This is a genomic window from Alteromonas sp. Cnat2-8 (assembly GCF_022348355.1).
Taxonomy (GTDB): Bacteria; Pseudomonadota; Gammaproteobacteria; order Enterobacterales; family Alteromonadaceae; genus Alteromonas; species Alteromonas macleodii.
In genome coordinates this window covers 461,374-519,044 of the sequence record NZ_JAKREX010000003.1, presented here as the reverse complement: position 1 = coordinate 519,044, position 57,671 = coordinate 461,374, and the positions used below count along the sequence as shown (strand labels likewise).

General features: G+C 45.9%; 49 protein-coding genes and 1 tRNA gene (2 of these 50 only partly in view). 12 read left to right on the top strand and 38 right to left on the bottom strand.

The window, feature by feature from the left end; genetic code table 11:
* The 9 genes from MHN00_RS10080 to MHN00_RS10040 form a co-directional block, all read right to left on the bottom strand.
* A protein-coding gene (locus MHN00_RS10080) for a PepSY-associated TM helix domain-containing protein (RefSeq protein WP_239301075.1) crosses the window boundary here: on the bottom strand, positions 1 to 1,547 show its 5' portion. Its footprint begins 70 nt before the window's first position; 1,547 of the gene's 1,617 nt are visible here — the first part of the coding sequence; the start codon lies at positions 1,545 to 1,547; its stop codon lies beyond the left edge, outside the window.
* A gap of 1 nt (position 1,548) precedes the next feature.
* Positions 1,549 to 1,851, bottom strand: coding sequence for a hypothetical protein (locus MHN00_RS10075; protein WP_014951021.1), 303 nt, complete (start codon positions 1,849 to 1,851; stop codon positions 1,549 to 1,551).
* Positions 1,848 to 3,221, bottom strand: coding sequence for a tetratricopeptide repeat protein (locus MHN00_RS10070; RefSeq protein ID WP_239301074.1), 1,374 nt, complete (start codon positions 3,219 to 3,221; stop codon positions 1,848 to 1,850). The genes MHN00_RS10075 and MHN00_RS10070 overlap by 4 nt, the downstream gene beginning before the upstream one ends.
* 76 nt (positions 3,222 to 3,297) lie before the next feature.
* On the bottom strand, positions 3,298 to 3,918 hold the full coding sequence (locus MHN00_RS10065; protein WP_101566140.1) for an energy transducer TonB: 621 nt from the start codon (positions 3,916 to 3,918) through the stop codon (positions 3,298 to 3,300).
* A gap of 18 nt (positions 3,919 to 3,936) precedes the next feature.
* Positions 3,937 to 4,344, bottom strand: a complete 408-nt coding sequence (locus tag MHN00_RS10060) for a biopolymer transporter ExbD (protein ID WP_014951024.1) — start codon at positions 4,342 to 4,344, stop codon at positions 3,937 to 3,939.
* Between the two features lie 2 nt (positions 4,345 to 4,346).
* Positions 4,347 to 4,733 carry a MotA/TolQ/ExbB proton channel family protein gene (locus tag MHN00_RS10055; RefSeq protein ID WP_014951025.1) on the bottom strand — a complete coding sequence of 129 codons (387 nt, stop codon included), beginning with the start codon at positions 4,731 to 4,733 and terminating at the stop codon, positions 4,347 to 4,349.
* Positions 4,733 to 6,109 (bottom strand): MotA/TolQ/ExbB proton channel family protein, encoded by a 1,377-nt coding sequence (locus MHN00_RS10050; protein ID WP_239301073.1) that lies wholly within the window; start codon positions 6,107 to 6,109, stop codon positions 4,733 to 4,735. Before MHN00_RS10050 ends, MHN00_RS10055 begins: the two co-directional genes overlap by 1 nt.
* Complete coding sequence (locus MHN00_RS10045) at positions 6,106 to 6,882, bottom strand: DUF3450 family protein (RefSeq protein WP_239301072.1); 777 nt, start codon at positions 6,880 to 6,882, stop codon at positions 6,106 to 6,108. The genes MHN00_RS10050 and MHN00_RS10045 overlap by 4 nt, the downstream gene beginning before the upstream one ends.
* A 102-nt stretch (positions 6,883 to 6,984) precedes the next feature.
* Positions 6,985 to 9,276 carry a FepA family TonB-dependent siderophore receptor gene (locus MHN00_RS10040; protein WP_239301071.1) on the bottom strand — a complete coding sequence of 764 codons (2,292 nt, stop codon included), beginning with the start codon at positions 9,274 to 9,276 and terminating at the stop codon, positions 6,985 to 6,987.
* 372 nt (positions 9,277 to 9,648) lie between these two features.
* Here MHN00_RS10040 and MHN00_RS10035 point away from each other — a divergent pair, with 372 nt between their 5' ends.
* On the top strand, positions 9,649 to 10,746 hold the full coding sequence (locus MHN00_RS10035; protein ID WP_239301070.1) for an alpha-hydroxy acid oxidase: 1,098 nt from the start codon (positions 9,649 to 9,651) through the stop codon (positions 10,744 to 10,746).
* 56 nt (positions 10,747 to 10,802) lie between these two features.
* On the opposite strand, the gene MHN00_RS10030 is transcribed toward MHN00_RS10035, so the two are convergent.
* From MHN00_RS10030 to MHN00_RS10020, 3 genes are all read right to left on the bottom strand, one after another.
* On the bottom strand, positions 10,803 to 11,483 hold the full coding sequence (locus tag MHN00_RS10030; protein WP_014951030.1) for a Fe2+-dependent dioxygenase: 681 nt from the start codon (positions 11,481 to 11,483) through the stop codon (positions 10,803 to 10,805).
* 91 nt (positions 11,484 to 11,574) lie between these two features.
* Entirely contained in the window at positions 11,575 to 13,788 is a 2,214-nt protein-coding gene (locus MHN00_RS10025; RefSeq protein ID WP_239301069.1) for a TonB-dependent siderophore receptor, read from the bottom strand.
* A gap of 261 nt (positions 13,789 to 14,049) precedes the next feature.
* Entirely contained in the window at positions 14,050 to 15,015 is a 966-nt protein-coding gene (locus MHN00_RS10020; RefSeq protein ID WP_239301067.1) for an alpha/beta hydrolase fold domain-containing protein, read from the bottom strand.
* Positions 15,016 to 15,418: 403 nt separating this feature from the next.
* Here MHN00_RS10020 and MHN00_RS10015 point away from each other — a divergent pair, with 403 nt between their 5' ends.
* Positions 15,419 to 16,306 (top strand): TraB/GumN family protein, encoded by an 888-nt coding sequence (locus MHN00_RS10015; protein ID WP_239301064.1) that lies wholly within the window; start codon positions 15,419 to 15,421, stop codon positions 16,304 to 16,306.
* Between the two features lie 243 nt (positions 16,307 to 16,549).
* Here MHN00_RS10015 and tuf read toward each other — a convergent pair whose 3' ends face one another.
* From tuf to rplK, 10 genes are all read right to left on the bottom strand, one after another.
* Positions 16,550 to 17,734 carry an elongation factor Tu gene (gene tuf, locus MHN00_RS10010; protein ID WP_014977498.1) on the bottom strand — a complete coding sequence of 395 codons (1,185 nt, stop codon included), beginning with the start codon at positions 17,732 to 17,734 and terminating at the stop codon, positions 16,550 to 16,552.
* Positions 17,735 to 17,797: 63 nt separating this feature from the next.
* Complete coding sequence (fusA, locus tag MHN00_RS10005) at positions 17,798 to 19,900, bottom strand: elongation factor G (RefSeq protein ID WP_014951035.1); 2,103 nt, start codon at positions 19,898 to 19,900, stop codon at positions 17,798 to 17,800.
* Between the two features lie 27 nt (positions 19,901 to 19,927).
* Positions 19,928 to 20,398, bottom strand: a complete 471-nt coding sequence (gene rpsG, locus MHN00_RS10000) for a 30S ribosomal protein S7 (RefSeq protein ID WP_014951036.1) — start codon at positions 20,396 to 20,398, stop codon at positions 19,928 to 19,930.
* A 75-nt stretch (positions 20,399 to 20,473) separates the two neighbouring features.
* Positions 20,474 to 20,848 carry a 30S ribosomal protein S12 gene (gene rpsL / locus MHN00_RS09995; protein ID WP_014951037.1) on the bottom strand — a complete coding sequence of 125 codons (375 nt, stop codon included), beginning with the start codon at positions 20,846 to 20,848 and terminating at the stop codon, positions 20,474 to 20,476.
* A 309-nt stretch (positions 20,849 to 21,157) separates the two neighbouring features.
* Complete coding sequence (gene rpoC / locus MHN00_RS09990; protein WP_039229319.1) at positions 21,158 to 25,330, bottom strand: DNA-directed RNA polymerase subunit beta'; 4,173 nt, start codon at positions 25,328 to 25,330, stop codon at positions 21,158 to 21,160.
* A gap of 81 nt (positions 25,331 to 25,411) precedes the next feature.
* Entirely contained in the window at positions 25,412 to 29,440 is a 4,029-nt protein-coding gene (gene rpoB, locus MHN00_RS09985; protein WP_014977618.1) for a DNA-directed RNA polymerase subunit beta, read from the bottom strand.
* Between the two features lie 325 nt (positions 29,441 to 29,765).
* On the bottom strand, positions 29,766 to 30,143 hold the full coding sequence (gene rplL / locus MHN00_RS09980) for a 50S ribosomal protein L7/L12 (RefSeq protein ID WP_015068303.1): 378 nt from the start codon (positions 30,141 to 30,143) through the stop codon (positions 29,766 to 29,768).
* Between the two features lie 57 nt (positions 30,144 to 30,200).
* Positions 30,201 to 30,719 (bottom strand): 50S ribosomal protein L10, encoded by a 519-nt coding sequence (gene rplJ / locus MHN00_RS09975; RefSeq protein ID WP_014951041.1) that lies wholly within the window; start codon positions 30,717 to 30,719, stop codon positions 30,201 to 30,203.
* 306 nt (positions 30,720 to 31,025) lie between these two features.
* A complete protein-coding gene (gene rplA / locus MHN00_RS09970; protein WP_014951042.1) occupies positions 31,026 to 31,721 on the bottom strand; it encodes a 50S ribosomal protein L1 in 696 nt (231 codons plus the stop codon).
* 4 nt (positions 31,722 to 31,725) lie between these two features.
* Positions 31,726 to 32,154 (bottom strand): 50S ribosomal protein L11, encoded by a 429-nt coding sequence (gene rplK / locus MHN00_RS09965; RefSeq protein ID WP_014951043.1) that lies wholly within the window; start codon positions 32,152 to 32,154, stop codon positions 31,726 to 31,728.
* A 244-nt stretch (positions 32,155 to 32,398) separates the two neighbouring features.
* Here rplK and MHN00_RS09960 point away from each other — a divergent pair, with 244 nt between their 5' ends.
* Positions 32,399 to 32,701: a hypothetical protein gene (locus MHN00_RS09960; RefSeq protein WP_061096048.1), complete on the top strand. Its 303-nt coding sequence runs from the start codon at positions 32,399 to 32,401 to the stop codon at positions 32,699 to 32,701.
* A 345-nt stretch (positions 32,702 to 33,046) separates the two neighbouring features.
* On the opposite strand, the gene nusG is transcribed toward MHN00_RS09960, so the two are convergent.
* The 5 genes from nusG to MHN00_RS09935 form a co-directional block, all read right to left on the bottom strand.
* Positions 33,047 to 33,598 (bottom strand): transcription termination/antitermination protein NusG, encoded by a 552-nt coding sequence (gene nusG / locus MHN00_RS09955; protein WP_014951044.1) that lies wholly within the window; start codon positions 33,596 to 33,598, stop codon positions 33,047 to 33,049.
* A gap of 4 nt (positions 33,599 to 33,602) precedes the next feature.
* Positions 33,603 to 33,980, bottom strand: coding sequence for a preprotein translocase subunit SecE (gene secE, locus MHN00_RS09950; RefSeq protein WP_014951045.1), 378 nt, complete (start codon positions 33,978 to 33,980; stop codon positions 33,603 to 33,605).
* 81 nt (positions 33,981 to 34,061) lie between these two features.
* A tRNA-Trp gene (locus tag MHN00_RS09945) sits at positions 34,062 to 34,138 on the bottom strand.
* A gap of 167 nt (positions 34,139 to 34,305) precedes the next feature.
* Positions 34,306 to 36,147: an ABC transporter ATP-binding protein gene (locus tag MHN00_RS09940; RefSeq protein ID WP_239301062.1), complete on the bottom strand. Its 1,842-nt coding sequence runs from the start codon at positions 36,145 to 36,147 to the stop codon at positions 34,306 to 34,308.
* A gap of 231 nt (positions 36,148 to 36,378) precedes the next feature.
* On the bottom strand, positions 36,379 to 37,002 hold the full coding sequence (locus MHN00_RS09935) for an RraA family protein (protein ID WP_239301060.1): 624 nt from the start codon (positions 37,000 to 37,002) through the stop codon (positions 36,379 to 36,381).
* Between the two features lie 252 nt (positions 37,003 to 37,254).
* Here MHN00_RS09935 and MHN00_RS09930 point away from each other — a divergent pair, with 252 nt between their 5' ends.
* Together MHN00_RS09930 and MHN00_RS09925 are read left to right on the top strand one after the other, a co-directional pair.
* A complete protein-coding gene (locus MHN00_RS09930; protein WP_239301058.1) occupies positions 37,255 to 39,321 on the top strand; it encodes a M13 family metallopeptidase in 2,067 nt (688 codons plus the stop codon).
* A 138-nt stretch (positions 39,322 to 39,459) separates the two neighbouring features.
* Entirely contained in the window at positions 39,460 to 40,152 is a 693-nt protein-coding gene (locus tag MHN00_RS09925) for a lysoplasmalogenase (protein ID WP_101566160.1), read from the top strand.
* Here MHN00_RS09925 and MHN00_RS09920 read toward each other — a convergent pair.
* From MHN00_RS09920 to MHN00_RS09900, 5 genes are all read right to left on the bottom strand, one after another.
* Complete coding sequence (locus tag MHN00_RS09920; RefSeq protein ID WP_239301056.1) at positions 40,149 to 40,547, bottom strand: ACT domain-containing protein; 399 nt, start codon at positions 40,545 to 40,547, stop codon at positions 40,149 to 40,151. The two genes, MHN00_RS09925 and MHN00_RS09920, sit on opposite strands and share 4 nt — an antisense overlap.
* 48 nt (positions 40,548 to 40,595) lie before the next feature.
* Positions 40,596 to 41,975, bottom strand: a complete 1,380-nt coding sequence (dbpA, locus tag MHN00_RS09915) for an ATP-dependent RNA helicase DbpA (RefSeq protein ID WP_014951051.1) — start codon at positions 41,973 to 41,975, stop codon at positions 40,596 to 40,598.
* Positions 41,975 to 43,285 (bottom strand): ABC transporter substrate-binding protein, encoded by a 1,311-nt coding sequence (locus MHN00_RS09910; RefSeq protein ID WP_239301054.1) that lies wholly within the window; start codon positions 43,283 to 43,285, stop codon positions 41,975 to 41,977. The genes dbpA and MHN00_RS09910 overlap by 1 nt, the downstream gene beginning before the upstream one ends.
* On the bottom strand, positions 43,255 to 44,301 hold the full coding sequence (pyrC, locus tag MHN00_RS09905) for a dihydroorotase (protein ID WP_039229297.1): 1,047 nt from the start codon (positions 44,299 to 44,301) through the stop codon (positions 43,255 to 43,257). Before pyrC ends, MHN00_RS09910 begins: the two co-directional genes overlap by 31 nt.
* Before the next feature lie 98 nt (positions 44,302 to 44,399).
* A complete protein-coding gene (locus MHN00_RS09900) occupies positions 44,400 to 44,942 on the bottom strand; it encodes a lipocalin family protein (protein WP_014951054.1) in 543 nt (180 codons plus the stop codon).
* Positions 44,943 to 45,197: 255 nt separating this feature from the next.
* On the opposite strand from MHN00_RS09900, the gene MHN00_RS09895 reads away from it, so the two are divergent.
* Together MHN00_RS09895 and MHN00_RS09890 are read left to right on the top strand one after the other, a co-directional pair.
* On the top strand, positions 45,198 to 46,148 hold the full coding sequence (locus MHN00_RS09895; protein ID WP_239301052.1) for an aldo/keto reductase: 951 nt from the start codon (positions 45,198 to 45,200) through the stop codon (positions 46,146 to 46,148).
* Positions 46,149 to 46,171: 23 nt separating this feature from the next.
* Positions 46,172 to 46,555 (top strand): VOC family protein, encoded by a 384-nt coding sequence (locus MHN00_RS09890; protein WP_014951056.1) that lies wholly within the window; start codon positions 46,172 to 46,174, stop codon positions 46,553 to 46,555.
* Positions 46,556 to 46,633: 78 nt separating this feature from the next.
* Here the strand turns inward: MHN00_RS09890 and MHN00_RS09885 are convergent, their stop codons facing one another.
* Both MHN00_RS09885 and MHN00_RS09880 read right to left on the bottom strand, forming a co-directional pair.
* Positions 46,634 to 47,452, bottom strand: a complete 819-nt coding sequence (locus MHN00_RS09885; protein WP_014977631.1) for a mechanosensitive ion channel domain-containing protein — start codon at positions 47,450 to 47,452, stop codon at positions 46,634 to 46,636.
* A gap of 125 nt (positions 47,453 to 47,577) precedes the next feature.
* Positions 47,578 to 48,795, bottom strand: coding sequence for an MFS transporter (locus MHN00_RS09880; protein ID WP_014980533.1), 1,218 nt, complete (start codon positions 48,793 to 48,795; stop codon positions 47,578 to 47,580).
* 279 nt (positions 48,796 to 49,074) lie between these two features.
* Between MHN00_RS09880 and MHN00_RS09875 the strand changes: the two genes are divergently transcribed.
* Complete coding sequence (locus MHN00_RS09875; RefSeq protein WP_239301050.1) at positions 49,075 to 51,024, top strand: amylosucrase; 1,950 nt, start codon at positions 49,075 to 49,077, stop codon at positions 51,022 to 51,024.
* 323 nt (positions 51,025 to 51,347) lie between these two features.
* The gene (locus tag MHN00_RS09870) at positions 51,348 to 51,590 is read left to right on the top strand and encodes a hypothetical protein (RefSeq protein ID WP_014951060.1); all 243 of its coding nucleotides are present in this window, start codon (positions 51,348 to 51,350) and stop codon (positions 51,588 to 51,590) included.
* A 100-nt stretch (positions 51,591 to 51,690) separates the two neighbouring features.
* Here the strand turns inward: MHN00_RS09870 and folE are convergent, their stop codons facing one another.
* The gene (gene folE, locus MHN00_RS09865) at positions 51,691 to 52,374 is read right to left on the bottom strand and encodes a GTP cyclohydrolase I FolE (RefSeq protein WP_014951061.1); all 684 of its coding nucleotides are present in this window, start codon (positions 52,372 to 52,374) and stop codon (positions 51,691 to 51,693) included.
* A gap of 161 nt (positions 52,375 to 52,535) precedes the next feature.
* On the opposite strand from folE, the gene folM reads away from it, so the two are divergent.
* The 3 genes from folM to MHN00_RS09850 all read left to right on the top strand — a co-directional run bounded on the left by folM (position 52,536) and on the right by MHN00_RS09850 (position 55,336).
* Entirely contained in the window at positions 52,536 to 53,243 is a 708-nt protein-coding gene (folM, locus tag MHN00_RS09860; protein ID WP_014977635.1) for a dihydromonapterin reductase, read from the top strand.
* Positions 53,244 to 53,391: 148 nt separating this feature from the next.
* Entirely contained in the window at positions 53,392 to 54,456 is a 1,065-nt protein-coding gene (locus tag MHN00_RS09855; RefSeq protein WP_239301048.1) for an agmatine deiminase family protein, read from the top strand.
* A complete protein-coding gene (locus MHN00_RS09850; protein WP_239301047.1) occupies positions 54,443 to 55,336 on the top strand; it encodes a carbon-nitrogen hydrolase in 894 nt (297 codons plus the stop codon). The genes MHN00_RS09855 and MHN00_RS09850 overlap by 14 nt, the downstream gene beginning before the upstream one ends.
* Before the next feature lie 138 nt (positions 55,337 to 55,474).
* On the opposite strand, the gene MHN00_RS09845 is transcribed toward MHN00_RS09850, so the two are convergent.
* The 3 genes from MHN00_RS09845 to MHN00_RS09835 form a co-directional block, all read right to left on the bottom strand.
* The gene (locus tag MHN00_RS09845) at positions 55,475 to 56,164 is read right to left on the bottom strand and encodes a hypothetical protein (protein WP_239301046.1); all 690 of its coding nucleotides are present in this window, start codon (positions 56,162 to 56,164) and stop codon (positions 55,475 to 55,477) included.
* Positions 56,165 to 56,232: 68 nt separating this feature from the next.
* Complete coding sequence (gene pdeM / locus MHN00_RS09840; RefSeq protein ID WP_239301045.1) at positions 56,233 to 56,937, bottom strand: ligase-associated DNA damage response endonuclease PdeM; 705 nt, start codon at positions 56,935 to 56,937, stop codon at positions 56,233 to 56,235.
* 184 nt (positions 56,938 to 57,121) lie between these two features.
* Positions 57,122 to 57,671, bottom strand: partial view of a ligase-associated DNA damage response DEXH box helicase gene (locus tag MHN00_RS09835; RefSeq protein ID WP_239301044.1) — the 3' portion only. Its footprint extends 2,057 nt past the window's final position; only the last 550 of its 2,607 coding nucleotides appear in the window; the start codon falls outside the window, past its right edge; it ends in the stop codon at positions 57,122 to 57,124.

The following is a 57,671-nucleotide window of genomic DNA, read 5'->3' as shown; positions in this document are numbered from 1 at the left end:
GGAGTACTGCTCACCCGTTTTGCTTTCACGGCTTTGGCTTTTTTGACGTGGTAAGCAGCATAGCCGAGTACTGCCGCAAGTGTTATGCACATAAGGTCAAAACCCACTCTCAGGCTATCACCATTTGCAACCGCGAAATCTAAGCCTGTTGCTGAGGTGAGGTGGTCAAGCAAAGGTACAAGCGCAAACAACACTGCTGCAAAGCCAAGTTGAATTACCCACCCTTTTTTGTCTCGCCAAATAAACCCTGCAACCACACACACCAGCCATATTGCGAAAAACACCTTAATTTCCCATAAGCTTCGAGACGTTAGATCAGCAGGAAGTAGTCTATTTACCCAAAAGTAGCCACCGGTCGCACACATTAATCCTGCAATGCAGCCTATATTACTGCCTCTGACCAATTCAAAACCAAACTCTCCAAGCTGCTGCTTTGCCCGTTTCACTACCCACAAAACAGAGCCCGTTCCCACCATAATGGTACCCAGAATACCGGCAAAAAATAGTAACCAGCGAGTAAGGGTATCGGCGAAGCGCGCTTGATGTAGCATATCCAAATAGTTATACGTCGCCTGGCTGGCGTTAGCGGCTACTGAGGCTGGGCGCTCGTTAATGACTTCGCCTTGTGCGTTAAATACCAGCGCACTACTTCCTCCACGCCCCGCACTTAACTGCGTTCTGTTGTTCCCACTTAGCGTAAACTGAGCGTTAGCTTTACCCGGGTGAGTAATAGATAGGCTTTCAACCGGCACCTGCCATGTGCGCTCAGCGTGAGCAATCATCGAAGAGATAGGTAAGGCCAATAAGGCATTAATGTCTGGCGAAGCTAGATTTTGCTGCTGCGCATTCTGGCGTACTTCTGTACCTTGAGGACGGTGCCGCACGCGCTCCTCGCTGTTAAAAGGCAATAGCGTGGCGCCTAATAGAATCAAACCAGAAAAAGTGATCATGATATGAAATGGTAGTGCTAATACCGCACTTATGGCGTGCCCATCTATCCAGCTCAGCAGCTTCTTCTTTGGCCTGAACATAAAGAAATCGGCAAAGATTTTTCTGTGCATGATGACGCCGCTGATAATAGCAACAAACATCATCATACTGACTACGCCTACTATCCAACGTCCAATGGTTCTGTCGATACCGTATAACTCGAAATGAAAACGATAAAGGAAGTTGCCACCGGCCGTTTCCCTTACTTTTATCTCTTCACCCGTGGACGGGTTCAACATGACCCGTGGACCTCGACGACGCTCGTTACCTGCATTAGCGTCGCGCCACGACAAGTCGAGGGTGTTCGATCGCGCATCTGGTAGTGAGAGTTGCCATTCACTTGCATTGGGCGCATTGATCGCAAGATAGCGTAAACCGTGCTCTAGCGCCTTTTCGTTGGGTACTGCGGCGTGTTGTTCTGGCTGCATCCAATAGGTTATTTCGGTTCTAAAAAACGACAGCGTACCGGTGAAAAAAATAGCAAAGAGTAACCAACCAACAAGTATCGAGCTCCAAGTATGAAGCCATGTCATAGACTTTCTGACATTCCCTTTCATGTTAAAGCCCTGTACTGATTGAATAAAGACATAAGGCTAACGCAGAGAGCGCTGTCATTACGATGGACGCCTTTTTCGTCGTATCAAAGATGAACGTAAAAAGGATGAAGGTGCAGTAAACACAAAAGAACAGCATTCTTACCAACACTTCGTGCTCTCGTCCGTCAGCCCCTATAAAATTGGCAATGGCGCTGCTTAGCCACGCTGAAAAAGCGTAGCCCAGTGCCACAGCAATCAGCGTTCTAAGTGCGACATCCAATCGTTCACGATTTATGGCGACGCGGTTTACCGTTTGGCTCTTCATATTGTGTTCTTCACTAGGTTTTCTAGTGACTGGATGTTGCCAAGTAAATCAGAACGGGATGGGTACGATTTATAGACTTGTCGTAAAAGCGTAAGTGCATCTTGGTACTGACGCTGATCTATGGCAATTTGCGCACGCCCGAGCATGGCGCGCTGTTTAACGTCGGCGAGTGACTCAGCTCGTAGATAGGTCATTTTGGCACGTTCGACGTTGTTCTGTTGACGATAAAGTGAAGCAAGAGACAACAGCGCCTCACCATTGTCAGGGGCGTCAGCAATGGCTTTGGTTAAAAGGGAAATTGCCGTTTTGCTTTGCCCTTTGCCCATAGCTAACTGAGCTTTAAGTACATTAAGCGTAGCTGCTTGAGTGGTCGTGAGCTTTTTCACATTGTTGTCGGCAGCTTGCGTTAATTTACCTAAATCAGACCACTGCTCATTAGCCGCTAAGTAAGCCGCTATTTTGGAGTAAGCGTCAAAGCCTTCCCCATCTTTGTCGGTAATGAAAGTCTTCGCATGGGTAGCCAGTATGTCTGCTGCGCGCCGCGGACTGCCGTCAGATACGTGCAATTTAGCCACTGAGATCAAGTTCGACAGCGAGCGGTCACCTAAAGAAAGGGCAGTCTCTAAGCTGCTCAGCGCCTTTACCATGTCACCCTGCTTTAACGCTATTTGTCCCCGTTGGAGCCAAAGCTGCTGATTACTTTCATCATCTACCAACATTTCGCTTAGCAAGCTTTCCGCCTGTGCAAGTGCATTACTTTCAATAAGCGCGAACAATAAACCTTGATACCATTGCTTGTTTTCAGGTTCGAGCATCAATGCATTTTGATAAGCACCAATAGCGGTGACAGGTTTTCCAAGCTGAACATTGGTATAGGCTAGCTGCCCGAAAAGTTGGGCATCTTGAATACCTAGTTCTACGCTTTTCGTTAAATGAGTGCGTGCTTTGGCCAATTTATCTGTCATTAAATACGCCATGCTCAAACTTCTGTGCGCCGATGGGAGGTTTGGCATAGCGTCTATAACGTCCAACAGCACTTTTTCGGCAAGTGCGTAGTTTTTCTCATTCAATAGCACTTGTCCGTAAAGCTCACGCAAGCGTGGACTAAATTGAGAAATATCCTGGGTTGCAAATGCGCTGGCAACGTTTGAATAATTGCCTGCTTGCAAGTCGACCTGAATGCGCCCGATAAACTCACCTTCTTCACGGGATATACGTTCACGATGATCATCTCTATGGTGCTGACGCATGACAAACTGCCAATCGGGCTCTTCCAATTCCACCGTGATTTTCGCACTTACCGGCTTAACAAAAGCCAGCGCGCTCACTACACAGCTGAGGACAGTTACGGCTGTAATCTTGTTTAACATTGTCTCAATCAACCTCTAAATTCTTTAGCTTCTATTTCGCTTTATTGCGCTAAACTAGGCCTTTAATAGGCTTCTATTAGGCCTCTATAACTACAGGCCAAATAAAACGCGCCTTCACCGCTTCATCTTCTTTGTAGGGCGATGTAAATTTGCTGGCTTTAACAAAACGCATTATTTCTTTATTGAGCTCGTGATGCGGGTTCTCGACAATATCCATCAGCTTTACGTTGCCGTGTTCGTCAATAATGACGTCGAGCTTTACAATCACCCGCTTGATGCCTTGCTTTTTAAGTCGTTTGGGAAAACGTATTTTGACCGGAGTCAGCAAGGTAGGCTTTGAATCCAGTTCGCTTAGCCCAAAGGCGTCCAATTCAATATCAGGCATATCCCATTGGGTTTGGGTCACTTTGACATTTGGCATGTCGGGCTTTGGCACTTGAATATCTGGCTCAACACTTAAATCCGCCATGGTCATGGCTGCGCCACTGCCCTCTACCTGCATAACAAGTTCAGTCTCTTCCACTACATTTTGCGTTTTAGGGGGCGGCGGTGGTGGAGGCGTTACCGCAATGTCTAACTTGCGCACAACCATAGTGTCGGGCTGCAGATTAGACAAAAAGTGCCCTAGCCACATAACGCCAAGCGCACTAACGAGCACCACACCGCTAAGTAGAGAAGGTTGAAGATTGTATTTCATTGAATTTTGCCTCGTTCGCTATGGCTTCAAAGTGGCGATATTTACCGTGTCGGCACCCGCCAGTTTGGCTTCATCTATGACTTCTACCAGTAATTCAGAGCGAACGGCTTTATCTACCTGAATGACTACTGGGCGTTGTTCTTTCATCAACAATTGCTCAACGGTAGAGCGCACACCGCTCACACCGATATTGGCACTGTCATACACCACTTCACCGGTTCGGGTAATTGCCAGCATAATGGCCATTTGATCGAGCTTTTGTGCTGATATTGCCTGTGGTTTATCTACCTCTACCCCCGTCTCTTTTACAAACACTGTTGAAACGATAAAGAAAATTAAAAGTATAAAAACCACGTCTAGTAGCGGAGACATATCAATGCCTTGCGCTTGCTGGTTTTCAAGGCGTCGCTGTAATCGACTTGCCATGTTTACGCCTCCCTTGCTACGGCGCGCTTTACCGCACCATTAACAAACATCAACAAAAGCCAGCCAGGAATAGCCAAGGTTAAGCCAAGCTGAGTGGTAAAAAGTGCATCGGCAATGCCACCAGTGACGACTTGACTATCGACACCTAACGACATCATTCCGGTGAAACTCACTTGTAGGCCTGCAATTGTTCCTAGCAGGCCCATCAAGGGAAGAGCACTAACCAGTACGGCGGGTACCATTTCTCGCTTTGTAAGCTCTTTCTCTCCATCACGCACTTGGGCTATCTCTTTGCGTGTAGTAAACAACACAAAGATTTGCTGGTAAGCAAACCATGCCACCAGCAGCATTAACCAACACAATGCATTCCCCGCTAGCTGTTCAATCATTAGCTTGCGCTCGCTTGCTTTTGACCATCACTCTTTTGGTCGCTTTTCTCAGCAATGTCAGGCTCGTCATTGCTAAGTACAAGCGCGAAACTTTCGAGCTCTTCGTAGTAATGTCGCGCTTTGCGAGAGAGTACGGCATTTAGAATTAATGCCGGTATGGCCACAACTAAGCCTAACTCTGTCGTAACCAAGGCTTTAGCGATCCCGCCAGAAATAACTTCGGGGTCGCTTGAGCCAAATGCCGTCATCATTCTAAAAGTTTCAATCATGCCGCTTACCGTACCTAGAAGACCTAGTAAGGGTGCAACGGCAGCAGTTACAGCAATCGTGCCGTTGTATTTTTCAAGCTTGATTTTGTCTTGCTGGAGTGCAGAAAACAGTTCATCGTCGCGTTCAGTTGGCGTGCTTGCGCGCTTAGTTATGTCATACAGCTCGCGCTGCATGCCATCAAAGAAGCCCACACCTGAACTGCCCACCATGTTCACCAGAGCTTTGCCTGATGCTACTTGCTTAACCTTCGGTAAGCGCCATAGCTGAATAACTTTAAACAGTGCGATAAGCGTAGCGAGAAGGGCAAACAAAACAATAGGGATCACCCACACTCCGCCTTTCACAACATGTTCAATTACCCCTTCTGACGCTTGCTCGCGCGTTGCTGCGCGGCCAAGGGTAGGATCTATTTTAATGCTGCCATTGCCGCTGCTTTCCAAGCTTGCAAGGCTTTCGGTATCCGTATCTGAAAAAGTGGACGTAGAGGTAAACAGGTCTTGCTTACGCTCTGCCGTACCCGCAACGTTTTGTGCTTGCGCCAGATACCACGTCACCGGGCCAAGAGTAAGCACTTTTGCTTGGGTCACTTCGCCATTCGCCAGTACAACCTTTCCTGCACTGAAATTAGGGGTTTGTTGATTGGCAAACTCTTTCGCTTTTTCACCCACTTTCTGTACTTTGTCAGACAAGCTCATTTCGCTTAATGACAGACTGTCTACACCAGTTTGAAGCAGGAAACGGCTCAACAAATTTTGTTGGAACTCTTGTTGCTCGCTCCAGCTCGATAGGCGATTTTCTAACTGTGAAAGACTAAGGGTTCTTTCGTCCATTTTACGGCGGGCTACCGTGGTTTCATTGCGCAGTTTCATTACCTGCTGTTCAAGCGCACGCAATTCATTAGCCAGCGCTACCCGCTCTTTACTAATTTTGCTTTCGGTGCGATCCAGACGAGCTTTCGCGTCTTTAATATTGGCCAGCATGCTATCTTCAGGCGCTGCCACTGCCGGTACACAAACCACAGCAGCACACAAAGCAACACATGCTGCGATGAGAGAGGATCTCAACATTGGATTAAATGCTGTGAAAACGTGAGATAAGCATTTCATTCGCCTTCTCCTTGAGCCAGCGTAAGTGGTAAAGAAACAAAATCGGGCTCATGCTTTTTCTCAAAAATAGCGACGGCAAGGGCCACCGCTTCGCTATCTACATTGTCACTAAATTGCCACTGCCACTCCCCGTTTCGAACGCGACCCACACCCTGATATTGACCATCGGCGTTGGTAAACCACGCATAGCTGCTGCCAACAAAGAACTGCTTAACTAATACATCTTTGTCATCGGGAGCACGCATTACGGTTTCGTTAACCAGAAGCTTGCTATTAAATTGTTGAAGGGATGAAAGTTTTGCAAGGGTAACCTGAAGCTTATTTGACGTGTCGGCGTCAGCCGCTAATTCGGCTTGCTCTTTATCCCACGTCTGGCGAATAATTTCAGGCAGCGACGAGTAAAGGCTGTCTACTTGCCCTATTACTCCAGTCAATGCACGCTCTACCCCACCCTGTTGTGCTTCAAGCTCACTTTGCTCAGAAAGCAGTGCTTCTCGCTGGGCTTCTACGTCGGTGGTTGCAGCCTTACTTTCGTCAATCATACTCTGCAGCTGAGTACGTTCAGCTTTAAGCAGTTGAATACGCTGACGCAATGCAGGCTCTGATTCACGCCACTCGTTTTCTAGCTTTTGCGTCTGGCGCTCAATGCTAATCCACTTTTCAGTGAGCCCGTCGATATCGCTGGCTTTTGTTGCTGCCATCACAATACCTGATGAGGCCACGGCAAGTGATACCAGTACAAAAGAAAGCGCTGCACTTCTTTTAACTTTCATTCAAATCCCTTACATCTCTTGGCTGAATTAATGAGATTGCCGGCACGTCGATATCGCTATCGAGGCCGGCATTTTTAATGTCTTGTTACTGCTTGCTAAGTATTAGAACTGGTAAGTAGCAGACAACAAGAAGCTTCTTTCTGGTTCATTGAAAGTATTCGCCCCTGCGTTAGATGCTTGTGTACCTTCACGCTTAACGCTTTCGTTAAACAAGTTCTTAACCGACACGTTGAAGCTTAAGTTTTCGTCGAACGCGTAAATGGCGTTAATGTTGGTTATGGTATAGGCTTCGCGATCATCAGCTTCGATAACGGCGCCCGAATTAACGCTGGCCGTAGGGCTTTCTGTCTCACCGTAATGTTGAGCGCTAAGCACAAGCTCAAGTGCATCGGTGGCTTGCCAGCTTATTAGCGAGTTCACTGTGTAGTCAGGAACGATAGATAATGGCTGGCCAGTAGATTTATCTTCTGACTCAAGCATCACGGTAAAGTTGGTCGACCACTCAATAGTGCTGGTTACAGGGAACAACAAGTTACCTTCAAGGCCAGAAATAACCGCTTCAGGAACGTTAAACCACTGGAATACCTGAACGTTTGCCTCGCCACCTTCTTCGCCAGGTAACACATACTCTGGCGGTACATTACCGGTGCCAATTTTGTCTTTATAGTCGTTGTGGAAGTAAGTAATACCCGCGTTCAAACCCTCTTCGTTGGTGTAGTTAACACCAATTTCTTTGTTTACTGAGGTTTCGTGCTCTAGGTCAGGGTTTCCTAGAATGTGACACCCGCCACCTAGGTTAGAGAAGTCAACTGGGCAACCATTACCTCGTGTGTAGTACACGTAGTTAGGGTTTAATTGATAGAGATTTGGTGCTTTAAAAGCACGGCTAATACCACCTTGAACCACAATATTAGGCGATGCCTGCCATGATGCATTCAAGCTCGGGCTAAGGTTTGTACCCGCTTTGCTGTGATCATCAAAACGCAGTCCAGGCGTAAGCGTGATTGAATCCGTTAGCATGATGTTGTCTTCAACATACACACCTACAAGCGTGGCGTCGGTTTCAGATGGACGATTTTCTGGGTCAGTCTCTACGCCAGGAATAGTACCGTCATCAACCACGTTCAGAGAAAGCTGATTGCTAACTGAATCGTCTAGGGTCTCTTTGCGGTATTCCGCACCAAACGTTGCCGTTTGATTGAAGCCGCCTAACGTTAAAGGCACATTCCACTCGGTCTTTGCCGTAATGTTCTCTAATTTGATGGTGGTCATCTCAAGGCTATTAATGCGACCTTCACCACCACCTGCAGAGCCTTCACCTAAACGGCTGTTAGACGTGCTTTCGTATTGGATATAGCTAAATGAATCGCCGAAGTCATACTCACCATTGTGTGTTACGCCGAACGTACGACGGTGCATTACTAGTGTTTCTTCACCAATTAAGCTCTGAGGATCGGTTTCTGCCAGGTCTTCAGGTTCAGGTATGATGACGTTGCCGTTTTCATCAACGGGGTAGCTTACGCCTTGAAATGCATTGTCACCGGCATAGCGGTTGCCTTGGCGGCTATAGGCTGCTTCAAAGTCCCAGCGATTAATTTCATCTTGGTCGAAGCGAACAAGAGTACGCACGTCGATGTTTTCAACACCTTCACGTCCTGCACCTACCGCTTTTGCTGTACCGCCGCGGCCCGTTGTTACGTCTGTTGCGTCTAAATTTACGCGTGGGTCGTCAGCGTCCTGTTCGTTGTAGTTAACAATAGTGCGGTGAGAGAAGCGCTCAGATAAAGGCGCACTTGTTACTAGGTTAAAACGACGGTTGTCGCCTTCGTATTTATTTGAAGAAAGCTCGGTCTGAGCGGTGATAGAGGTAGAAGCTTCATCAGGAGACTTAGTGATAATATTGATAACACCACCTGATGCGCCAGAGCCATAGCGAGCCGCTGCTGGACCACGAATAACTTCAATGCTCTCAATCGCTTCAGCTGGAACCCAGTTGCTGTCGCCCTGTGTGTTTCGCTCGCCTGAACGGCCCATTTTTACAGAGTTACGCGACAACACTGGCTTGCCGTCAATTAAAATAAGCGTATTTTCTGGACCCATTCCGCGAATGTCGATTTGACGTTTGTTGCCATACTGTCCTGAGCTTGAGTTACCTGTAAGGTTGATACCCGGCATGGTTCTTACAATTTCAGCGATATCGTTAGTGACAGGACGACGTTTGAAATCTTCTTCCGTAATGATAGACACGCCTTGGGCTTGCTTCAGCTCTTCAGACGCAGATTGCACAACGGTGGTGTCGAGCGTTTCTATCTCTTCGCTTTGCGCCAGCACACCCGCTGACAACATGGGAAACAGGGTTCCTAAGAAAATAATGCGCTTACCATTTACAGGCATTTGATAATCCTTAATGTGTTGAGTGTTGGCCAGCCAGTGGCTCGCCATTTCAAAATGTTGTGTCTTGTTACGCGCGGCTTAACTTCATAAATGGCTCTAACGCCAAACATGAGCAAAGCACTAACTATTTGAGTTAGGGCAATTGGTGTGATTATTGTTATTCCAAGAAAGAATGCCCAAAAGTGAGACTATCCGTAGAAACTTGCATCCCCTGTCTGTCATAGGGAATTTTCATCGCTTTATTTCTCTTCTTATTTGCAAGAAGTGGCTAATCGTGCTCAAATCGCACTGCATCTTAATGACAATTATTATCATTTGCAATTTAATTAATATTGAAAGGCTTTTTACTTTCTTTACATAAAACTGACGAATATGCTTAAAACACCGCTAAATACAATTCCTAAAACCCTTGCAGCACTGTCTGATTACGAGAACCTGGCTCGGGAGCGACTAACTCCACAATCGTGGGCGTATATTGCCGGTGGCTCTGCAGATGAATTGTCGATGCGAAGAAATCGAGAAAAACTAGACGACCTGTGTTTACTTCCCCGCGCTTTGAAAGATGTCAAACTGGGGGGAACTAAAACCACCTTGTTAGGGCAGCAGTTTGATCACCCTATAATTTCAGGGCCTGTTGCTTATCAAGCGTTAGCGCATCCCGATGGTGAGATTGCGACGGCGATGGCAACACAAGCTCAAGGCGGCTTATGGGTGATGAGCACACTAGCCAGTTGCTCCTTTGAAGATATATCTAATCAGGTGGAAAGCCCCCGCTGGTTTCAACTCTATGTTCAACCTACCCGTTCACAAACTCTAGAACTCATACAAAAAGCAGAGCACTTTCAGTTTTCAGCATTGGTAATCACCATCGATGCGCCAATTAACGGCTTGCGAAACCGTGAGCAGAGAACTGAATTTTCGCTCCCTCCAAATGTGCGCGCGGTCAATATAGATACGCCTCCTCCCTTAGCACACCCTGGAGAAGGCAAGAGCGTGGTATTTCAAGGGCTTATGGCACAGGCTCCTACATGGGACGATATTGCTTTTATCCAGCAACACACGTCATTGCCCATTGTGTTGAAAGGTATTCTTAATCCACTGGACGCTCAAAAAGCAGCGGAACTTGGCGTAGCGGGTATTGTAGTGTCGAATCACGGCGGCCGTGCTTTGGACAGCGTGCCTTCACCGGTAGAAATGCTTCCTATTATTCGCCAAACGGTTGGTGATGAAATGATGGTACTGGCCGACAGCGGTGTGCGCAGAGGCGCTGATGTGGTAAAGCTCATGGCACTGGGTGCTAACGCCGTGCTTATTGGTCGGCCTCTGATGTACGGGTTAGCCACGGCGGGGGCATTAGGTGTTGCTCACACTATTCGATTGTTGAGAGACGAGCTTGAAATGACAATGGCGCTTTGCGGCGTAGGCTCCATAGAAGAAATAAATAAGCACTGTTTATGGCCCACAGCTTAGTCAATTTCTTAGAAAATTTCACCGCGCAAACTCGCATTACTTGCAGGTCTTTAAGCTTAGGTTTCACTCCACTGTCTTAACAAATTGTGATACACACCCGAAAGCCTGACAATTTCAGCGTTATTAGGAGTCTCGGCGCTAAGTGCCTGAATACTCATATCTAAGTCGTACAGAATACGGCGTTGTTCAGCACTTCTTACTAAACTTTGCATCCAAAAAAAGGACGCGAGCCGACGGCCTTTTGTAACTGGCGTCACTCTATGTAAACTGGTTGATGGGTACATTACCATATCGCCCGCCGCGAATTTCACACGCTGCTCTCCATAAGTATCTTGGATCACGAGCTCTCCCCCTTCGTATTCTTCGGGCTCACTGAGAAAAACCGTCATTGAGATATCCGTACGAACCTTTACAGCAGTTCCTGCCACCCGCCTAATGGTATTATCGATATGATCGCCAAATTCTCCTTCGCTCTGATAGCAGTTGAACATGGGAGGGTATATTTTATTAGGTAGCCCTGCCGCTAATATGTGCTGCGACTGACCCATTAAGCTCAAAATGAAATCCCCTAGCTGGCGTGCCGTGGGAGAATCTTCAGGCAACTGCAGGTTTTTCTTGGCATGTAACGCTAAATGCCCCGCTGTTACAGCGCCATCAACCCAATCGGCTTTCTCAAGAAGCGACACCGCATCGGTGACTTCTTGTTTGGTAAGGAAGTTCTCAATTCTAACCAGCATGATGTTCCCATTGTGGCAAAGCGAGTAAAATATAAAAAACCAGCCAGAGGTCTTTTTACCTAAGGCTGGTTTTATAATAACGAATACTCAATTAGAAAGTATAGTTAGCAAAGACAGCTACACTTCGAGGGTTCCCTGGACGGAAGTGCCCTTTAGCGCTGTAATCTACCACGTACTCTTCATCTGTTAAGTTATCAACGTTTAACTGAAGCTTTAGATCCTCTGTCACTTGATAAGATGCCATTAGGAAAAGCGTAGTGTAAGAATCGACCGTGAAATAAGCCGTATTTCTGCGCCAGTAGGTTTCACCAGAGTTGTAATAGATACCACCGCCCACATTTAGTTTGTTATCCATTGAAGCATAGTTAACCCAAATGTTAGCCGTATCATCTGGCGACGCTTGTAGACCGTTACCGATAGAATCCGCTGTCGTGTCCTGGGTAACTTCAGTATCTAAACTCGCATAGTTTGCAGAGATTGATAGTGAGTCCGTTAGCATACCTGTAACGCTGACTTCATAGCCTTTAGACTCTTGCTCACCCGCTAGCGAATACACTGTGACACCGTCTTCAATATTTTGTGAATCGACCACGTCTTTCGTAGTTTCAAACACAGCACCGCTAACAAGTAGCTGGTCGTTAAAGAACTGCCATTTCACACCAAGTTCAGTGGTTACTGCATTTTCAGGCCTTACCGCATTTTGCGCGGCGTTGGTTGATAGCGCTAACGCTACGCCGGGCGGCTGCTTAGAATTACTGTGACTTAGGTAAATATTACCGTTCTCTGTAGGCATATAGCTCACCGCTGCACCGTAGCTAAAGTAGCTGTCTTGAGCGTCGAGCCCATCGAAACAACCGCTACGTCGACCACACGCAGAACCGGAGATATCAAAATCGTCATAACGCGCGTTTATGTCTACTTGAAGGTGCTCACCGACTTTGATGGTATCTAGAAGATATAAGGCTACCGTGCTCGCATCACCCGAAGTGTCATTGCCGCTATGCGTTGTACCACCTGTTACAAACACGTTGTTTTGCAAGTCGAAAGGGTTAATGGTGGGAGCTTCCAACACATTGCCTTGCCCATCGACATAGGTGTAATTTGCTGTCACACCAAAACTGGTACGCTCTTCTTCTGCTACTTCTGCACCCAGCACAACTCGATGCTTCAAAGCCCCAGATTCAAGCGAAAGAATTGCGTCTAGTTGTGATACAAATAAATCAGTCTCTTCGTCCAATGCTTGCAAGCGCTCAGCATTCAATAGGTTAGCTTCTTCACCTGAATTCCACCACGGACGACCAATTACTGACTCTTTTTCGTTGCTACCAAAACGGGTTTGGCTACGAAGCGTTACCACGTCGTTTACTTTGTGATTGATAACTAAGGTGTACATTTGTGTGGACACTTCTTCGAAGTCGCGGCCCGGCACACTGTAATATTCGTCCCATAAACCCGAATCTATCGGTCCTTCGGGCTGACCTGTAGCTTCTGCAGCCGCTGAAGTTAGGAAGGGAAGACCAAGCACCGGAACGTTATCCTGCTCCATCACAAATACATCAAGGTTTATGTCTGTTGCTTCATTCACTTTATAAAGTAATGAGCCCGCCACACCAGTGGTTTGGTATTCCTCAACGCCATTGTCAAAGAAGTCACCGCCATCGCTGTATAACAGGTTTAAACGGCCCGCAACATTCTCAGAAAGCTTCTTATTGTAATCCAGTGTTACACGTGCGTTTTCGAAAGAGTCATAGCGACCTGACACTGCACCAAAATCTTCAAGTCGCGCACGTTTAGTTGCCAGGTTAACGCTACCACCACCGGTAGAGCGACCGTCTAACGAGCCGCTTCCGCCCTTGATAACTTCTACAGCTTCGTAGTTGAAGGTATCGCGGCTGTAACCAGCTATATCGCGAATACCGTCTACATAGATATTTGAGCGTGCATCAAAACCACGAATGGTGACCTTGTCGCTGGCAGACACGACACCGCCACCACCTTCACCACCACCAAACGTTGATACGCCTGCAACGTTTCGAAGCGCATCGTTTAAGTTGGTAATCCCCTGATCTTCAAGAAGGCGTTCTGAAATCACGTTGATCGAACGAGGGGTATTCGCGATGGGTTGCGTTAGCTTTACTGAAGAGGTTTCGTCAACTTTATAACCCGCTTCTTCGGTAGCTTGAACCTTAGTGGTTTCTAACTCTTGAACTGCGGTATTCTCTTGTTGAGCGAGTGCGGTTCCAAATGGTATTGCTGCGGTGACTGTCAGCGCTAGTGCGCTTTTTTTTGTATTCATTTTCTTCATGAAAAAGAAGTCCCTTTAGTGCTTTTAAGTGTGTGATTAAATGCCTAAATGTACCGAGTTGAATTTTGGCACCGAGTAAAATACAGAGAGATTAAACTAAATGCAAATTATTATTATTTGCATATGCTTTTACAAATTTACACTAAACTGACAGTCAGAACTGATAAAACGCGGGTTGCTTAAGAATAAGCACAAGCTTATATGGCTTTCTTTTTCATTGGCTAAAGGTGTTTTGTAACAGTATGGTTTTGTAGAATTGAGCTAGAGATTCTGTAAGAAAAATGCCCTTAGTTCATCATAAGTCATATAAGATTCTGGAGTTTCATGGGCAATGAGGTATTCCGCATGAGACAGCCCTTCCACAATCTCAAGTTGACTCGTACCGTTGAAATCGCGAATTTTTCTATGCAGACGGACTGCATCGCTTAAAAATAGATCGCGTGTTCCTGCCACGATGAAAACAGGCGGAAACGAAGTAAAGTCACCATAAATAGGCGAAACACTAGGGTGTGATAAGTCGATAGTTCCAGCGTAAAGCGCTGCCGCAGATTGTAGTAGCCCTTCGTAGGTAACCAGCACACGATCAGCACCTTCATTAACTTGTCGACTATCCCCTGCCTGCGTTAAGTCTACCCATGGTGTGCCAGTATAGATAGCGCAAGGAAGGCTTATACTCTCGGCGGCCAGTGACTGTACAAGTGCAAGAACCAGCCCGGCGCCTGCGGATGTCCCTCCAACGAGTATGCGACGACTGTCAACGCTATCTAAAAGCGCTAGGTATACAGCTTTTAAATCACAAAGCGCGGCAGGTGCTGGGGCATGTGGCGGCATAGCGTAATCTACACTCAATACGGTTATTCCTAACCGTGATGCAATCAATAACCCTTCTTCAATACTCGGTAAGCCACCAAAAAATACATAGGCGCCCCCATGCACGTCTATATAAACATGGTTTTCAAAATGCGGTGACACCTCTTTCGGTGTGAGCTTACGAACTGTTACGCCGGCTATTTCCAGTAATTCCACACTGACATCTAATTGTTTACGCATGTTCTTTATTTTTTTCTTTTGCTGCGCATTTCGTTGCTGCACGAGCTCCCGCCAACTAGCAGCATCTTGAGGTACCGTTGCCTTAACCTCTGCGATAGGTGTCGTCGGAAATTTTTCGATAGCATGCTTAAGAGCATCACTAACGGTCTGTGTTTTTGGTTCGTTAGGTTTTGACATTATTTGCAGTGTTAAAGTTAATAAGCAGCGAGTTGGTGCCAAGAATGTATGAATCCTACCAGCCTACACCGAATATGGAGTGCATAGCGTAACGTATTAACTCGCCCGAAGCTTTAACATATAGTTTATACCAGTCCGCAGAGATAATTACTCACTCAGCGAGAGTTGAAATGTTCGCGACCGCGGCGTGTTACCGCAGGTATAGTGGTTCTACATCAAAGTGACACAACAAAGAGTAATAAAATCTGTATTGAAGATCAGTCCTTACTTGGTTGAGCATCTGATATGATTGGAAATACTAGTCGAGCGCAGTGTGTTTTGGGGGCAGACAGGAAGAATTAAGCTGCATGTAGCCAATACACTCTAAGACATCTTGGTAGAATAGTTAATAAGGATATATACAATGAAAAGAATACCCCTTCGTAAATGGGCAATGGCGGCAAGTTTCGCTATTTCGGCAACAGCCTTTGCAGGAAATGTAGAGCACGACCAGACCTCGGTTTGGAAAGTGTCGAAAGGCGATGATGCAGTTTATGTAGGTGGTACAATACATATTCTGCCAATCTCTGAATTTCCATTGCCCGCTACGTTCACTGAAACCTATGAAAAAAGTGACACATTAGTTTTTGAAGTAAAAATGCCTGCCCCAACGGATATTGAAGGTCAGCAAAAAATGATGGCTGGGCTAGCTTACAAAGACGGTAAGTCGCTTAAAGATGATGTATCAGAAGAGACCTATCAGGCTCTCAATGTTTATTTAGCCAACTTTGGCGCATCAGCCGATCAGTTAGCGCAGTTTAAGCCAGGCATGGTTGCATCAATGCTGGTAGCTATGGAAGCACAACGCTCTCAGTTAGCTGGACAAGGTGTAGATGCCTACTTCATGCAGTTAGCTGCTCGCGACGGAAAAGCCAGTGAATATCTGGAATCGTTAGATTTTCAAATCAGTATGCTTGCCAATATGGGAGCCGGTGAAGAAGACCGCCTCATTTCTGAAACTTTGGAAACACTACCAGAGCTAAAAGACATGCTTAAAAGCACCATAAAAGCATGGAGAGAAGGGAATACTCAGAAAATCGATGAACTGGTGGTAGACACATTCAAACGTGAATCTCCCGCTTCGTACGACGATGTTTTTACTAAGCGCAACCAAAACTGGCTACCTCAAATCGAAGCCATGTTTGGCGACGATGACCAAGAATTTGTCTTAGTCGGTGCTGGCCACCTAGTTGGCGATGACAGTGTTATCGCCTTATTAAAAGCGAAAGGCTACAAAGTCGAGCAAATGTAACCCCCTTGTTGCTACCGACCTAAATATCAAAGCTAGGCATAGTCCTAGCTTTTTTATGTCTATTACAGAGGGAAATCGCTCTCTAAACCTGACACCGCAGGGATGCGGTATCGGAGCTCTTACATAAAAGCAAGGATGGCTTTACGGCGTGTTTCAGAGGGCACAACAATCACGAACTAAATCGCAGGCATAAAAAAAGCGCACCTAAGTGCGCTTTTTTTGGCTTGTGTTGCTAAGTCTAGATTAGTCTAGGATCTTAGATACAACACCAGCACCTACTGTACGACCACCTTCACGGATTGCGAAACGAAGACCTTCTTCCATCGCGATCGGAGCAATTAGCTCAACTTTGAATTTAAGGTTGTCACCAGGCATTACCATTTCTACGCCTTCTGGAAGCTCTACAGCACCAGTTACGTCAGTTGTACGGAAGTAGAACTGTGGACGGTAGCCTTTGAAGAATGGAGTATGACGGCCACCTTCATCTTTAGATAGTACGTATACTTCTGCTTCGAAGTTAACGTGTGGAGTGATTGAACCAGGCTTAGCTAGTACTTGACCACGCTCAACTTCATCACGCTTAGTACCACGTAGAAGAACACCAACGTTCTCACCTGCACGGCCTTCGTCAAGAAGCTTACGGAACATCTCAACACCAGTACAAGTAGTCTTAGTAGTGTCTTTGATACCTACGATTTCTACTTCTTCACCAACCTTGATGATACCTTGCTCAACACGACCAGTTACAACTGTACCACGGCCTGAGATTGAGAATACGTCTTCGATTGGAAGAATGAACGGCTTGTCGATTGCACGCTCTGGCTCTGGGATGTATGAATCAAGCGCTTCACCAAGCTCGATGATTTTCTTTTCCCACTCTGCGTCGCCTTCAAGCGCTTTAAGAGCTGAACCTTGGATAACTGGTAGGTCATCACCTGGGAATTCGTATTCGTTTAGAAGTTCACGAACTTCCATTTCTACTAGCTCTAGAAGCTCTTCATCGTCAACCATGTCACACTTGTTCATGAATACGATGATGTAAGGAATACCAACCTGACGACCAAGTAGGATGTGCTCACGAGTTTGTGGCATAGGGCCATCAGTCGCAGCAACTACTAGGATACCACCGTCCATCTGAGCAGCACCAGTGATCATGTTTTTAACGTAATCAGCGTGTCCTGGGCAGTCTACGTGTGCGTAGTGACGAGTAGGAGTATCGTATTCTACGTGTGAAGTAGAGATGGTGATACCACGTGCTTTTTCTTCAGGCGCGTTATCGATTTGATCGAAAGCCTGTGCGTTACCACCGTAAGTCTTTGAAAGAACTGTAGTGATTGCTGCAGTTAGCGTAGTTTTACCGTGGTCAACGTGGCCGATTGTACCCACGTTTACGTGGGGTTTCGTACGTTCAAACTTTTCTTTTGCCATTTTTCTCGTTTCCTAAGTTAAAAGTCCGACCCACCAATAGACCGGACCGAACCTTCATTTAGATTAAATTCTAGATTCAATAATAGCCTGCGCCACATTGTTCGGCGCCTCAGAATAATTGAAGAACTCCATTGAGTATGAAGCACGACCTTGTGTTTGTGAACGCAAGTCAGTTGCGTAGCCAAACATTTCTGAAAGCGGCACTTTAGCACGTATTATTTTAACACCTGCGACGCCATCTTCCATACCTTCGATCATGCCGCGGCGACGATTAATGTCACCAACTACATCACCCATCCAGTCTTCTGGAGTAGTCACTTCAACTTTCATTGTGGGTTCAAGTAACACCGGATTTGCTTCTGCGGCGCCTTTTTTGAAACCCATAGAGCCGGCGATCTTAAACGCCATTTCAGAAGAGTCAACATCGTGGTATGAACCGTCAAACAACGTAACCTTTACATCAAGTACTGGATACCCTGCAAGAACACCACTTCGCATCTGCTCCTGAATTCCTTTATCGACCGCTGGAATGAACTCTTTTGGTACCACACCACCGACGATTTCGTTCACAAATTCGTAGCCTGAACCTTCTTCTTGAGGCTCAATGCGCAGCCATACATGACCAAATTGGCCGCGGCCGCCTGACTGACGAACGAACTTCCCTTCAACTTCAACAGATTTACGAAGGGTTTCACGATAAGCAACCTGAGGGTTACCTACGTTACATTCAACTTTAAATTCGCGCTTCATGCGGTCGACAATGATATCAAGGTGAAGTTCACCCATACCTGAGATAATCGTCTGGCCTGTCTCGTCGTCAGTTTTCACTTTGAATGACGGATCTTCAGCTGCAAGCTTGCTTAGGGCTATGCCCATTTTCTCTTGGTCAGCTTGCGACTTAGGCTCAACCGCAATTGAAATTACCGGCTCTGGGAACTCCATACGCTCTAGCGTAATAACATGGTTAGGGTCACAAAGCGTATCACCGGTTGTTACATCTTTAAGGCCAATGGCCGCAGCGATGTCACCTGCGCGTACTTCTTTAATTTCTTCACGGTCTTTCGCGTGCATTTGCACAATACGACCAAAGCGCTCACGCTTGCCCTTAACAGGGTTGTAAACCGTATCACCCGTGTTTACTACACCAGAGTAACAACGGAAGAAGGTTAGCGTACCCACAAATGGGTCGGTCGCTATTTTAAATGCTAGCGCTGAGAACGGCTCATCGTCGCTTGAATGACGCTCTGCTTCTGTCTCGTCTTTGTCGTCAAGTACACCAGTAATGGCCTTAACTTCTGTTGGAGACGGAAGATAATGAATAACAGAGTCTAGTACTGCCTGAACACCTTTGTTTTTGAAGGCACTGCCACAGGTGGCAAGAACAATTTCGTTGTTCAGCGTACGCTGACGAAGGCCTGAACGAATTTCTTCCTCAGAAAGCTCTTCACCTTCCAAGTATTTATTCATTAGCTCATCAGATGCTTCTGCAGCCGCTTCGATCATTTCGGTACGGTACTGCTCAGCGGTATCTAAATATTCAGCCGGAATGTCTTCATAGGTAAATGTCATACCCATGTCTTCTTCATTCCAGTTGATGGCTTTCATCTTCACAAGGTCGATGACGCCATGGAAATTCTCTTCAGCGCCCATGTTGATTTGAATCGGAACACAGTTTGCGCCTAAACGCTTGCGGATTTGACCCACAACACGTTCAAAATCAGCGCCAGCCCGGTCCATCTTATTAACGAACACAAGGCGTGGCACTTGATATTTGTCAGCCTGTCGCCAGACTGTCTCTGATTGAGGTTCTACCCCAGAAGACCCACAGAAAACAACCACTGCACCGTCTAGTACACGCAATGAACGCTCTACTTCGATAGTAAAGTCAACGTGTCCAGGGGTGTCGATGATGTTGATCCTGTGTTGATCGAACTGTTGCTCCATACCAGACCAGAAACAAGTCGTTGCAGCAGACGTGATAGTAATACCACGCTCCTGCTCTTGCTCCATCCAGTCCATGGTAGCAGCACCATCGTGCACTTCACCGATTTTGTGAGACAGTCCTGTATAAAACAGAACACGCTCTGTGGTCGTGGTTTTACCCGCGTCCACGTGAGCCACAATACCAATATTGCGATAACGCTCAATCGAGGTCTTACGAGGCATAAATCTCTCTCAGTTAAATAACGTTGATTACCAACGGTAGTGAGCAAACGCTTTGTTTGCTTCGGCCATACGGTGAACGTCTTCACGTTTCTTAACCGCTGAACCTTTATTATCTGCTGCGTCTAGCATTTCAGCCGCTAGGCGTTGTGCCATAGACTTTTCGCCACGTTTACGTGCAGCTTCAACCATCCAACGCATACCTAGCGCGTTACGACGAACTGGACGTACTTCAACTGGAACCTGATAAGTTGAACCACCAACACGACGAGACTTAACCTCTACTGTTGGGCGGATGTTATCAAGCGCTTCCTCGAAGATATCTAGGTGTGCTTTGCCGGTTTTTTCAGCAACAATATCAAGCGCACCGTAAACGATTTTTTCAGCGACTGACTTTTTGCCGTCGAGCATTACGACATTCATGAATTTCGCAAGCAGTTGTGAACCAAATTTTGGCTCTGGTAGGATTTTACGTTGACCTACGACTCTTCTTCTTGGCATTTTCTATTCTCCGTATGAATTCAGGGAAAACCCAAAACTCTTAAACTTCAGTTTGGCCTTACTAACGGAGAACCGTTATGACTTAGGCTTCTTCGCGCCGTACTTAGAACGGGCTTGTTTACGATCGTTTACACCTGCGCAGTCAAGAGTACCGCGAACTGTGTGATAACGAACACCTGGTAGATCTTTAACACGACCACCACGGATAAGTACTACACTGTGCTCTTGTAGGTTGTGACCTTCACCACCGATGTATGAAGAAACTTCAAAACCGTTAGTTAGACGTACACGACATACTTTACGTAGTGCAGAGTTTGGTTTCTTAGGCGTAGTAGTATATACACGAGTACATACACCACGTCTTTGTGGACAAGCTTGTAGAGCAGCTACGTTGCTTTTTTCAACGGGCTTTCTACGCGGCTTGCGCACTAACTGGTTAACTGTTGCCATTAACTAGCTCCTGATTAAAAACTACGAAAACCCAATCACTGTGATTGGGTCCATATTAATACGATTAATTGCTTAATCGCTCTTGTTTGTGAACATTGTGCTCGTCAACATTCACTGAGCGCTGATACAAAAAACCGCGACCGTTTATCGAGCCACTTATTGGCTATCCAAAATCGGGTCGCGGAATATTAAAGATCATCGCTCTGACTGTCAAGGTGTACAAAGGTTAAGCAGTTAATTTATCTGCAATCTGTACAACATGACTGCCAAATTGTTAGGAGTACGTTAACGTACTCCTATGATCTTGCCTTATTCGGCAGTATCTTCGTCTGCACCAGCATTAAGCGCTTCGGTTAGTGCCTGTTCTGCTTCAGCAGCAGAAACTGACATTTCTTCGATTTGCTCTTTGCGACGTTGTGCACGGCGTTCGTGGTAAGCGAAACCTGTACCCGCTGGAATTAGTCGACCAACGATTACGTTTTCTTTCAGACCGCGTAGGTCATCTTCTTTACCTTGAACCGCAGCTTCAGTTAGAACACGTGTTGTTTCTTGGAACGATGCCGCTGAGATAAATGACTCAGTAGACAGTGACGCTTTAGTGATACCAAGCAGCTGTGTTTCGTACTGCGCTGGGATCTTGCCGTGTTTTTCAATTTCACGGTTAGCCACTTTGACGTTCGATACTTCAACCTGTTCGCCTTCAAGGAACTGCGTATCGCCTGGATTAGTGATAATGCACTTGCGTAGCATCTGACGGATAACTACTTCAATGTGCTTATCGTTAATCTTAACACCCTGTAGACGGTAAACTTCCTGAACCTCGTTCACGATGTAGTTTGCTACAGCTGAGATACCACGTAGACGTAGGATATCGTGTGGAGACTCTGGACCATCAGCGATAACTTCGCCTTTTTCCACTTTCTCACCTTCGAACACGTTAAGCTGACGCCACTTAGGAATCATCTCTTCGTACGCGTCACCCTCAGCAGGTGTAATTACAAGACGCTTCTTACCTTTGGTCTCTTTACCGAAGCCGATAGTACCTGAGATTTCTGCAAGGATAGCAGGCTCTTTAGGCTTACGTGCTTCAAATAGGTCCGCAACGCGCGGTAGACCACCCGTGATATCACGAGTCTTCGAGCTTTCCTGAGGAATACGTGCTAGCACGTCACCTTCGTTAGCCACTTTGCCTTCTTTCGCTTCGATGGTAGTGAAGCTTGGAAGACGAATTTCTTGAAGACCGAACTCGTCGCTTTCAAGAATTAGCTTAGGCTCTTTAGAGTTTACTTTCGCAAGGTCTTTAACAACGATACGGGTTAGACCAGTAAGCTCGTCTTGCTGCATTTCAGTGTTAGAGTCATCAATGTCTGCGAAGCTGATCTTAGCTGCACGTTCAGTGATGATTGGGTGACTATGCGGATCCCAGTTAGCAACAACGTCGCCAGCTGCAATAGTTGCACCGTCATCCACGCTAAGTACAGCACCGTAAGGTACTTTATAGCGCTCTTTCTCACGGCCTTGCTCGTCGATAACAGTAAGTTCTGTTGAACGAGAAACGATAACCACTTTGCCGTCAGAGTTACGTACGAACTTCGCGTTGTGTAGCTTAAGGCTACCCGCAGTCTTAACTTGTACGCTGTTCTCAGCAGATGCTCTTGATGCCGCACCACCGATGTGGAACGTACGCATGGTAAGCTGTGTACCTGGCTCACCGATTGACTGTGCTGCAATAACACCAACCGATTCACCGCTACCCACCATGTGACCACGTGCAAGGTCACGACCGTAACACTTAGCACAAACACCGAAGTCGTTGTCACAAGTGATTACCGAGCGAACCATGATTTGGTCAACTGAGTTAGCTTCAAGCATGTCTACTAACGCTTCGTCTAGAAGAACGTTACGCTCAACTAGTACTTCATTAGTACCTGGCTTAAGTACATCTTCTGCTACCACACGACCTAGTACACGCTCGCGTAGTGGCTCAACAACGTCACCACCTTCGATTAGTGGTGTCATTTGAACACCCTCGAATGTGCCACAGTCGTCGTTAGTGATTACCAAGTCTTGTGCAACGTCTACTAGACGACGCGTTAGGTAACCCGAGTTCGCTGTCTTAAGTGCGGTATCCGCAAGACCTTTACGAGCACCGTGAGTTGAGATGAAGTACTGTAGTACGTTCAGACCTTCACGGAAGTTCGCCGTAATTGGGGTTTCGATGATTGAGCCATCTGGCTTAGCCATCAGACCACGCATACCAGCTAGCTGACGAATCTGAGCGGCACTACCACGAGCACCCGAGTCGGCCATCATGTAAACAGAGTTAAATGATGATTGCTCTTCTTCTTCGCCATCGCGGTTAATTACGATGTCAGTCTTAAGGTTATCCATCATGGCCTTAGCAACTTTTTCGTTGGCATTTGACCAGATATCGATAACTTTGTTGTAACGCTCACCCGCGGTAACAAGACCGTTTTGGAACTGTTCCTGAATTTCAATAACTTCTGCTTCCGCTGCATCAATGATGTCTTTCTTAGCAGCAGGGATAACCATATCGTCGATACCAACAGACGCACCCGCGATCATCGCGTAGTGGAAACCGGTATACATGATTTGGTCAGCAGCAATTACTGTGTCTTTCAGACCTAGCGTACGGTAACAAGCATTCAATAGTCTTGAAATTTGCTTCTTGCCCATCGCTTGGTTGATGATTTCAAACGGCAGACCCTTTGGAAGGATCAATGAGAAAATCGCACGACCAACAGTCGTGTCAGTTAGCGTTACTTTCTCAGTTTTGTTGCCATCTTCATCGATGTCATATTCAGTAATACGTACTTTAACGCGAGAGTGAAGCTCAGCATTACCTGTACGGTATGCTTTTTCTGCTTCATTCGGGCTCGTGAATACCATGCCTTCGCCTAAGCCGTTTACTTTGTCACGCGTTAGGTAGTAAAGACCCAATACAACGTCCTGTGAAGGTACGATAATTGGCTCACCGTTCGCAGGTGACAGAATGTTGTTCGTTGACATCATAAGTGCACGTGCTTCTAGCTGTGCTTCGATTGTCAACGGAACGTGTACCGCCATTTGGTCACCATCGAAGTCGGCGTTGTACGCCGCACACACTAGCGGGTGAAGCTGAATCGCTTTACCTTCGATTAGTGTTGGTTCGAATGCTTGGATACCCAAACGGTGAAGTGTAGGTGCACGGTTAAGTAGTACCGGGTGTTCGCGGATAACGTCGTCTAGTACGTCCCAAACCTCTGGTGCTTCGCGCTCTACAAGCTTCTTAGCAGCTTTAATTGTAGTCGCAAGACCACGACCTTCAAGCTTACCGTAGATAAACGGCTTAAATAACTCAAGTGCCATCTTCTTAGGAAGACCACACTGGTGAAGGCGTAGCGTAGGACCAACGGTAATTACAGAACGGCCTGAGTAGTCAACACGCTTACCAAGAAGGTTTTGACGGAAACGACCTTGCTTACCTTTGATCATGTCTGCAAGCGACTTAAGTGGACGCTTGTTAGAACCGGTAATCGCACGACCACGACGTCCGTTATCTAGAAGCGCATCAACAGACTCTTGAAGCATACGCTTTTCGTTGCGTACGATGATGTCTGGAGCAGCTAGGTCTAGAAGACGCTTAAGACGGTTGTTACGGTTAATAACACGACGGTATAGGTCGTTAAGGTCAGACGTTGCAAAACGGCCGCCATCTAGTGGTACTAGAGGACGTAAATCTGGTGGAAGTACCGGAAGAACCGTCATGATCATCCACTCTGGCTTATTACCAGACTGTTGGAATGACTCAAGCAACTTAAGACGCTTAGTAATTTTCTTACGCTTAGTTTCAGAGTTGATTGAAGGCAGCTCTTCACGCATAGCCGCAACGTCTGCGTCTACGTCTAGTGCTGTAAGAAGATCGAATACTGCTTCAGCACCCATCTTCGCTTCAAACTCATCACCGTGCTCTTCAAGTGCATCCAAGTATTCTTCTTCGTTAAGAAGTTGGCTGCGCTCAAGCGTAGTCATACCTGGCTCTGTAACCACGTATGATTCAAAGTAAAGTACACGTTCAATATCACGAAGTGTCATATCTAGCATTAGGCCGATACGAGACGGAAGTGATTTCAGGAACCAGATGTGTGCTACCGGGCTAGCTAGCTCGATGTGACCCATACGCTCACGACGTACTTTAGTCAGTGTAACTTCAACGCCACACTTCTCACAGATAACACCACGGTGCTTAAGGCGCTTGTACTTACCGCAAAGACACTCGTAGTCTTTAACCGGACCAAAGATACGCGCACAGAACAGACCGTCACGCTCAGGCTTGAACGTACGGTAGTTAATTGTTTCAGGCTTTTTAACTTCACCGAATGACCATGAACGGATCATGTCAGGTGAAGACAGACCGATTCGAATATTATCGAATTCTTCAGTCTTGTTTTGTTGCTTTAGAAACTTTAATAAGTCTTTCACATTACTCTCCCAGCGGAGTCAGTCTCTAGAGCCCGGCGCAAGCGCCGGGCCATCTCATAACATTACGTGGCTAACGCCGTATTACTTTTCTTCAAGCTCGATGTTGATACCCAACGAGCGAATTTCTTTAAGTAGTACGTTGAATGACTCTGGCATGCCAGGTTCCATTCTGTGGTCGCCATCGACGATGTTCTTGTACATCTTGGTACGGCCGTTAACGTCATCCGACTTAACGGTAAGCATTTCTTGAAGGGTATATGCTGCACCGTATGCTTCAAGTGCCCACACTTCCATCTCACCGAAGCGCTGACCACCGAACTGTGCTTTACCACCAAGAGGCTGCTGTGTAACAAGGCTGTAAGAACCAGTAGAACGCGCGTGCATTTTGTCGTCTACTAAGTGGTTCAGTTTCAGCATGTACATGTAACCAACCGTAACTGGACGCTCAAATTCGCGACCGGTACGACCGTCAAACAAAGCAATCTGACCGCTTTCTGGAATATCAGCAAGCTTCAGCATTTCTTTGATTTCAGATTCACGAGCACCGTCGAATACAGGTGTTGCTACTGGAACACCCTTACGAAGGTTTTCCGCTAGACGACGAACTTCGTGGTCTGTGAAGCTATCGATGTCTACTTCTTGGTGATTCTCACCAAGCTCGTACACCTTCTTCAGGAAGTCACGTAGTTCAGCCAGCTCGCGCTGCTCTTTAATCATGCGATCAATCTTCACACCAAGACCGTGTGCAGCCATACCCAAGTGCGTTTCTAGGATCTGACCGATGTTCATACGAGACGGTACACCTAGTGGGTTAAGAACGATATCTACCGGCGTACCGTTAGCATCGTATGGCATGTCTTCTACAGGCTGGATAGTCGAGATAACACCTTTGTTACCGTGACGACCGGCCATTTTATCACCCGGTTGGATGTGACGCTTAACCGCAAGGTAAACCTTAACGATCTTAAGCACGCCAGGTGCTAGGTCATCGCCTTGAGTAATCTTGCGACGCTTACCTTCAAACTTCTTATCGAAATCAAGTTTGATTTCAGCATGCTGATCAGCGATTTGGTCTAGCTCTAGCTGTGCATCTTCACTGTTAAGTGCGATTTCAAACCACTTTTCACGCGGCAGGCTGTCAAGCTTAGCTTGGTCAACACCAGCACGTAGTAGTGCAGTTTGTGCACGTGCGAAGATACCGTCTGCAAGAATTTCGAACTCGTCAGTAAGGTCTTTCTTAACCTGACGTAACTGCATATCTTCAATTTCTAGCGCACGCTTGTCTTTCTCTACACCGTCACGGGTAAATACTTGAACGTCGATTACCGTACCGTGAACAGAGTTAGGTACACGTAGAGACGTATCTTTAACGTCAGACGCTTTCTCACCGAAGATTGCACGTAGTAGTTTTTCTTCTGGCGTAAGCTGCGTTTCACCTTTAGGCGTTACTTTACCTACAAGGATGTCACCGCCTTTCACTTCCGCACCAATGTAAACAACACCTGATTCATCAAGCTTGCTTAGTGCAGATTCACCCACGTTCGGGATATCAGAAGAAATCTCTTCTGGCCCAAGCTTAGTATCACGAGCGATACAGCTAAGCTCTTGAATGTGGATAGTAGTAAAACGGTCTTCCTGCGCTACACGCTCAGAAATAAGGATTGAATCCTCAAAGTTGTAACCATTCCACGGCATGAACGCGATACGCATGTTCTGACCAAGTGCAAGATCACCTAGGTCTGTTGAAGGACCATCAGCTAGCACGTCGCCTGCAACAATCGGGTCGCCAACACTACAAGTAGGCTTCTGATTGATACACGTGTTTTGGTTAGAACGTGTGTACTTAGTCAGGTTGTAGATATCGATACCCGCTTCACCTGGAAGCATTTCATCTTCGTCTACTTTAATAACGATACGGCTGGCATCTACGTAATCAACCACACCACCGCGCTTAGCAACTACAGTAACACCTGAGTCAACCGCGATAGTTCTTTCCATACCGGTACCAACTAGCGGCTTATCAGCGCGTAGTGTAGGTACTGCCTGACGTTGCATGTTCGCACCCATAAGTGCACGGTTCGCATCATCGTGCTCTAGGAATGGGATAATGCTTGCAGCAATTGAAACGATTTGCTGAGGTGAAACGTCCATGTACTTGATGTCTTCTTTCGGCATCAAGGTAGTTTCACCACGGTGACGACATGGAATTAGGTCGTCAACCAACTCGCCTGCTTCAGTCAACGCGATGTTTGCCTGAGCGATGGCGAATTGACCTTCTTCAATTGCAGATAAGTAATCGATTTCGTCTGTTACCACACCGTCTACAATGCGACGGAACGGCGTTTCTAGGAAACCGAAGTCATTGGTACGCGCGAAGCTTGCCAATGAGTTAATTAGACCGATGTTCGGGCCTTCCGGCGTTTCGATTGGACATAGACGACCGTAGTGAGTCGGGTGTACGTCTCGAACTTCGAAGCCTGCACGTTCACGTGTAAGACCACCCGGGCCTAATGCAGAAATACGACGCTTATGCGTTACTTCTGATAGCGGGTTGTTTTGGTCCATGAACTGAGAAAGCTGAGATGAACCGAAGAACTCTTTAACCGCAGCCGAGATAGGCTTAGCGTTAATAAGATCTTGTGGCATCACGTTGTCTAGGTCGCCTAAGCTTAGACGCTCTTTAACTGCACGCTCAACACGTACAAGACCAACGCGGAATTGGTTTTCTGCCATTTCACCTACAGAACGGATACGACGGTTACCTAGGTGATCGATGTCATCTACTTCGTCTTTACCGTCACGAATCATTATTAGCTGCTTCATTACAGAAATAATGTCTTCTTTATCTAGTGTACCAGCACCAATAAGTTCTTCACGGCCAAGACGGCGGTTGAACTTCATGCGGCCAACAGAAGATAGGTCGTAACGTTCATCAGAGAAGAACAAGTTATCGAACAAGGTTTCAGCTGCATCTTTCGTTGGTGGCTCACCAGGACGCATCATACGGTAAATTTCAACTAGTGCTTCAAGGCGGTTAGTTGAAGAATCGATACGTAGCGTATCTGAAATGTATGAACCGTGATCTAGCTCGTTGATGTAAAGCGTTTCGAACTCTTTGATGCCCGCTTGGCTAAGTGCCGCTAGGTTTTCAAGGGTTAGTTCGTCGTTCGCGCTTACAATCACTTCGCCTGTGTCTTCGTTTACATAAGTAGCTGCGTAAACACGGCCAATTAGGTAATCGGCTGGAACTTCAAGTTCTGTAAGACCGGCTTTTTCTAGTGCACGCGTGTGGCGCGCAGAAATACGACGACCCGTTTCAACAACAACGTTGCCTTCACCGTCAATGATGTCAAAAGCAGCCGTCTCACCACGTAGGCGATCTGGAACCACTTCCATCATTAGTTTGTCTTTGTCGATACGTACGCTTACTTTGTCGAAGAAAGTATCTAGGATTTCTTCAGACGTCATTTCAAGTGCGCGTAAGATAATCGTTGCAGGCAACTTACGACGACGGTCGATACGTACGAATAGGTTATCTTTCGGGTCAAACTCGAAGTCTAACCACGAACCACGGTAAGGAATTACACGTGCGTTATAAAGCACTTTACCTGACGAGTGGGTTTTACCTTTGTCGTGATCAAAGAATACACCAGGTGAACGGTGTAGCTGTGACACGATAACACGCTCTGTACCATTGATAACGAACGTACCGTTCTCAGTCATCAATGGGATCTCGCCCATGTACACTTCTTGTTCTTTAATATCTTTTACGGTACCTGGCGCAGCGTCTTTATCGAACAACACTAACCGTAGTTTTACTCTTAACGGAGCAGAGAAAGTTACGCCGCGAATTTGACATTCTTTAACGTCGAAAACGGGCTCTCCCAGGCGGTAGCTTACATACTGAAGCTCTGAACTACCTGAGTAGCTTTTAATTGGAAAAACGGAACGAAATGCTGCTTCCAAACCGTATTGAGCATCTGCATCGATCTCAATAAACTTTTTGAAAGAATCAAGCTGAATTGAAAGAAGGTATGGAATTTCCAATACCTGTGGGCGTTTGCCAAAATCCTTACGGATACGTTTCTTTTCGCTATAAGAGTAAACCATGGGTTCCTCAGCCTGCTGATTTATGACCCAACCTGCTGCAAAATGCTTTAAAACGCGTGCTATGGGCTAAAAGCTACGTTTCAAATGGCGCACTAAGCAACAAACTTCCACAACCCTTTTTCGGGCAGATACACCAGCATACAACAAAATTTAACCAATTATTAGTTAACTTGTTGGATTTTTATGCTTTTTATGGGTATTTCCGAATGGCGCTTTAAGTAGTGTAACCAAGGGTTAGATTCTACACACTATACAGCGCAAAAAGGCTGGTGGTTTAAAAAACCACCAGCCTTGCCGTCTCAGGCAATAATCTGACTATGTCAGATTACTTGATTTCTACTTCTGCACCAGCTTCTTCAAGCTCTTTCTTAAGTGCTTCAGCTTCATCTTTGCTTACGCCTTCTTTGATAGCTTTAGGAGCAGACTCAACTACTTCTTTAGCTTCTTTAAGACCTAGGCCAGTCGCGCCGCGAACTGCTTTGATAACTGCAACTTTGTTGCCACCGAATGAAGTCATTACAACGTCGAATTCAGTCTTTTCTTCTGCAGCAGCAGCGTCACCGCCAGCAGCTGGACCAGCAACAGCAACAGCAGCTGCAGCAGATACGTTGAATTTTTCTTCAGCCGCTTCGATTAGTTCAACCAGTTCCATTACTGGCATTTCAGCGATTGCGTTTAAGATATCTTCTTTAGTTAGAGCCATGTTCTCTAAACTCCTGGGTATAAAATGTTAAAAAAATCAATATGCCAAAAACGCCAATTACTTGGTGTCTTTGACCGCCGCCAATACGCGCACAAACTTGCCAGGAACTTCGTTGATTGTTTGAACGAATTTCCCAACTGGTGCTTTGAAGGTTGCAAGTAGTTTCGCAAGCGCTTCGTCGCGGGTAGGTAGTGCTGCAACTGCGTCCAATTTCTCTGGACCAAGAAGACCGCTACCAATAGATAGTGCTGTAACTTTTAGCTTATCGTTAGTCTTACCGAAGTCTTTGAAAAGACGTGCCGCACCGCCTGGTGCGTCGATAGAGAAACCATAGATAAGCGGACCAGTTAAGGCGCTGTCTAAGTCTGCAAATTGACTGTCTGCTAGAGCACGCTTTGCAAGAGTGTTACGTACAACCTTTAGGTATACGCCTTGCTCACGAGCTTTAACACGTAGGTCAGTCAGTTCTGCAACTTCCATCCCACGGTATTCAGCAACGGCTACGGATAGAGCGCGAGACGCAACTTCAGAAACTTCTGCTACGATCTCTTTTTTTGCTGCTAAACCTAGTGCCACTGAGTTCACCTCTTTGTATCTGACTTTGTTTGCGGTTACCCGCTTACGCCGTCAGGGTTCACAGATTGATACCAACCCTCATGGTTGATACCGCTCTACGGTGTTTGTTACCCCAGAGAGTCTGAGTCAAACCACCGTCTGCGCAGGTTGTTGTATTAAGCAGTGTGTTGACTGTGAAAGTTCTCTTACCTCTTTCACCACACCGCACCTGCGGTCTAGGACGGGAGCTGCTTATTAGCACTGCTAATTGTCACAGCTCCAACCCATAACCTTTAAGAGATTTCGATAAGCCTAAGCTCAGCGAAATTAAAGACCTACAGAAGCCTTATCAAGAGCAACACCAGCACCCATTGTAGTGCTTAGGCTGATCTTCTTGATGTATGTACCTTTCGCAGAAGAAGGCTTAGCTTTCTTCAGTGCTTCAAGTAGCGCTTCAAGGTTTTCTTGAATTTGGTTCGCTTCGAACGCAATCTTACCAATGCTAGCGTGGATGATACCGTTCTTATCGTTACGGTAGCGTACCTGACCAGCTTTAGCGTTCTTAACTGCCGTTGCAACGTCAGGCGTTACAGTGCCAGTTTTTGGGTTAGGCATAAGGCCGCGTGGACCTAAGATTTGACCTAGTTGACCAACAACACGCATCGCGTCTGGGCTAGCAACTACTACGTCAAAGTTCATTTCGCCTTTCTTAACTTGCTCAGCTAAGTCGTCCATACCAACGATGTCTGCACCAGCTTCTTTAGCCGCTTCAGCATTTGCACCTTGAGTGAATACTGCAACGCGAACGTCTTTACCAGTACCGTTAGGTAGTACAGTTGCACCACGAACGTTTTGGTCAGATTTCTTCGCATCGATACCAAGGTTAACAGATACGTCTACGCTTTCTGCGAACTTAGCTGTTGCTAGTTCTTTAAGAAGCGCTACTGCTTCGTTGATTTCGTACTCTTTAGTAGAGTCAACTTTGTCGCGGATTAGGCGAGCGCGTTTAGTTAATTTAGCCATTCGATTAGTCCTCTACGTTCAAGCCCATTGAGCGAGCAGAACCCGCGATAGTGCGTACCGCTGCATCTAGATCAGCTGCAGTAAGGTCTGGCTCTTTAGTTTTAGCAATCTCTTCCAACTGAGCGCGAGTAACTTTACCCACTTTTTCAGTGTTAGGACGGCCAGAACCACTCTTGATGCCCGCTGCTTTCTTAAGCAGGTAAGACGCAGGAGGAGTCTTAGTTTCGAATGTGAAAGAGCGATCTTCGTATACAGTAATTTCTACTGGTACTGGAGCGCCTTTCTCAAGGCTTTCTGTTTTCGCGTTGAAAGCCTTACAGAATTCCATGATGTTTACACCGTGTTGACCTAGTGCAGGACCAACTGGTGGACTTGGGTTAGCAGCACCTGCTGCAACCTGAAGCTTGATAATACCGCTTACTTTTTTAGCCATTTTACATGCTCTCTTGTTTGGGTCTAACGCCTCGCAAATACAGAGATTATTTGCTCAATCGGCTTCCCGTTTCCGTTTAAAAGGGCGCGCATTATATAAGGTGATTAATTACTATGCAAGGGCTATTTAGAATAAAAAACCATCGAAAGGTCAGTATTTTTCATAGGCAAAGTGAATCAGAGTTATGTTGGCTTTACGCAGACTGTGTGAAGCCCATCATTTATTTTGAAAGGATAATCAAACAATGGAAAAACCTACAGAATTAAACAATCATGAGATCTCAAATGTTTCTGGTGCACTTTGGGCCAATGCTTTAGGCGCAATAGCCGGTGGCATAGGTGGTTTCTACGGGGCAATTATTGGTGGCGGGCGTAACGCATCGTTCAGTACCATCGCTACAGGAACACTTGCCGGAATGGGTGCAGGCGCTTTAAGTCCGGTTAAAGGTTTCAGCTCTCTCGCAACATCCGTAGGTGGTGGGTTAGTTTCGGGCGCTATAGCAAATTTGGCGTCGGATCTAGAGGGTTTAGAAACAACAGATGAGTGAAGGTCAAATTTAAAATGGTAGATATCGGAACGGTGTTCATTTGGGTCATGGTAATTTGTGGAATGAACCTAATCTTAAAACGTGCGCTGGGTGTCAAATTTTGGGACTCTTTTACAAAGAGCGATAAAGTCTCTGAAAAAACCGCAACAATATTGCAGTTTATGTTTATGTTTCTTTCGCTTATTAGCTGTTATTTCTGGCTTATTTAGGTCAAGAGGATGCTACGTTGTAGTAACATGCAAATTTTTATAAATATTCACCGCTCTCCTTTTATCGTTATCTAGATACAAAAAAGCCCCGTCAAACGGGGCTTTTTAAAAATACTATACGGTAGCTTGAGTAGGCTTAGCCTTTTTCTACTTGACCAAATTCTAGGTCTACTGGAGTAGAACGACCGAAGATAAGTACCGATACTTTTACGCGGCTCTTTTCGTAGTCTACTTCTTCTACCACACCGTTGAAGTCTGCAAACGGGCCATCGATCACGCGAATAACTTCGCCTGGCTCGAACAGCGTCTTTGGTCTTGGCTTATCAACGTTTTCTTCAAGACGATTTAAGATAGCGTCAGCTTCTTTCTGCGTGATTGGCATAGGGCGATCAGATGTGCCGCCGATGAAACCAAGTACGCGAGGTACGCTTTTCACTAAGTGCCATGACTCTTCCGTCATCGCCATTTCTACCAATACATAACCTGGGTAGAACTTACGCTCAGACTTACGCTTTTGACCAGCACGCATTTCTACTACTTCTTCTGTTGGTACTAGTACCTGACCAAAGTAGTCTTCCATGTTGTGCATTTTGATGTATTCAAGCAGGGTCTTCTTAACGCGAGACTCATATTGTGAATAGGCTTGAACTACGTACCATCTTTTCTTTACTGCTTCTTCTTCAGACATACGGTTATGCTCCTATTCCTGTAATAAAGCCAACTACACGAACGATGATGCCGTCTAGTCCCCATAAAATTAGTGCCATAATTAACGTCGCTGCAAGCACGATAAGTGTAGTTTGGTTCGCCTCTTGGCGAGTTGGCCACACAACCTTGCGAACTTCTGTGCGAGACTCTTTAGCAAAGCTCAAGAAGGTGCTACCTTTTTCGGTAGTTGCCGCGATGAAACCAGCTATACCAACAACTACAACAATTGCGATGGCACGGTATAGTACCGAGATCTCACCGTACATTGTATTAGCGGTTACTAAACCGGCAAGTAGTGCAAAAACCACTACCCATTTAAACATGTCCAATGCATTGGACTGATTTTCCGTCTTTTCGCTCATGTTACGATCCTAGCACTACAGCGTCGTTGTTTTACGCATCTAAAAAATGCGCAACTTAAAAATTCTTAGTTTAAGTAAATTTGGCAGGGGTGGAGGGACTCGAACCCCCAACCATCGGTTTTGGAGACCGCTGTTCTACCAATTCGAACTACACCCCTGTGGTGTCGATAAGACAAAATTTACTTACACTGCCCTTGTGAGTTGTGCGTCTTTTCTAAGGAAAGTGCGGTATCGCAAGGGAGGGACGCGTATTATACTTAACCACTTTCAAGATACAAGCGGTTTATCCATCCCATCTGCGATTGAACGCTAATTCGCACTTTGTCTATTCAACGCCTATAAATCCGCCCGTTTGGTGCGCCCAAAGCTTTGCATATATGCCATTGTGCGCAATAAGCTCGGCATGGGTTCCCTGCTCTATAATGTTGCCCTTATCCAGAACAAGTAACCTGTCCATTTGCGCAATGGTCGACAGTCGATGCGCAATAGCCAGCACGGTTTTGCCTTCCATCACTTTATCCAGACAGGCTTGAATTGCCGCTTCAACTTCTGAATCTAGCGCTGATGTGGCTTCGTCCAGCACTAGTACAGGCGCGTCTTTTAGCAATACGCGAGCTATGGCAATGCGCTGGCGCTGACCGCCTGAAAGCTTAACGCCTCGCTCACCTACATGCGCGTCGTACCCTGTTCTACCGTGACTATCGGTAAGCGTAAGAATAAAGTCGTGCGCTTCGGCCTGTTTGGCCGCACGTATCATATCTTCTTCTGTCGCATCCGTTCGACCGTAAAGGATATTGTCGCGTACCGAGCGGTGCATCAGTGAAGTATCTTGTGTCACCATGCTGATTTTGGCGCGAAGGGTTTCTTGGCCTACTTCAGTGATATCTTGACCATCAATGACAATGCGACCACTCTGGGTGTCGTAAAAACGCATGAGCAAATTAACCAGCGTCGATTTACCCGCCCCAGAACGCCCCACTAAGCCCACTTTTTCTCCGGGCTTAATGGCTAAATCCAAGTTAGTGAACACATCAATAGGTTTGTTGTCTGCACCTGAATAAGAAAAATGCACATTATCGAAATTAATCCCGCCGCCATTTACCTTTAGCGCGTCGGCTTTTGGCTTGTCTTTTACTGCAATAGGCTGCGCTAGTGTATTCATGCCGTCCTGCACCGTGCCTAAGTTTTCGAACAAACCTGATACTTCCCACATAACCCAGTGCGACATACCGTTTAGTCGCAAACACAGACTAATAGCGATGGCGATATCGCCCGGGCTCGCAATGTTCTCCATCCACAAATACACAGATAACGCACCAACGGTGAAAATAAGAATGGCGTTAGCCATTTCCACGCAGAATTCCAACACGGTGACCAAACGCATTTGCGGATAAACCGTTTTAAGAAAACCATCCATGCTTTCTTTAGCGTAATCCGCTTCGCGGCGACTGTGTGAAAACAGCTTCACCGTTGTAATATTGGTATAGCTATCAACAATACGTCCGGTCATTAATGAGCGCGCGTCGGCTTGCTTTTGCGAGACTTCTTTTAGTTTAGGCACCAGCACTTTTAAAATGCCGATGTACACAAAGAACCACACGATAAGCGGCATGGCTAAGCGCCAGTCAGTGCTGAAAATAAGCACTACCATAGAGATAAAATAAACGCTGATGTACACCAGCAAATCGAGAACCTTGGTTACTGTCTCTCTTACCGATAGTGCAGTCTGCATCACCTTGGTGGCCACACGGCCGGCAAACTCATCGTGAAAGAAGGTTAAACTTTGTCCAAGCAAATAGCGGTGCGCTTGCCATCTAATGCGCATGGGGTAGTTCCCCATCAAGGACTGACGAGAAAACAACGAGCGCAACAAAATAAACAACGGAATAAAAACGAGCACGGTTAAACCCATGCCAATGAGGGTAAATTTTTGGTCGGCTAAAAATGTGTCTCGATTTTGATCAGAGAACCAGTCAACTAACTGCCCTAAAAAGCCAAACAGCGCCACTTCTAACATGGCAACAATGGCACTTAGCACGGAAACAGTAAGGATTACGCCCCACATGCCTTTTGTGTAGTATTTACAAAATGCAACGATACCTGTTGGCGGTTGGGTAGGCGGCGTGTCAGGGAAAGGCTGGGTCAGCTTTTCAAAAAATGAAAACATGTAGAACTCGTTAGTTATTCAGTGACAGAGCACGTTTACGTATGCCCCAAAATGCTGGGTCACAATTCTACACGATAACTGAAAGTGTGTTGAACTTTGCGGTGCTTTTTTACCGCAAAGCTCGTTTAACATTAATTAATATTTGGCACAGGCTGATACTTGGCGAAAATTATTATTTGGAGAAGCGCTTACATAAGACAACTCAACACTAAGCTAATTTCCTGTCAGCCTTCACTCTGCAAAGCCCAATTTAGCGAGTATGCTTTCCACTTTTTCAGCGTGCTCAGCCTGCCACTGTTCAAGTGACATGGAGCCATCTTTCTGGGCTCGCTTTTGGGCAATGTCATAGGCTGCTAGCGCCTCATCTTTTGGGATTACTGCAATACCCTCTTCGTCTGCAACAATGATATCTCCGGCGTGAACAGTTACACCTGCACAGGAAATCGGCTCATTTAACGGTGATATGCACTTTTTGGCTCCTGGCTTGGGTATAACGCCCCTGGCAAATACTGGGAATTTGTTGTCACGGGTTTCTGCAAGGTCTCGTATAACACCATCAATCACGAAACCTTTTATGCCGCGAGACTGGGCTATCGCGCAGACGTTACCGCCCGCAACAGCGAATTTATCATCGGCTTCCACAACAATAATATCACCGGGGCTTGCGCGATATATCGCCGCATGCAGCATAAGATGGTCTCCCGGCTCACACTTAACGGTAAATGCTGGACCCGCAATGCGTGGCATGCCTTCCCACAACGGTTTTATCGCATAGTGCATGAACTGCTCTCTTGGCAGCGCATCGGCGTACTCACAGGGTGATACGCTACCGAAAGGGGTATTATGTAAGTCCATCGCCGTTCCTTGAATGTTTTAGTGTGTGAGAAAAAACACTATAGCGAAATTAGCCCTACAAGTTGTTACAAGCTGTGTATTTTCACTATAAACACTTTTTCTATCCCCCCCGCCATGCTAAAAATTAGTAAAAAGCGTGCACGCAATACGCCACACCATTCTTTCGAAGGGATGCACAGGTTTCGCAACGCACTAAAAACAATAAGCGGCAAGCCCAAATGTCGCCCAATAAAATGAAAAGGAAAACTCGACATGTTACGTAGCGTTTTAAGCTTAAGCGTGGCACTGGCCCTCACGGCTTGTAGCCCACAAAATTCATCCACAGAACAACAGACACAGAGCGCGGCTACCGAAGAAGCTCAACAACAGCTTTCTTCAGGTGTCATTAAAGAAAATATGGATCTGTCTGTTGACCCGGGTGATGACTTTTTCCGCTACGTAAATGGCAAGTGGTTTGATAATTTTGAAATACCGGCAGATAAATCGAGCTACGGTTCTTTCGTGATCCTTCGCGATGAAGCACAAGATCACGTTATGGATATTATAAAATCGTCTGCCGAAGGCGACTTTAAAGCGGGCAGCGACGAGCAAAAAGTCGGTGATTTTTACCGTGCCTATATGGACATGGAAACCCGCAACGAACTTGGTATGACACCGCTAAAGCCTGAGTTAACTAAGATTGATGCCATTGAAGACTACACCGACCTTGCTGAATATTTTGCTTATGCTGCTCGCTATGGCTACGGTACGCCGTTCAGCCTAACTCAATACCCTGACCTTAAATCGCCAAAAGAATATTTGATGTACACGTGGCAGTCGGGCTTAGGCCTTCCTGAGCGCGAGTACTACTTCAAAGACGACGAAACATCACAAACCATTCGCGATGCCTACGTTAAACATATTCAAACCATGTTTGAGCTGGCGGGTTTCGACGCGCCTAAAGAAAGTGCGGATATGCTGTTCGCACTTGAGACTAAAATTGCTCAGCTACATATGAAAAAAGAGCAGGCCCGTAACTTTGCTGCCAACTATAACAAACTGACAATTGAAGAACTTAAAGCGTTAATGCCTAAGTTCGACTGGGACGCTTATCTTACTGAAGCAGACATTAGCGACATTCCTTCACTAGGCATCCTGCAAAAAGACTACATGCAAAACATTGATGGCGTTATTGCAGATACCTCACTGGAAGATTGGAAAACGTTCCTTAAGTGGGGCTTGTTAAATGCTTCAGCCAGTCGCTTAAATGCCGAGCTTGATGAAGCAAACTTCAAATTCTACAGCAAAGTGCTTCGCGGTGTTGAAGAGCAACAGCCACAATGGCGTCGTGCAGTAAGCCTTTCAAATGCCCATGTAGGCGAGCTAATCGGTAAGGTTTATGTAAAACAGCACTTCCCGCCTGAAGCGAAAGATCGCATGATGGAAATGGTTAATAACCTGTTGTTAGCTTACAAAGAAAGTATCGAAAATCTTGATTGGATGACAGATGAAACCCGCGCACAAGCACTAGACAAGCTATCTAAGTTTACCGTGAAAATTGGTTACCCGGACCAGTGGAGAGACTATTCAGCGCTGACAGTTAATGCCAGTGACCTGTTTGGAAACCTAAAGCGTTCTTCGGACGTCCTGTACGAAGAAATGCTTAAGAAACAAGGCGGCCCAGTGTGGACCCATGAATGGGGCATGACACCACAAACTGTTAATGCTTACTACAACCCTCCGCTAAACGAAATTGTATTCCCTGCGGCTATCCTTCAGCCTCCGTTCTTTGACATGAACGCCGAAGATGCGGTTAACTACGGTGGTATTGGTGCGGTAATTGGTCACGAAATTGGCCATGGCTTTGATGATTCAGGATCTACCTTCGACGGGGATGGCGTTCTGCGAAACTGGTGGACTGACGAAGATCGCGGCGAGTTTGAAGCACGCACTGCAAACTTGATTGAACAGTATAACCAGTTTGAGGTTCTGCCTGACTTGCACGTGAACGGTGAATATACCCTAGGTGAAAACATCGGCGACCTTGGCGGCATCAGCATCGCACTTAAAGCTTACCATCTGTCTCTTGATGGTGAAAAAGCACCTGAACTAGATGGTTTCACTGGCGATCAGCGTGTATTCATTGGTTACGGTCAGGTTTGGGCAAGCAAATATCGCGAAGAAGCGTTGCGCAGCCAAGTACAAACCGATACCCATTCACCTACGAAGTTCCGCACTAATGGTGCTGTTCGCAACGTACCTGAATTCTACGAAGCGTTTAACGTGACCGAAGAAGATGCGTTGTATTTACCACCAGAAGAACGCGTGAAAATTTGGTAATTCGCGTACTCTAAACACAGTACATAGAAAGTAGCGTACATAAAATACAATAGCTAAAGCCCCATGTTTGCTTCACCAAACTGGGGCTTTTTTTGTCGTGTTGAAGTGTATGACTGAGCAGTTTCAAAAAGGCTAAATATGAATGTAAGAACAACTATTGTCTTTAGCAGCTTAGCGTTGATTTACCTGGCGACGCTGCCGCTTACCCCCTACGTGGCGCAATTCTTACCCAAAGCCCTGCCTATTGTGGTACTGGCAGTTTTCGCCTATACAAAACTTAGCGCCATGCCGCGATACATGGTGTTGGCGGCGTTACTTTTTAGTCTTGCCGGAGATGTTAGTCTGGCCTTGCCCTTTGCTGATAGTTTTATTACCGGCTTGGCGTGCTTTTTTGTTGCCCATTTAACGTATGCTATGTGTTTTGCGTTGCTGCATCGCCGCCTACAAGAAACGCCCGGCGACCATATCATTTCACGCAAACCAAAGTGGTTCATTAGTATTATTATGGTTAGCTTTGCCGTAATGATGGCAGTGCACATTCTGCCAGCGTCGAAAGCCTTATTTTACCCTGTAGTCGCCTATATTAGCGTAATCACACTGATGGGTTTAACCGCAGTGTGGTTGGCTCAAACTAAGCTGATCGTAACCGGTGCGTTATTTTTTGTGATATCAGATGCCATTCTCGCACAGTCGGTTTTCAAAACCCCGCTTCCACTGTCTACCATTTGGGTAATGACAACTTACTATGGTGCCCAATATTGCTTAACCATGGGGCTGGTTGATGGTTTTTTGAGAAAAGAGAATAGGCAGGAAGAGATTGGTCAGACCTAGTTAGACAACGACGTTAAAACGTCTATCGCCAAGTCGGCTTTTTCAGCTGGCACGAAAATATGGTCGTGATAATAAGCGGCCACCACGTTGGCGCTAACTCCTGCCTTACCCAGCGCAGTGGACATAGCTGCAGTCATGCCTACCGCTTCCAAACTAGAATGCACTTCACAGGTTATACAGCGGTAATAACCTTCAAATTGCAAGTTAGCTTTCTCGGCTGCGGCAACCGGAAGAATAAGCGTGGTGCCCTCGCGTTCCTGAAACATACCCTTAGCTACTGAAATTAACGCACTGGTTAAGCTATCAGCAGGCAAGGTAGTGAAAACGTAAACTTCACTACTCGCCACAGGATTCAGATTTTTCAGTAACACGCTCAAGTCAGTTTCAGCGACCACACTCACCTTCCATTGAATAACGTCAGTACTTAGATCTAAGAGCGCATATTAAAGCTTTCGGGCTCTAATACGTTTTCCTTTGATCTTTCCTTCTCTAAAGTGCGCCATGGCTTTTTTCACGCTTCGCGTTTTCACTGCGACAAAACTCATGCTGTTTTGCACTTTAATTTTGCCCAAGTCGTCGCCAGGAATGCCCGCATCTTTGGTAAGTGCACCCACCAGATCGCCTGGGCGAAGCTTTTCTTTTTTACCCGCGCTTAGTGAAATACAGGTAAATTCAGGCTGAGTAATTTTGTTTTTATGAAAACGCAGGCTTTGTGCGCCTTTAAGTGGAATATCGCTTTCTTGCAATACTTCTATTTTTCGCAAGAAGTGCTCTTCGTCATCGCTGACTAGCGTTACCGCCATGCCCTGTGCGCCTGCTCGCGCCGTGCGACCAATGCGGTGAATATGGGTTTCCGGCTCTTCACTTACCGTATAATTAATTACGCAGGCAACATCATCAATATCCAGCCCTCGCGCAGCTACATCGGTGGCAACAAGTACTTGTAGCGCATCGCTGGCGAACTGCATTAGCACCGATGTGCGTTGATGCTGTTCCAAGTCCCCCTGAAGTCCAGCTGCGCTAAAGCCATCTTCGATAAGCTCCTCAACCACTTCATTTACCTGAACCTTGCGGTTACAAAATACAATGGCATTTTTAGGTTGGTAGTGGGTAAGTACCGCTTTAAGCGCCTGAGTGCGTGTGTGCGGGAGCACGTTGTAGCCCAATTGGGTGATAGCGGGTTTACTGTCTTGAGACTCAACTTTACAGGTTACCGGGTTGTGCAAGTACTGCTTGGCTACACGCTCAATTTGTTCCGTAAAGGTTGCAGAAAACAATAGGGTTTGCACTTGTTTTGGCGTTTGACCGAAAATAATGCGTAAATCGTCTTCAAAGCCCATATCTAACATGCGATCGGCTTCATCGAGGACACGCAACTTTACGTTACTTAGGTCAATTCGACGCTTTTCCACATGGTCCATTACGCGACCCGGCGTGCCCACAATGATGTGCGGGCTATGTTTCAGTGACTGAATCTGCGGCCCCATAGGCTGGCCACCACATAACGTGGTCACTTTAATATTACCGATGTTCTTAGCCGCCGAACGGCACTGCTGAGCCACTTGATCAGCAAGCTCTCGGGTAGGACAAAGTATGATGGCCTGCGTGGTAAAATCATTCACTTCTACGTGCTGCAAGGCAGGAATTACAAAGCACAGAGTCTTGCCGCTGCCCGTCTGCGCTTGGCCTATCACATCTTTCCCCTGCAACGCCTCAGGGAGCGATTGTGCCTGTATAGGGGAAAGTTGGTAAATGCCTTGTGAGTCTAGCGCCTTGGTGATGGCAGGGTTTATATCTAAATGCTTAACTGTTTCAACTGTCATTAATTTGGGTTCCAAAGGTGCACTACACCATGTTCGGTATGATGAGCTATGCCGTATTCTTGGGACACCATGTCACTCCAGGAAGAAAGCTGCTCATTAAACTTGTCACTCATTTTCACACCGGCCGCCGCTAACTTGAGCTTCTCTAAAACCAAAACACAGGTGTCTTTCTTTGACAGTGCTAGGTAGGCCGTTGAAATGTCGTACTTACTCGATAGGGTTATTGTCTCACATTTAAATTGTTTTGGGTTACATCCAAAGTCAATTGCCCCCTGAGAACCGAAAATAGTATCAATTTCGTTGTTGATCAGTGCATCCACTAATGCCTGCCACGAATCATAGGCTTTTACTTTGAAGCCATGCTCTATTGCAACGTTATAGCGATAGTCTTCCAATAAGGTACCAACCCTAAAGTTCTTTGGTACGTTGGCAAAGGATTCAAAATAGGGCTTATCGATGCCGTACAGTCCATGAAGGTTTCTTGATACCGGCGTTACCCAGTGAAACACGCTTTCTCTTTCACTCGTGCGAATTACTGAGAATACCAATACGTTAGACTTGGTCATTGCTTCCTTTGCAATACGTTCCCATGGCGCGGAAAGGATATTCTGCTTTAGCGTCATCTCATCTAATATGTCTCTGACCAAGTCTGCAGCAATACCTTTAAGCTTTCCTCGCTCTCCCACCTCTGAAAAAAGTGGCACAATGTCGGCGATGACCCAAAGATTGTCGGTATTAGCATGCAGCTCACCTGCTAAGCTTAGTGTTCCAAAAGTAAGTATTGTGGCCGGGAAAGATGCTTTCAGTTCATCCCGCATTGCGCTAGCAAGCAATGTGAAGTCGTCTAAACCTTTGTATTGAGCAATCAGCTCGCTCATCCGCTCTGCAATATCGGCAGAACCTTCACTTTTGCTCAGTGCGATATAGCTCACTGCTATTGTCGTTGCCTGGCTGCCCGCATTCGGCGTACATCGAACATTATTTCCACATTCAAAGGCAAATAGCGGCGTGATCCAAAAATAACTATCTTCGTTATTTTCATCTCTGATCAAATTGATAAGGACGTCGGCACTATTCGATAAAGTGTTAGTAGCAGGCGTTAAATCAATGCCATTTTTTGATAAGGCATTTTTAAACACTGTGAGTGAGTAAGATTGAATACTCTGCTTCTCAGAGGGAGAAAGGGTACTTGGTAAATCGGGGGCGTGAGAGTAAGAGAATGCTTGTGCCCAAGTGGATGAACTCCACAGGGCACATAAACAGACAATGACAACAAAAACTACGCTTGAAATGCCTTTTCTAATTTCCACTGCAACATTTGCCCCGCATAAAATGGAACCATATCGGTGCCATCAGCTAGGGTTACTTGTTCTGGCACCGTCCACGACTCTTTCACTAATGTCATTGTAGTCGTATTTCGTGGTAAACCATAAAAATCTGCACCGTAATGGCTAGCAAATCCTTCGAGCTTATCTATTGCGCCTAGCTGCTCGAACACTTCGGCATAAAGCTCAATTGCAGACCATGCGCTATAACAACCCGCGCAGCCGCAAGCATTTTCTTTTTTATGTTTTGCATGAGGTGCCGAGTCGGTACCTAGGAAGAATTTTTTGTTGCCGCTTGCCACCATATCGCGCAACGCTTTTTGATGCGTGTTACGTTTTAGTACTGGCAAGCAATAGTTATGAGGGCGTACGCCGCCAACCAGTAAATCGTTGCGGTTTAACAATAAGTGCTGAGGGGTAATGGTGGCTCCAACAAATTCGCTGGCGCCCGCTACGAAGCTTGCGGCATCTGCTGTTGTAATATGCTCAAACACCACTTTCAGCTTAGGGAATGCGTCAACGATAGGCCCTAAATGGGTATCAATGAACACTTTTTCACGGTCAAAAATATCAATGTGATGTTCGGTCACTTCACCATGAATTAGCAACAATAAGCCTTGCTCTTGCATGGCTTGGAATACGGGGTATAAAGCCTGAATGCCTTTTACTGCGGCGTCTGAATTAGTAGTGGCCCCTGCAGGATATAGCTTACACGCAGTTACGCCCGCTTGTTTTGCATCGATAATGTCTTGAGGTGTAGTTTGATTAGTAAGGAATAAGGTCATTAATGGCTCAAAGCTACTACCTTTAGGTCGCGCAGCTTCAATTCGCCCTTTGTACGCCATGGCCATTTCAGCATTAACCACCGGTGGTACAAGGTTTGGCATAACAATAGCGCGCTGGAAACAACGTGCGGTTGCAGGCACTGTTTCAGCTAGCATTTCGTTATCGCGAAAGTGAAGGTGCCAATCGTCTGGCGTAGTAATGGTGAGCGTTTGCATGCCTTGTCTCTCTTAGTACTTATTCAAACAGAGGGGAAGATGCGCGCAATAATAGCACAATTCCCATTTTGCGCGCAGAACAACTCGCTCGAAAGTGGCTATGAATTCTCTTCGCCGTGCTCTACCCAAATAAGCTTGCTAACGTCGTACCCAGCCGATGTCGCTTTTTCTAGTAAACGGGTGCGGACTTCATCTGAAATAGAAGGTGTTCGCGCTAAAATCCAAAGGTAGTCTTTATCTGGGCCTGTTATCAAAGCATATTGATAACCTTCTTTATCTAGCTCCATAATTACATAGCTAGCGTAAAATGGGCCAAAGAACGATACTTTCAGATGCCCTGTCGTTTCAGACTCTACAAAATACGCTTTGCCCTCGGCTTCATCCCATGCATTTTCTTCTACTGAAAAACCGCGATTAATTACCTTAACCCCTCCGTCATCGCGCATGCTATAGGTTGCCGTAACTTCGCTTAATCCTTCTTCGAAGCTATGGTCAAAGCGCGCTATTTCATACCACTTCCCTAAATAACGAGGAAGCTCAAAGCCTTCAACCGGCACTACCTTGTCAGGTACGCCAGTACAGCCAGACAAGCCCACACACACCATACCCGCCATAATCATTGAAACTAACTGCTTAAACATATGCCCTCTTTTCCTTGAACTCAGCTTTTAAAAAGCCCACTGATTAATTTAAATACACGCCTACATCGCAAAAATGATCTTTATCGGTGCTGCAACACCATAAACCTTCAAGCTAGGCTAACGGTCGACAGTAAAAATACGCTCGCCTAATCAGACTTTTCTTATCGCTTGGACCATATTACAGTGCTTTTAAAACAAGCCTTGAGCTAATACAGGCCCTGCCCACTAGATATTCTCAAACAGGGAGAAAATGACATGAATGCACACTTTCCACACGCAAGCCGCTTAATATATGGATGCATGGGCTTAGGTGGCGGTTGGAACGACAAACCAGCAACCAAAGCCGATATAAGCCAAGCAAGAAGCATCATCGATACTGTGCTGAGTTTAGATATTAATGTGTTTGATCATGCTGATATTTATACGTTCGGCAAAGCCGAAACGGTTTTTGGTGAAGCGCTCAAGCAAGCACCCGAATTAAAAGACAAAATGATTATCCAATCTAAATGTGCAATACGATTTGAGGATGATTTAGGACCAAAGCGTTACGACTTTTCAGCAAATCACATTCACACGTCGGTTGAAGGCATTCTCTCTAGATTAGGAATAGAACAGCTTGATATACTGCTGCTGCATCGTCCAGATCCACTTATGGAGCTAGACGAAGTCGCCGGTACACTGAAGCTGCTTCAGCAGCAAGGTAAAATAAAGCATGTTGGCGTTTCAAACATGCATGGTCACCAAATTAATTACCTGCAGTCTGCACTTTCCACACCTATTGTTGCCAACCAACTTGAAATGAGCCTTGGCTTTAGAGACTGGTTAGAAGACGGTATTACTACCAACAGTGCGGCTAATCGCGATACAGGTTATGCGCCCGGCACACTTGAATACTGCATGATGAACAACGTGCAACTTCAGGCATGGGGAAGCTTGGCACAAGGTAGATACACAGGTGCAAAAGTTGAAAATAGTAATGACCGTGCAACAGCAGACATAGTGGCTCAACTTGCAGGTGAATATCAAACTACGCCTGAAGCGATTGTTTTGGGCTGGTTGATGCGACATCCTGCCAACATTGCGCCCGTTTTGGGCAGTACCAACATTGACAGAATTAAAGCAAGCCAAAAGGCTGAAGATGTTCATTTAAGTCGAGAGCACTGGTACAAGTTATTTGAGTCTGCTCGCGGTCAAGAGATGCCGTAAGTATAAATATTAAGGAAATTTAGATGCTGAAAGGCTTTCACCACGTCGCTATCATTTGTAGTGACTACCCTCGCTCAAAGACGTTTTACACGGACGTGTTGGGCTTCTCGATTATTGATGAAAACTACCGTGAAGCCAGAGACTCTTACAAATGTGACCTCGCGTTACCTGATGGCAGTCAGATTGAGCTTTTTTCGTTTCCGGGGGCACCGCAAAGACCGTCGCGCCCTGAAGCGCAAGGACTTAGGCACCTAGCGTTCAAAGTGGACAACCTTGATGAAATGATCAACCACCTAACGAATAAGCGGGTTGAATGCGAGCCAGTGAGAACCGATGAATACACCGGCAAACGCTTTACATTTTTCCAAGATCCTGACGGTTTACCTCTAGAGCTATACGAAATCTAAAAATCGCGTAGCCGTTATAGAAAAATGCCGAATAAGGGGGCTCTTATTCGGCATTTTTATCAATAGCGATACAAACTTTTATTGGTCGAGCATCCTGACTTCCCGCTGCGGGAATGGTATTTCAATATCATGCTGCTGAAGGGCATTAAAAATGGCTTGGTTTAGTGCATAGCGCACTTCGAAATGCCTTACAGCTGGCGCCCAAACCCGAATACCAAAGTTAATACTGCTGTCGCCAAAATTATCTACACCAATGGCGGGTGACTTTTCTTCGCTGACTCCATCTACTGTTTCAACAGCCTTGCGAATCACATCGATTACCTCATCGACCTTACTGGAATAGGCAACGCCAATTTCAAGTTCAATCAACATGTTCTCTGCAGAATTATGCAAGATTTCACCGACTATCAGTTTGTTGGGTATTTGGATGTGAACATTGTCTTCGTCAATAAGAATGGTATAGGGCAACATGACTTGATCGACCACCCCTGCAACACCACGCACGCGGATAGTGTCGCCAACAACGAAAGGACGGGTAATAATTATGGTAAAGCCAGCGGCATAATTGGCCAACATACCTTGAATAGCTAAACCTGCCCCTAAACCTACAGCACCTACGGCGGCTATAAGTGGGGTTACGCTAATGCCCACATTACCTAATGCTATAATTATTACGATACCCAATACCACTAGCTTGCTGGCACCGCCGGTAAAGCGGCTCAGCGTAATATCGATATTTCTGCTGACCATCAGGTTTTCAACCATGTGGCCTATTTTATTGGCCACCCACCAGCCAAGCAGAAAAATAATGATGGCGCCTACAATTTGGAAACTGTAGGTCACTGCAAATTCTACAAGAGTGTCGTAGAGGGCTTGCGCTTGTTTTAACTCATCCATGGAACGTGATTAGACTAGAAACTGATAGGAATAACCGAAGCTTAAACAACAACGTGAGGAAAAACCAGTGCCGAGAGCAAGCCCGGCACGTTACGGTTTTAAGGAATAAAGAGCGAGCATTGCATTTAGTTGGCGTATTCGCTTGCCTCAATTTCCGCTAAACGTTCTTTGGTAGGGTTCTTAATGTAGTTATACACCAAGCCAACAAAGAGCACGGCAGCAAAACCCGTGGCTACCATAAAGCCATACTTGGCGTCGCCACCGTTGGCGTCGCTCACCAGGCCCATGATGAAAGGCCCTGCAGCCGCACCTGCTGCGGTGAAGAACAAGATTACTCCGGCTACGCTTCCGTGTTGATGTTTTGGGAAACAGCTTATGCCTTTTGAGTTAAAGGTAGGATAAATTACTGACATAAAAATGCCCGTTAGCGGGAATAGAAACAACGCAAGCTGTTTTCCGCCCCACAAACCAAGACCGAAACACAGTACAATAGCACCAGTGAACACCATAAGAACCAATGCCCAGTTGAAGTGAGACATCATCCAGATGCCTACGAAACGCCCTGCAGCACGAAGGATAAAGAATGCCGTTACCGAGTATATTGCAAGGGTCTGAGAGAAGCCTTCAGTATAACAATCATAGGTCGCTTTAAGCGTAGTCGCGTCGCACACTAAATAACTCGGCATCCACACATAAATGGCGCTTTCTGCGGCGACATATAAAAACGCGCCTACTGAAAATCCTAAAGCATAGGGGTTTTTCACTAAACTTAAGCTCTGCGCTATCGATACTTTCTTTTCACCTGAGGCTGTATCGCGAGTGTAAGCGGGGTATTTCACCAGCAAAGCTCCGATTATAAGTAGCGTACAAACACCACCGGCGATTACATAAAGCCACTGCCATGCAACGCCTTGATGGATAAGATAAGCGACAATAAGAGGCCCGATAATTGCGCCAACGCCAAAGAAGGCTTCTGCACCATTCATAGTTGCTGTGTGCTGCTTGGTCGATGTTGAAATATCACCGATGAGCGCCAGCGCACCTGTTTTAAAGATGCCCACGGCAACGCCAGATAAGCTCATTAAACTTACAATCAACACAAAGTCGTTAGCAATTAAGAAGCTGTAGCATGCAAGGCCAAACAACGCTAAACCAATGATAATGGTAGGCTTGCGGCCTAACTTATCAGCCAAGAAACCTAGGAATAGACCCGATAAGGCAATACCTAACATGGGGAGTGAATGCATTAAGCTTGCTTGAGCATTGGTGACAGAGAACGCCACTTTCACTTCTTTGATTATCTCGCCTACCGAGTCTGACGTCATCGCAAACATCATAAACATTAGGTAGGTTAGCCATCTGATAATTCTGCTACTAGGATCATGATTGGGCATAGTCTGTCTCACAAGCACGGTATGAAAGGCCTTGTTCAGCCCTTCTAAACTTCACAAAAACACGTTGATCATTGCACGCATTCAGTAGGTCAAAAATAACGATGTAATAAACTTGATAAATGAGCTTAATCGTTTAAGATAAAAGTTAACAGAATTTAAAAAGCCTGTAAACCTGTTAATTAGGATAGGTTGTATGACGCACCTAAGCGTCGCACTTTGGAGTTTTCTATGAGCTATGCTGCTGACAGTGGTGTATGTTTAGACCGAATCTTGGTATCAACCGATTTATCTGGTCTAAGTAAGAAAGATGCAACAACTTTTACGCGTCGCTTGAAGGAACATTTTCCTCGTCTTTTTGACAAATATACCTACGTTTATGGGCACCAGTATGACTGCTACTTTCATTTACAAAAACTGGTTGAAATATTAAGAGACGGGTTAAAAAGCCGTAAACCAGCCCTCAAAAAGCTTGATAATGAAAGGTTAAAAAACCCGCTTTGGTATCGCGATGAACAGCAAGTCGGCATGGCCTGTTATGTTGACCTGATGGGCCCCACTCTGAATGACTTGCATGACAAAATTCCCTACTTTAAGTCTTTAGGCGTTACCTATGTGCACTTAATGCCTTTATACGATGCGCCCAAAGGGGATAGCGATGGAGGATATGCTGTGTCGGATTATCGCAAGGTTAATCCAACGCTAGGCACAGTGAAAGACCTGGAAAAGCTTGCTTCAGCACTTCAGAAAGAGGGAATAAATCTTGTTCTCGACTTTGTGTTCAATCATACCTCTGACGAGCACGCTTGGGCGAAAGCTGCACTGGCAGGTGAGAAGCAGTTTCAAGACTACTACTACCTTTTCGATGACAGAACCATTCCCGATCAGTACGAACATACTTTAAGAGAAATATTTCCCCAGGTAAGAAGAGGTAGCTTTACCTTTAATGAACAGATAGAGAAATGGGTATGGACGACATTTAACAGCTTTCAATGGGATTTAAACTACAGTAACCCTGAGGTGTTTAACGCTATCACGTCTGAAATGTTGTTTCTGGCCAATATAGGTAGCGCTGCACTGCGTTTAGATGCGTTGGCCTTTATTTGGAAAGAGCTTGGTACTAACTGCGAAAATCAGGAAAAGGCCCACGTACTTATACAAGCGTTCAACTGTTGCTTACAAATTGTAGCGCCTGCCGTGGTCTTTAAGTCAGAAGCCATCGTGCACCCTGACGAAGTACTTAAGTACATCGACAAAGATGAGTGTCAGCTATCCTACAACCCTTTGCTAATGGCACTGCTATGGAACTCGTTAGCCACGCGTAAAACCCGTTTGCTTACGCGCTCAATGAAAAAGAGCTTCTCTATTTCTGAGAACTGCACATGGGTGAACTACGTGCGATGCCACGACGATATCGGATGGACCTTCGACGACGCGGTAGCCAACGAACTGGGTATTAACGCATTCGATCACCGCCATTTTCTTAATCAATTTTATACCGGTCGTTTTGAAGGAAGTTTTGCCAACGGCGTGCCGTTTGCTGAAAACCCTTCTAACGGCGATTGTCGTGTGTGTGGTTCACTGGCCTCTTTATGTGGGCTAGAAGGCGCGCTTAAATCCAACGATTCAAAAGGCATTGATGACGCTGTGAAACGAATGATGCTGCTTTACGGTATCACCTTTAGCATTGGAGGTATTCCGTTACTTTACTCAAGTGATGAGGTAGGCAAGCTTAATGACTACAGCTATCGATTTGATGACACTAAAAAGCACGACGACAGATGGGTAAACCGAATTGCTGTTACCCGCGCAGATACAGAATTGGCGCTAGGAAACACGCCGCCTGCCAACCTTACAGAGATTGCGAGCCTTCGCGTGTTTAGCGGATTGCGCAAAATGATAGCAATTAGAAAGCAGAATGCGATTTTCGGGCAATCTAGCACCCAAATTTTAGATGCCGATAACCATCATTGCTTTGCTTTTCTTCGGGAAAATACACAGGGTCACAAGCTGCTTGTGATATGTAACTTCAGTGAGCACTCTCAGACCATTCAGCGTAGCCTTTTGGCAACACTAAAGGGCGCATCAAGCCGAGATTTGCTAACTGATGAAACTGTCGAAATGAATGCTTCACCACTATTGCTTGAGCCTTTTCAACAAATGTGGCTTCTTGCTGATTAAAGTTCGAGCTTTCGCCATATCTTGCTAATTGCTGTTTGAAAAGTGGTTAGCAAGTTATCCGCGGCTTAGTCGCCAAATTAATTATCTTTACTGCCAGTGACTTATCGAATAAGTCATTTTTTCACAGGCACACCAATAAATACCCACTATACTTTTTATAGTGAATAGATAGTTCACGTAGCTTCCGCATAACTTTGGTAGCTTGGCCTGTGTTTGACTGGCTCTCAAACTGATTGACGCGGAAGTAGCACTCTTCTTGTTGTGTGTGGTTTGTTTCTTGCTTCACGCAGAAGTATTACACAGCGGGATTCGACTTATGTCATATGGATATGTTTAACATGGTAACGGATAAAACGATGCAAAGTGATAGTGCTTTGGAATACATGTGCCCGTATTGCGGCGCAATAAATGACTTCCAGTTAGAAACAGTTCGCGACATGTATCACGAACAGCATGAATCTTGTGGGTGCTGCAATAAAGTACTCAGTTTAACGGCGGCCGATGGTATTGGTGGCCGTATCAATTTGATTGTCGATTCACTGGATGCAGAGCTTGTTATCAAATAAAGCGCATTGGAAAGCGTAGCAAAATGTTAGCAAACAAAAAGCCGCTTCATGAGCGGCTTTTAAAGTTCTTGAATAAAGTTCCGAAACAAACAACCATTAACTACCGAAAGAACTCTCGTTTCAATTCATTATCAGTAAGGAAACGGCCGCCGAGCGCAGACGTTTTCGTATATGAATTAGTATCACGGATCCCTCTCGCCTTAACGCAATAGTGCGTGGCGTTAATGCTCACCGCTACGTCTTCAGTATTGGTCAACGTCTGCAACGCAACTAACACTTGTTGAGTTAAACGCTCTTGTACCTGTGGACGTTGAGCAAAGAAACCCACAAGGCGATTAATCTTTGAAAGGCCGATTACTGTGTCTTTTGGAATATAAGATACGGTTGCCGTGCCATCAATAGTAACAAAGTGGTGTTCGCAGGTGCTGGTCAGGCTTATATCAGATACCTGTACAGGCTGGTCAATCTGCATCTTGTTTTCAATGGCAGTAATCTTAGGAAATTTGCGGTAGTCCAATCCACCGAAGATTTCATTAACATACATTTTAGCGATTCGCGTGGGCGTATCACACAAACTGTCGTCAGTTAGATCAAGGCCAAGCGTGTCCATTACGTCACGCATAGCACTTTCAATTCGTTTGCGCTTTTGCTCGTCAGTAAGACCATTAGCCACCATAGGTGTTTCTAAACCTTTGGCTTCTAATGCTTCTCGTACACGTTGTGCTGGCTCTGAAATAGAGGGGTCTAGTGCGTCGCGCACAATTACCGCTTCTTTTGCTAACATTACTTTATCCGTAGTTACTTCTTTTTTGATCTTGTACGAGCATGAGTTCGTTACAGATCGATTACTTGGCAACATGACTTTTATTTAATGTCATTGCTACCGACTGTGCATTTGGCACAGAATAATAAAACCGTTACCTTTTACGAAAGAAGGACATCATCTTGAATTCACCTGTGTTAATTACAGGCGCAAGTCAACGTTTAGGCTTAGCTATGGCCAATAGTTTACTTGACCAGGGCCACCACGTTGTCGTGACTTATCGAACACTTCGTCCAAGTATTTCAATGCTTGAGGATAAAGGTGCTACAGTCTTACAGGCGGATTTTAGCACTGAGGCGGCTATTGATCGAGCAATTGATGAGATTAAGGCAATCAGTAAAACCTATCGAGCGGTGATCCACAACGCGTCAGATTGGGCGCAAGAAAAAGATAACCATGACAAGCATAGCTTGATTGAACGAATGATGTTGGTCCATGCTGTTGCCCCTTACCGCATAAACTTGGCACTTGAAAAGGCTCTTTGTGATTGCGACGTTCAATCTGACATTATTCATATGACTGACTACGTTCAAGAAACAGGCAGCGAGAAACACATGGCTTATGCGGCAAGTAAGGCAGCCCTGCACAACCTGACCCTATCATTTGCTAAGAAGCTCGCACCAAAGGTAAAAGTAAATAGCATTGCCCCAGCTTTGCTTATGTTCAATGAGGGTGATGACGAAGCTTATAAGCAAAAAGCGTTAGAAAAATCACTGTTAGAGATAGTACCGGGGGCGCAAGAGGCCGTGAAAGCCGTGAACTATTTATTTGATAGTGACTATGTGACAGGGCAAACCCTTCACCTCAACGGTGGGCGGCATTTAAAATAAAGACTGCCCCTTTTTTCTGTCATTTCAGTTGTCCTCATGGCTTAAAGTAATCGTCACCGCCAATTAATTTCATCGCCATTTGCCTTGGTCTCATGCTGAGGCATGGCTATAATCCGAACCCTATTTCGTAGCTATTTGGAATTTTACTATGCACGGCAACCGTACTATGGCGCCTGAATGGCATAACATTGATGCTGTTATGTTAGCGTGGCCTCATGCGCAAACCGACTGGGCTCCATGGTTAGAAGACGCGAGAGCGACGTATCTGAACGTGATTGCTGCAGTAAACCGCAACGATGCGGGTGTGATTTTATTATGTGCGCCGAGTGACGTAGACGATCTTAATTCTCGTTTACCAGAGAACGCTCGAGTGCTTATTGTTCCTGCCTCATTTAACGACACATGGATGCGCGACTACGGCTTCATCACTTGTAAAGACAGTGAAGGCAATGGCTCGCCGGTAGAATTTCGCTTTAACGGTTGGGGCAATAAGTTTAACGCCGCTGAAGATAATCTGGCGAATCAGCGTTATCTTGCCAGCATGTGTAAATCTATACTTCGCAGCAGCCCAATTGTGGCAGAAGGTGGCGCGCTGGAAATTGATGAAGACGGACACCTATTAAGTACTGCCCAGTGTTTACTTAACCCTGAGCGTAATGGTGATATGTCGCTAAGCGCTTACGAAGATGCATTTAAAGATATGCTAGGCTGCAGCAAAGTTACTATTTTGCAACATGGTCATTTAGAAGGCGATGATACTGACGGTCACATCGACACATTAGTGCGTTTCACGCTGAACAAAGGCCTAGTGATCCAGGCGTGTAACAACCGTCCTAATGACAGTCACTTTGAAGGGTTGAAAGCGTTGTGCGACGAGTGCGCCCTTGAGCTGCCTGAGCATGAACAGTTTCATCTGCCGCTGCCTAATATTGTAAATGACGAAGGGGATCGCCTGCCGGCATCGTACGCAAATTACTTAATTTGTAACAACGCAATATTATTGCCTGTTTACGGTGAAGAGGAAGACGCAGAAGCCATTGAGACTGTACAAAGAGCACATCCCAATCATATTGTTGAACCAATCGATTGCAGTGTACTCGTAAGACAATACGGCAGCTTGCATTGCATTTCCATGCAGGTTCCCACAAATACATTAAAAGATTCGATTATCACCACCTTAAAGAAAGGAGTGTCATTACATGCGCCCAGCTAAGCTAAAAGTGGGTCTGGTACAACAGGCCGTTGCCGATAACGATAAAGCAACGAACTGGAATAAAAGTGCCGAGCAAATTGCCAAATTAGCCGCTGAAGGATGCGAGTGTATTTTGCTTCAAGAACTACACAGCACCCTGTATTTTTGCCAGCAAGAAGATACTGACGCCTTTGATTTGGCTGAACCAATTCCTGGACCTGCGACAGAATTTTTTGGTGAACTAGCCGAAAAATACAATATCGTGTTGGTGACATCTTTATTTGAAAAGCGCGGTTCAGGTTTGTATCACAACACCGCAGTCGTGTTCGACCGCAGTAAAGAAATTGCGGGCAAATATCGTAAAATGCATATTCCTGATGATCCAGGCTTTTACGAGAAGTTTTACTTCACACCGGGCGATATGGGCTTCACGCCTATTGAAACCAGCGTAGGTAAACTTGGCGTATTGGTGTGTTGGGACCAGTGGTATCCAGAAGCGGCGCGCCTAATGGCGATGGCAGGTGCGGACTTGTTGTTCTACCCTACCGCAATCGGCTGGGATTTAACTGACACAGAAGAAGAACGTACTCGTCAGCATGGTGCATGGGAAACCATTCAGCGCTCTCACGCTGTGGCAAACTCACTACCGGTTATCGTGGCAAACCGCACTGGATTTGAAGCGTCACCTGTTGAAGGCGACCCAGGCATCCAGTTCTGGGGACAAAGCTTTGTAGCTGGCCCGCAAGGTGAGATTTTGGCCAAAGCCGAAGCTGAAGGTGAAACCACGCTAACCGTAGAGCTTGATATGGAACGTACCGAGCAAGTGAAGCGCATTTGGCCTTACTTCCGCGACCGCCGCATAGACGCCTACGACGAACTAACCAAGCGCTGGCGCGATTAACCCAAATAATGGGGTCAGAGTACATTATTTGAAACAATGGGGTCAGAGTACATTTTCCAAGACAAATTTAAGTCACAAAATTTACTCTGACCCCTTTTTTAATTCTGCCGCGGTGGAAATGTACTCTGACCCCATTAGCTACCGATTCTTCATCGGACAGTTATGACATACGTTTTCATACTCGTTTTGAAATGCACGAGGAAACGGAATTTCAAGGTTTTCATTTATCGAATGATTCACCAATTTAAAAGATTGTATTTCTGATGATGATAACCAATGAATTGAATTTTGTGGCGCAGCGTTAATCGAAAACCAATAAAAACTGTCAGTCGATAGCATTTCCTTTATGTAGTCATTATGTAGACGATGCGCTGGATCTGTATGTGCAAAATCTTTTGCGGATTTGCAGTTCAGAACGCCACTTCCACTACAGTGTTGCCATGAATGAACCCCAATATAGACATTTTTTCCTATAGAACGCTTCACTCCTGCTAAGAACAAACTTACTCCTCCTGATGCAATTACTCCTCCTTCTAATACATGAGTGTCTAGCTTTTCTTGCCGAATAAAGCGTCCTAGTTTAAGAGTGGCACTATCGTCGTTAGAGCCTCCATTTGCAGTAAACACAATACGAGTAATCTCTGGTGACTTTTCTAGTTTTTTGACTACAGCATCTAGAGTGAAACTATCAAAATTCCCTAATAAAAAGAGGTTTTCTCCCCTTTTATTAATAACCGTTTCAGTCGTGTTTTGCTCTCTTCCTATGGCACAACAGGATGTGATTCCCAAGAGAATAAAAAAAGCAAACAGTTTAAATGCACTATCCATGTGACGGCTCACTCAATTGTTTGTTAAATCCAAAAAAAGACACAGTACCATTTATATACTTTGCTGGACTAAACTTTAAATATAATGTTGTCGTAGAGCATGAATACCTGTCGTGAGCGTTTAGGCAGAAGCGTTAGCATTACCTCTTCATCTATATCCAGCCCACCAGTGAACTGACCAAAGGCTGGCATCACAAATACATTTTCGTTGTTAGTAAAGCATTTGCCTGAGTAGCGGCGGCGAGTAATGGTTGTGCGCTTTTTGGGGTGATAATGGCCAATAACCTGAGCACGAGTTTCACTTGTTTCTACTTCGTGTCTAAATACCATATTATCTAACACTATTTCAAAACACGGCGTACCCGGTATGCCGTCGGGTAAATCTGGGTCATGATTACCTTCTACCCACATCCACTCGTTCACACTATCAATTAATCTGCATAAGTGCTGACGGTCATCAAAGGTCATGCGCGACATGCTGTGTTTATCGTGAAAGCTGTCACCTAAGCTGATTACTCGCAGTGGCTTGTAATCATCGATGATGCTCTCTAATCGCGTTAACGTAGCGGTGGAATCCAAGCTCGGCAACGGGTTCGCATAACTGCGTAAATAACTGCCTTTTTCTAAGTGGAGATCAGACACTATAAGCCAATCGCATGCGGGTAAATACGCCACACCGCGAGCATCTAGCAGCCACAAGTAGTCTGCATATTTTGTGATAGTGATGTGGCGCTGGCTTACTTTTTCGGTTAGCCAAGCATCGCTTATTGCCAAAATTTCCTCTTTTGCTCTTCGTTTGTGAGTTTTTATTATCGGTTTGAAACCGCTCGTTAATTTTGCGGGACTACGCTTCAAGCTTCCGCATTGTGACCGCTCTTGTTAGTTGAGCAAGGTGTCAGGCGTGAAGTGCATCGCCAAGGTATTAAAGCGAAGCCTAAAGGTCGTGTTTATCTTCACGTTATTCAACGCTAGCCCCTGATAGCAATGCGCGAACTTCGTCTAACATGGTTTCAGCTTCTGCATATAAATTAGCTTGCTCGATGATAGCCTGTGCGCCAGCGCCTTTCACTTGTTCACTACGCACATCCAGTACTATAGGAATGGCCATGGGCGACGGTTTTTCAAGGTTTACCAGTGTCGTTGAATCCACGTAGCGAATAAGTAAATTAGCAAGTCGCCTTAAATCAAGTAGCTCACGCTCTGCATCGGCCCGTGCTACTTTAAGTAAGATATGGTCGCGATCGTGTTCGCGCAATGTATCGTAGATAAGGTCGGTAGAAAACGTTACTTGCTTCATGGTTTTTTGGCTGGCGTGATAGCGCTGTTCAGTGAGCCCACTCACCACCGCCACTTGCCTGAACGAGCGCTTGAGCATAGGTGCCTGTAACATCCAGTCTTCTAGCTCATCCCCTAAAATATCAGGCTGGAATAGTTGCTGCAGCTGTCCTTGGGTGATGGCGTTTACTGAAGCCACCGATAATCCGTAATCGGTCACGCTGAAGCTTAAA

Coding starts and splice junctions, on each gene's coding strand:
- rplK (WP_014951043.1), bottom strand. CDS start 32,154: ATGGCTAAAAAAGTAAGCGGTATTATCAAGCTTCAGGTTGCAGCAGGT.
- MHN00_RS10025 (WP_239301069.1), bottom strand. CDS start 13,788: ATGAAGAAAATGAATACAAAAAAAAGCGCACTAGCGCTGACAGTCACC.
- MHN00_RS10015 (WP_239301064.1), top strand. CDS start 15,419: ATGAAAAGAATACCCCTTCGTAAATGGGCAATGGCGGCAAGTTTCGCT.
- dbpA (WP_014951051.1), bottom strand. CDS start 41,975: ATGACAGTTGAAACAGTTAAGCATTTAGATATAAACCCTGCCATCACC.
- secE (WP_014951045.1), bottom strand. CDS start 33,980: ATGAGCGAAAAGACGGAAAATCAGTCCAATGCATTGGACATGTTTAAA.
- nusG (WP_014951044.1), bottom strand. CDS start 33,598: ATGTCTGAAGAAGAAGCAGTAAAGAAAAGATGGTACGTAGTTCAAGCC.
- MHN00_RS10075 (WP_014951021.1), bottom strand. CDS start 1,851: ATGAAGAGCCAAACGGTAAACCGCGTCGCCATAAATCGTGAACGATTG.
- MHN00_RS09845 (WP_239301046.1), bottom strand. CDS start 56,164: ATGGATAGTGCATTTAAACTGTTTGCTTTTTTTATTCTCTTGGGAATC.
- MHN00_RS09870 (WP_014951060.1), top strand. CDS start 51,348: ATGGATATGTTTAACATGGTAACGGATAAAACGATGCAAAGTGATAGT.
- MHN00_RS09940 (WP_239301062.1), bottom strand. CDS start 36,147: ATGTTTTCATTTTTTGAAAAGCTGACCCAGCCTTTCCCTGACACGCCG.
- tuf (WP_014977498.1), bottom strand. CDS start 17,734: ATGGCAAAAGAAAAGTTTGAACGTACGAAACCCCACGTAAACGTGGGT.
- MHN00_RS09930 (WP_239301058.1), top strand. CDS start 37,255: ATGTTACGTAGCGTTTTAAGCTTAAGCGTGGCACTGGCCCTCACGGCT.
- rplL (WP_015068303.1), bottom strand. CDS start 30,143: ATGGCTCTAACTAAAGAAGATATCTTAAACGCAATCGCTGAAATGCCA.
- MHN00_RS09850 (WP_239301047.1), top strand. CDS start 54,443: ATGCGCCCAGCTAAGCTAAAAGTGGGTCTGGTACAACAGGCCGTTGCC.
- folE (WP_014951061.1), bottom strand. CDS start 52,374: ATGTTAGCAAAAGAAGCGGTAATTGTGCGCGACGCACTAGACCCCTCT.
- MHN00_RS10040 (WP_239301071.1), bottom strand. CDS start 9,276: ATGCCTGTAAATGGTAAGCGCATTATTTTCTTAGGAACCCTGTTTCCC.
- MHN00_RS10030 (WP_014951030.1), bottom strand. CDS start 11,483: ATGCTGGTTAGAATTGAGAACTTCCTTACCAAACAAGAAGTCACCGAT.
- rpoB (WP_014977618.1), bottom strand. CDS start 29,440: ATGGTTTACTCTTATAGCGAAAAGAAACGTATCCGTAAGGATTTTGGC.
- MHN00_RS10020 (WP_239301067.1), bottom strand. CDS start 15,015: ATGTCAAAACCTAACGAACCAAAAACACAGACCGTTAGTGATGCTCTT.
- MHN00_RS09925 (WP_101566160.1), top strand. CDS start 39,460: ATGAATGTAAGAACAACTATTGTCTTTAGCAGCTTAGCGTTGATTTAC.
- MHN00_RS09885 (WP_014977631.1), bottom strand. CDS start 47,452: ATGGATGAGTTAAAACAAGCGCAAGCCCTCTACGACACTCTTGTAGAA.
- fusA (WP_014951035.1), bottom strand. CDS start 19,900: ATGCCTCGTAAGACCTCGATTGAGCGTTATCGCAATATTGGTATTGTG.
- MHN00_RS10050 (WP_239301073.1), bottom strand. CDS start 6,109: ATGAAATGCTTATCTCACGTTTTCACAGCATTTAATCCAATGTTGAGA.
- MHN00_RS10035 (WP_239301070.1), top strand. CDS start 9,649: ATGCTTAAAACACCGCTAAATACAATTCCTAAAACCCTTGCAGCACTG.
- MHN00_RS10070 (WP_239301074.1), bottom strand. CDS start 3,221: ATGTTAAACAAGATTACAGCCGTAACTGTCCTCAGCTGTGTAGTGAGC.
- MHN00_RS09895 (WP_239301052.1), top strand. CDS start 45,198: ATGAATGCACACTTTCCACACGCAAGCCGCTTAATATATGGATGCATG.
- MHN00_RS09880 (WP_014980533.1), bottom strand. CDS start 48,795: ATGTTTATGATGTTTGCGATGACGTCAGACTCGGTAGGCGAGATAATC.
- MHN00_RS10055 (WP_014951025.1), bottom strand. CDS start 4,733: ATGATTGAACAGCTAGCGGGGAATGCATTGTGTTGGTTAATGCTGCTG.
- MHN00_RS10045 (WP_239301072.1), bottom strand. CDS start 6,882: ATGAAAGTTAAAAGAAGTGCAGCGCTTTCTTTTGTACTGGTATCACTT.
- MHN00_RS09900 (WP_014951054.1), bottom strand. CDS start 44,942: ATGTTTAAGCAGTTAGTTTCAATGATTATGGCGGGTATGGTGTGTGTG.
- rpsG (WP_014951036.1), bottom strand. CDS start 20,398: ATGCCAAGAAGAAGAGTCGTAGGTCAACGTAAAATCCTACCAGAGCCA.
- pyrC (WP_039229297.1), bottom strand. CDS start 44,301: ATGCAAACGCTCACCATTACTACGCCAGACGATTGGCACCTTCACTTT.
- rpsL (WP_014951037.1), bottom strand. CDS start 20,848: ATGGCAACAGTTAACCAGTTAGTGCGCAAGCCGCGTAGAAAGCCCGTT.
- MHN00_RS09890 (WP_014951056.1), top strand. CDS start 46,172: ATGCTGAAAGGCTTTCACCACGTCGCTATCATTTGTAGTGACTACCCT.
- MHN00_RS09960 (WP_061096048.1), top strand. CDS start 32,399: ATGGAAAAACCTACAGAATTAAACAATCATGAGATCTCAAATGTTTCT.
- MHN00_RS10060 (WP_014951024.1), bottom strand. CDS start 4,344: ATGGCAAGTCGATTACAGCGACGCCTTGAAAACCAGCAAGCGCAAGGC.
- MHN00_RS09875 (WP_239301050.1), top strand. CDS start 49,075: ATGAGCTATGCTGCTGACAGTGGTGTATGTTTAGACCGAATCTTGGTA.
- MHN00_RS10065 (WP_101566140.1), bottom strand. CDS start 3,918: ATGAAATACAATCTTCAACCTTCTCTACTTAGCGGTGTGGTGCTCGTT.
- MHN00_RS09855 (WP_239301048.1), top strand. CDS start 53,392: ATGCACGGCAACCGTACTATGGCGCCTGAATGGCATAACATTGATGCT.
- MHN00_RS09935 (WP_239301060.1), bottom strand. CDS start 37,002: ATGGACTTACATAATACCCCTTTCGGTAGCGTATCACCCTGTGAGTAC.
- rplA (WP_014951042.1), bottom strand. CDS start 31,721: ATGGCTAAATTAACTAAACGCGCTCGCCTAATCCGCGACAAAGTTGAC.